The sequence below is a fragment of the Pedobacter antarcticus genome, from assembly GCF_900103515.1.
Taxonomy (GTDB): Bacteria; Bacteroidota; Bacteroidia; order Sphingobacteriales; family Sphingobacteriaceae; genus Pedobacter; species Pedobacter antarcticus.
In genome coordinates, this window is record NZ_FNGZ01000005.1 from 1 (window position 1) to 57,671 (window position 57,671).

The 57,671-nt window shown below is 40.0% G+C and carries 55 protein-coding genes and 1 pseudogene (1 of these 56 running past the window's edge); 29 read left to right on the forward strand and 27 right to left on the reverse strand.

Annotated elements, in window-relative coordinates; genetic code table 11:
* Nucleotides 1–157 precede the first annotated feature (157 nt).
* The 3 genes from BLR53_RS20170 to BLR53_RS11580 form a co-directional block, all read right to left on the reverse strand.
* Nucleotides 158–781 carry a nuclear transport factor 2 family protein gene (locus tag BLR53_RS20170; RefSeq protein ID WP_244889497.1) on the reverse strand — a complete coding sequence of 208 codons (624 nt, stop codon included), beginning with the start codon at nucleotides 779–781 and terminating at the stop codon, nucleotides 158–160.
* 75 nt (nucleotides 782–856) lie between these two features.
* A complete protein-coding gene (locus BLR53_RS11570; RefSeq protein WP_074589831.1) occupies nucleotides 857–1,870 on the reverse strand; it encodes a Rossmann-fold NAD(P)-binding domain-containing protein in 1,014 nt (337 codons plus the stop codon).
* A gap of 500 nt (nucleotides 1,871–2,370) precedes the next feature.
* A complete protein-coding gene (locus tag BLR53_RS11580; protein WP_037438576.1) occupies nucleotides 2,371–2,718 on the reverse strand; it encodes a winged helix-turn-helix transcriptional regulator in 348 nt (115 codons plus the stop codon).
* 115 nt (nucleotides 2,719–2,833) lie between these two features.
* Here BLR53_RS11580 and BLR53_RS11585 point away from each other — a divergent pair.
* Nucleotides 2,834–3,595: pseudogene (locus BLR53_RS11585) on the forward strand (NADPH-dependent F420 reductase); the annotation flags it as partial.
* 154 nt (nucleotides 3,596–3,749) lie between these two features.
* Here BLR53_RS11585 and namA read toward each other — a convergent pair.
* From namA to BLR53_RS11620, 7 genes are all read right to left on the reverse strand, one after another.
* Nucleotides 3,750–4,823, reverse strand: a complete 1,074-nt coding sequence (namA, locus tag BLR53_RS11590) for an NADPH dehydrogenase NamA (protein WP_074589837.1) — start codon at nucleotides 4,821–4,823, stop codon at nucleotides 3,750–3,752.
* Between the two features lie 78 nt (nucleotides 4,824–4,901).
* Nucleotides 4,902–5,288, reverse strand: coding sequence for a nuclear transport factor 2 family protein (locus BLR53_RS11595; protein WP_037438586.1), 387 nt, complete (start codon nucleotides 5,286–5,288; stop codon nucleotides 4,902–4,904).
* A 5-nt stretch (nucleotides 5,289–5,293) separates the two neighbouring features.
* Nucleotides 5,294–5,404 carry a nuclear transport factor 2 family protein gene (locus BLR53_RS20325; RefSeq protein ID WP_176763536.1) on the reverse strand — a complete coding sequence of 37 codons (111 nt, stop codon included), beginning with the start codon at nucleotides 5,402–5,404 and terminating at the stop codon, nucleotides 5,294–5,296.
* A gap of 17 nt (nucleotides 5,405–5,421) precedes the next feature.
* Nucleotides 5,422–5,850, reverse strand: a complete 429-nt coding sequence (locus BLR53_RS11605) for a nuclear transport factor 2 family protein (RefSeq protein ID WP_074589839.1) — start codon at nucleotides 5,848–5,850, stop codon at nucleotides 5,422–5,424.
* A 219-nt stretch (nucleotides 5,851–6,069) separates the two neighbouring features.
* On the reverse strand, nucleotides 6,070–6,705 hold the full coding sequence (locus BLR53_RS11610; RefSeq protein WP_074589841.1) for an NAD(P)H-binding protein: 636 nt from the start codon (nucleotides 6,703–6,705) through the stop codon (nucleotides 6,070–6,072).
* Between the two features lie 19 nt (nucleotides 6,706–6,724).
* Nucleotides 6,725–7,588 carry an AraC family transcriptional regulator gene (locus BLR53_RS11615; RefSeq protein WP_037438591.1) on the reverse strand — a complete coding sequence of 288 codons (864 nt, stop codon included), beginning with the start codon at nucleotides 7,586–7,588 and terminating at the stop codon, nucleotides 6,725–6,727.
* A gap of 273 nt (nucleotides 7,589–7,861) precedes the next feature.
* A complete protein-coding gene (locus tag BLR53_RS11620) occupies nucleotides 7,862–8,842 on the reverse strand; it encodes a glycoside hydrolase family 130 protein (RefSeq protein ID WP_342342068.1) in 981 nt (326 codons plus the stop codon).
* Between the two features lie 257 nt (nucleotides 8,843–9,099).
* On the opposite strand from BLR53_RS11620, the gene BLR53_RS11625 reads away from it, so the two are divergent.
* From BLR53_RS11625 to BLR53_RS11635, 3 genes are read left to right on the forward strand one after another with little or no spacing between them, the layout of a single operon-like run.
* Complete coding sequence (locus tag BLR53_RS11625; RefSeq protein WP_074589846.1) at nucleotides 9,100–11,331, forward strand: hypothetical protein; 2,232 nt, start codon at nucleotides 9,100–9,102, stop codon at nucleotides 11,329–11,331.
* A 16-nt stretch (nucleotides 11,332–11,347) separates the two neighbouring features.
* Nucleotides 11,348–11,947 carry a YciE/YciF ferroxidase family protein gene (locus BLR53_RS11630; protein WP_074589849.1) on the forward strand — a complete coding sequence of 200 codons (600 nt, stop codon included), beginning with the start codon at nucleotides 11,348–11,350 and terminating at the stop codon, nucleotides 11,945–11,947.
* A gap of 51 nt (nucleotides 11,948–11,998) precedes the next feature.
* Nucleotides 11,999–12,670 carry a DUF6766 family protein gene (locus tag BLR53_RS11635; RefSeq protein ID WP_074589851.1) on the forward strand — a complete coding sequence of 224 codons (672 nt, stop codon included), beginning with the start codon at nucleotides 11,999–12,001 and terminating at the stop codon, nucleotides 12,668–12,670.
* 91 nt (nucleotides 12,671–12,761) lie between these two features.
* Here BLR53_RS11635 and BLR53_RS11640 read toward each other — a convergent pair whose 3' ends face one another.
* Complete coding sequence (locus tag BLR53_RS11640; protein ID WP_083332065.1) at nucleotides 12,762–14,150, reverse strand: serine hydrolase domain-containing protein; 1,389 nt, start codon at nucleotides 14,148–14,150, stop codon at nucleotides 12,762–12,764.
* Between the two features lie 177 nt (nucleotides 14,151–14,327).
* On the reverse strand, nucleotides 14,328–15,224 hold the full coding sequence (locus BLR53_RS11645) for a helix-turn-helix domain-containing protein (protein WP_074589856.1): 897 nt from the start codon (nucleotides 15,222–15,224) through the stop codon (nucleotides 14,328–14,330).
* 187 nt (nucleotides 15,225–15,411) lie between these two features.
* Here BLR53_RS11645 and BLR53_RS11650 point away from each other — a divergent pair, with 187 nt between their 5' ends.
* From BLR53_RS11650 to BLR53_RS11675, 6 genes are all read left to right on the forward strand, one after another.
* Entirely contained in the window at nucleotides 15,412–15,999 is a 588-nt protein-coding gene (locus BLR53_RS11650) for a sugar O-acetyltransferase (protein WP_074589858.1), read from the forward strand.
* Nucleotides 16,000–16,033: 34 nt separating this feature from the next.
* Nucleotides 16,034–16,216, forward strand: coding sequence for a hypothetical protein (locus BLR53_RS11655; RefSeq protein ID WP_074589860.1), 183 nt, complete (start codon nucleotides 16,034–16,036; stop codon nucleotides 16,214–16,216).
* A gap of 12 nt (nucleotides 16,217–16,228) precedes the next feature.
* Nucleotides 16,229–17,410 (forward strand): NAD(P)-dependent alcohol dehydrogenase, encoded by a 1,182-nt coding sequence (locus BLR53_RS11660; protein ID WP_074589862.1) that lies wholly within the window; start codon nucleotides 16,229–16,231, stop codon nucleotides 17,408–17,410.
* Nucleotides 17,411–17,420: 10 nt separating this feature from the next.
* Entirely contained in the window at nucleotides 17,421–17,897 is a 477-nt protein-coding gene (locus tag BLR53_RS11665; RefSeq protein WP_074589865.1) for a cyclophilin-like fold protein, read from the forward strand.
* A gap of 188 nt (nucleotides 17,898–18,085) precedes the next feature.
* Entirely contained in the window at nucleotides 18,086–18,562 is a 477-nt protein-coding gene (locus BLR53_RS11670) for a sigma-70 family RNA polymerase sigma factor (RefSeq protein WP_074589867.1), read from the forward strand.
* 1 nt (nucleotide 18,563) lies between these two features.
* Entirely contained in the window at nucleotides 18,564–19,166 is a 603-nt protein-coding gene (locus tag BLR53_RS11675) for a hypothetical protein (RefSeq protein WP_074589870.1), read from the forward strand.
* Between the two features lie 98 nt (nucleotides 19,167–19,264).
* On the opposite strand, the gene BLR53_RS11680 is transcribed toward BLR53_RS11675, so the two are convergent.
* Nucleotides 19,265–20,008 (reverse strand): SDR family oxidoreductase, encoded by a 744-nt coding sequence (locus BLR53_RS11680; protein WP_074589872.1) that lies wholly within the window; start codon nucleotides 20,006–20,008, stop codon nucleotides 19,265–19,267.
* A gap of 104 nt (nucleotides 20,009–20,112) precedes the next feature.
* Here BLR53_RS11680 and BLR53_RS11685 point away from each other — a divergent pair, with 104 nt between their 5' ends.
* The 3 genes from BLR53_RS11685 to BLR53_RS11695 all read left to right on the forward strand — a co-directional run bounded on the left by BLR53_RS11685 (nucleotide 20,113) and on the right by BLR53_RS11695 (nucleotide 22,912).
* Complete coding sequence (locus BLR53_RS11685) at nucleotides 20,113–20,463, forward strand: winged helix-turn-helix transcriptional regulator (protein ID WP_074589874.1); 351 nt, start codon at nucleotides 20,113–20,115, stop codon at nucleotides 20,461–20,463.
* A gap of 266 nt (nucleotides 20,464–20,729) precedes the next feature.
* A complete protein-coding gene (locus BLR53_RS11690) occupies nucleotides 20,730–21,188 on the forward strand; it encodes a glycosyl-4,4'-diaponeurosporenoate acyltransferase CrtO family protein (protein WP_244889499.1) in 459 nt (152 codons plus the stop codon).
* 89 nt (nucleotides 21,189–21,277) lie between these two features.
* Nucleotides 21,278–22,912: an ABC-F family ATP-binding cassette domain-containing protein gene (locus BLR53_RS11695; protein ID WP_037438618.1), complete on the forward strand. Its 1,635-nt coding sequence runs from the start codon at nucleotides 21,278–21,280 to the stop codon at nucleotides 22,910–22,912.
* Nucleotides 22,913–23,100: 188 nt separating this feature from the next.
* Here the strand turns inward: BLR53_RS11695 and map are convergent, their stop codons facing one another.
* Complete coding sequence (gene map, locus BLR53_RS11700; protein WP_074589880.1) at nucleotides 23,101–23,862, reverse strand: type I methionyl aminopeptidase; 762 nt, start codon at nucleotides 23,860–23,862, stop codon at nucleotides 23,101–23,103.
* Nucleotides 23,863–23,976: 114 nt separating this feature from the next.
* Between map and BLR53_RS11705 the strand changes: the two genes are divergently transcribed.
* The 4 genes from BLR53_RS11705 (at nucleotide 23,977) to BLR53_RS11720 (ending at nucleotide 28,174) form a co-directional block, all read left to right on the forward strand.
* Nucleotides 23,977–24,807, forward strand: a complete 831-nt coding sequence (locus BLR53_RS11705) for a helix-turn-helix domain-containing protein (protein ID WP_074589882.1) — start codon at nucleotides 23,977–23,979, stop codon at nucleotides 24,805–24,807.
* A 476-nt stretch (nucleotides 24,808–25,283) separates the two neighbouring features.
* Entirely contained in the window at nucleotides 25,284–26,654 is a 1,371-nt protein-coding gene (locus tag BLR53_RS11710; RefSeq protein ID WP_051759637.1) for a HAMP domain-containing sensor histidine kinase, read from the forward strand.
* A 93-nt stretch (nucleotides 26,655–26,747) separates the two neighbouring features.
* Complete coding sequence (locus BLR53_RS11715) at nucleotides 26,748–27,050, forward strand: ArsR/SmtB family transcription factor (protein ID WP_074589885.1); 303 nt, start codon at nucleotides 26,748–26,750, stop codon at nucleotides 27,048–27,050.
* 17 nt (nucleotides 27,051–27,067) lie between these two features.
* Entirely contained in the window at nucleotides 27,068–28,174 is a 1,107-nt protein-coding gene (locus BLR53_RS11720) for an NADH:flavin oxidoreductase (RefSeq protein WP_074589887.1), read from the forward strand.
* A 58-nt stretch (nucleotides 28,175–28,232) separates the two neighbouring features.
* Here BLR53_RS11720 and BLR53_RS11725 read toward each other — a convergent pair whose 3' ends face one another.
* Genes BLR53_RS11725 through BLR53_RS11735 form a run of 3 tightly spaced genes read right to left on the reverse strand, consistent with a single transcriptional unit; the run spans nucleotide 28,233 to nucleotide 31,148 of the window.
* Nucleotides 28,233–29,360: an NAD(P)/FAD-dependent oxidoreductase gene (locus tag BLR53_RS11725; protein WP_074590193.1), complete on the reverse strand. Its 1,128-nt coding sequence runs from the start codon at nucleotides 29,358–29,360 to the stop codon at nucleotides 28,233–28,235.
* A complete protein-coding gene (locus BLR53_RS11730) occupies nucleotides 29,357–30,052 on the reverse strand; it encodes a methyltransferase domain-containing protein (RefSeq protein WP_074589889.1) in 696 nt (231 codons plus the stop codon). The genes BLR53_RS11725 and BLR53_RS11730 overlap by 4 nt, the downstream gene beginning before the upstream one ends.
* Nucleotides 30,045–31,148 carry a type III polyketide synthase gene (locus BLR53_RS11735; RefSeq protein ID WP_074589891.1) on the reverse strand — a complete coding sequence of 368 codons (1,104 nt, stop codon included), beginning with the start codon at nucleotides 31,146–31,148 and terminating at the stop codon, nucleotides 30,045–30,047. The genes BLR53_RS11730 and BLR53_RS11735 overlap by 8 nt, the downstream gene beginning before the upstream one ends.
* Before the next feature lie 40 nt (nucleotides 31,149–31,188).
* Here BLR53_RS11735 and BLR53_RS11740 point away from each other — a divergent pair, with 40 nt between their 5' ends.
* Nucleotides 31,189–32,058 carry a UbiA family prenyltransferase gene (locus tag BLR53_RS11740; protein WP_074589894.1) on the forward strand — a complete coding sequence of 290 codons (870 nt, stop codon included), beginning with the start codon at nucleotides 31,189–31,191 and terminating at the stop codon, nucleotides 32,056–32,058.
* Here the strand turns inward: BLR53_RS11740 and BLR53_RS11745 are convergent.
* Together BLR53_RS11745 and BLR53_RS11750 are read right to left on the reverse strand one after the other, a co-directional pair.
* Nucleotides 32,048–33,889: a M1 aminopeptidase family protein gene (locus BLR53_RS11745; protein WP_074589896.1), complete on the reverse strand. Its 1,842-nt coding sequence runs from the start codon at nucleotides 33,887–33,889 to the stop codon at nucleotides 32,048–32,050. The genes BLR53_RS11740 and BLR53_RS11745 overlap by 11 nt on opposite strands.
* 248 nt (nucleotides 33,890–34,137) lie before the next feature.
* Nucleotides 34,138–34,701, reverse strand: a complete 564-nt coding sequence (locus BLR53_RS11750; RefSeq protein WP_074589898.1) for a Crp/Fnr family transcriptional regulator — start codon at nucleotides 34,699–34,701, stop codon at nucleotides 34,138–34,140.
* A gap of 252 nt (nucleotides 34,702–34,953) precedes the next feature.
* Here BLR53_RS11750 and BLR53_RS11755 point away from each other — a divergent pair, with 252 nt between their 5' ends.
* From BLR53_RS11755 to BLR53_RS11765, 3 genes are all read left to right on the forward strand, one after another.
* The gene (locus BLR53_RS11755; protein ID WP_074590194.1) at nucleotides 34,954–35,640 is read left to right on the forward strand and encodes a type 1 glutamine amidotransferase domain-containing protein; all 687 of its coding nucleotides are present in this window, start codon (nucleotides 34,954–34,956) and stop codon (nucleotides 35,638–35,640) included.
* A 124-nt stretch (nucleotides 35,641–35,764) separates the two neighbouring features.
* Nucleotides 35,765–36,598 (forward strand): SDR family NAD(P)-dependent oxidoreductase, encoded by an 834-nt coding sequence (locus BLR53_RS11760; RefSeq protein ID WP_074589901.1) that lies wholly within the window; start codon nucleotides 35,765–35,767, stop codon nucleotides 36,596–36,598.
* Between the two features lie 9 nt (nucleotides 36,599–36,607).
* Nucleotides 36,608–37,546, forward strand: a complete 939-nt coding sequence (locus BLR53_RS11765; RefSeq protein ID WP_074589903.1) for a helix-turn-helix domain-containing protein — start codon at nucleotides 36,608–36,610, stop codon at nucleotides 37,544–37,546.
* Here the strand turns inward: BLR53_RS11765 and BLR53_RS11770 are convergent.
* Entirely contained in the window at nucleotides 37,528–38,808 is a 1,281-nt protein-coding gene (locus tag BLR53_RS11770; protein ID WP_074589906.1) for a hypothetical protein, read from the reverse strand. The two genes, BLR53_RS11765 and BLR53_RS11770, sit on opposite strands and share 19 nt — an antisense overlap.
* Before the next feature lie 144 nt (nucleotides 38,809–38,952).
* Here BLR53_RS11770 and BLR53_RS11775 point away from each other — a divergent pair, with 144 nt between their 5' ends.
* Nucleotides 38,953–39,609 (forward strand): hypothetical protein, encoded by a 657-nt coding sequence (locus tag BLR53_RS11775; RefSeq protein WP_074589909.1) that lies wholly within the window; start codon nucleotides 38,953–38,955, stop codon nucleotides 39,607–39,609.
* Nucleotides 39,610–39,619: 10 nt separating this feature from the next.
* The gene (locus BLR53_RS11780; protein WP_083332067.1) at nucleotides 39,620–40,837 is read left to right on the forward strand and encodes a serine hydrolase domain-containing protein; all 1,218 of its coding nucleotides are present in this window, start codon (nucleotides 39,620–39,622) and stop codon (nucleotides 40,835–40,837) included.
* A gap of 54 nt (nucleotides 40,838–40,891) precedes the next feature.
* Here BLR53_RS11780 and BLR53_RS11785 read toward each other — a convergent pair whose 3' ends face one another.
* The 3 genes from BLR53_RS11785 to BLR53_RS11795 all read right to left on the reverse strand — a co-directional run bounded on the left by BLR53_RS11785 (nucleotide 40,892) and on the right by BLR53_RS11795 (nucleotide 45,331).
* Nucleotides 40,892–43,108, reverse strand: a complete 2,217-nt coding sequence (locus tag BLR53_RS11785) for a DUF7133 domain-containing protein (RefSeq protein ID WP_074589911.1) — start codon at nucleotides 43,106–43,108, stop codon at nucleotides 40,892–40,894.
* A gap of 186 nt (nucleotides 43,109–43,294) precedes the next feature.
* Nucleotides 43,295–44,962, reverse strand: coding sequence for a serine hydrolase (locus tag BLR53_RS11790; RefSeq protein ID WP_074589914.1), 1,668 nt, complete (start codon nucleotides 44,960–44,962; stop codon nucleotides 43,295–43,297).
* Between the two features lie 39 nt (nucleotides 44,963–45,001).
* Complete coding sequence (locus tag BLR53_RS11795; protein ID WP_037438653.1) at nucleotides 45,002–45,331, reverse strand: DUF6249 domain-containing protein; 330 nt, start codon at nucleotides 45,329–45,331, stop codon at nucleotides 45,002–45,004.
* A gap of 96 nt (nucleotides 45,332–45,427) precedes the next feature.
* On the opposite strand from BLR53_RS11795, the gene BLR53_RS11800 reads away from it, so the two are divergent.
* Both BLR53_RS11800 and BLR53_RS11805 read left to right on the forward strand, forming a co-directional pair.
* Entirely contained in the window at nucleotides 45,428–46,012 is a 585-nt protein-coding gene (locus BLR53_RS11800; protein WP_074589917.1) for an RNA polymerase sigma factor, read from the forward strand.
* Nucleotides 46,009–46,350: a hypothetical protein gene (locus BLR53_RS11805; RefSeq protein WP_074589919.1), complete on the forward strand. Its 342-nt coding sequence runs from the start codon at nucleotides 46,009–46,011 to the stop codon at nucleotides 46,348–46,350. Before BLR53_RS11800 ends, BLR53_RS11805 begins: the two co-directional genes overlap by 4 nt.
* Here the strand turns inward: BLR53_RS11805 and BLR53_RS11810 are convergent.
* From BLR53_RS11810 to BLR53_RS11825, 4 genes are all read right to left on the reverse strand, one after another.
* A complete protein-coding gene (locus tag BLR53_RS11810; protein ID WP_139218450.1) occupies nucleotides 46,332–46,523 on the reverse strand; it encodes a hypothetical protein in 192 nt (63 codons plus the stop codon). The genes BLR53_RS11805 and BLR53_RS11810 overlap by 19 nt on opposite strands.
* Before the next feature lie 140 nt (nucleotides 46,524–46,663).
* Nucleotides 46,664–47,344: a VIT1/CCC1 transporter family protein gene (locus BLR53_RS11815; RefSeq protein WP_074589921.1), complete on the reverse strand. Its 681-nt coding sequence runs from the start codon at nucleotides 47,342–47,344 to the stop codon at nucleotides 46,664–46,666.
* 41 nt (nucleotides 47,345–47,385) lie between these two features.
* Nucleotides 47,386–48,288, reverse strand: a complete 903-nt coding sequence (locus BLR53_RS11820; RefSeq protein ID WP_074589924.1) for a GNAT family N-acetyltransferase — start codon at nucleotides 48,286–48,288, stop codon at nucleotides 47,386–47,388.
* The gene (locus BLR53_RS11825) at nucleotides 48,260–49,390 is read right to left on the reverse strand and encodes an acyltransferase family protein (protein ID WP_074589926.1); all 1,131 of its coding nucleotides are present in this window, start codon (nucleotides 49,388–49,390) and stop codon (nucleotides 48,260–48,262) included. The genes BLR53_RS11820 and BLR53_RS11825 overlap by 29 nt, the downstream gene beginning before the upstream one ends.
* A gap of 199 nt (nucleotides 49,391–49,589) precedes the next feature.
* Here BLR53_RS11825 and BLR53_RS11830 point away from each other — a divergent pair, with 199 nt between their 5' ends.
* From BLR53_RS11830 to BLR53_RS11845, 4 genes are all read left to right on the forward strand, one after another.
* On the forward strand, nucleotides 49,590–50,000 hold the full coding sequence (locus BLR53_RS11830; RefSeq protein WP_037438664.1) for a VOC family protein: 411 nt from the start codon (nucleotides 49,590–49,592) through the stop codon (nucleotides 49,998–50,000).
* 309 nt (nucleotides 50,001–50,309) lie between these two features.
* Complete coding sequence (locus BLR53_RS11835) at nucleotides 50,310–53,609, forward strand: TonB-dependent receptor (RefSeq protein WP_074589928.1); 3,300 nt, start codon at nucleotides 50,310–50,312, stop codon at nucleotides 53,607–53,609.
* Nucleotides 53,610–53,971: 362 nt separating this feature from the next.
* A complete protein-coding gene (locus tag BLR53_RS11840) occupies nucleotides 53,972–57,013 on the forward strand; it encodes a SusC/RagA family TonB-linked outer membrane protein (protein ID WP_074589930.1) in 3,042 nt (1,013 codons plus the stop codon).
* A gap of 18 nt (nucleotides 57,014–57,031) precedes the next feature.
* Nucleotides 57,032–57,671: the beginning of a RagB/SusD family nutrient uptake outer membrane protein gene (locus BLR53_RS11845; protein ID WP_074589933.1), read on the forward strand. 890 nt of this gene lie beyond the right edge of the window; 640 of the gene's 1,530 nt are visible here — the first part of the coding sequence; its start codon is at nucleotides 57,032–57,034; its stop codon lies off the right edge, out of view.

Consider the following 57,671-nt stretch of genomic DNA (forward strand, 5'->3'; position numbering starts at 1 on the left):
ATTAAAGAATGGTAACCGTCCTGCATCAAGTAAGAAATCTAAAGCAACAAAGCTAAAAATATAAGAACTGATCCACAAGTTTTTGACTTGATCCTGTATTGCTTGGAACCCAATCAGGCTCAGTTACCACTTTCAGTTTCATTTAATGATTCATTTGTCAAGATTTTTTTTCAATGACAAAAGCTTTCAATTCTGCAATTTTTCCATTTTCGAAGCGCCAGACGTCGCAATAATCATAGTGGTTATAGGTTCCATTTGCAGCCTTCAAGGTGATTTCACCTGTGACCGTTACATAGCTACCATCCTCAATGGTTTTTTCCACGGTAAATACGGGCGGTTCCAAATAGAATTCTTTCATATACTCTCGTACTTTATCTCTACCCTCAAGGATACGTTCGCCTACAAAAACCCATTTGGTATCCTGTGTACAATAAGTTAGAAAACTTTCATAGTTTCCCTTTTTAACGAATTCGTTGGCTTTGTGTAATATCGTTGCATTTTTCATTTTTGCTTGTTTTTGAATATGAATCGATTCAGTAATGCTTGAATCCGGTTTGCTTCCATATAATTTTATTGCTAAGCTCTCTCCGTTATCAATTACCTTTCCGGCAATGGAATTATCAAGATCAATGGTTCGTATTTCGTAATTCCAGTTCCTCGTCTTTTGAGCATTTATAACAGGTTGAAATGTATTTTGATCAGGAAGATAACTTATGGGTTTTGCTATGATTTCGATACCGGCTGACAGTAAGATGGATATTGTTAATGTGAGTTTTTTCACGTTATTTGTTTATTTTAATAGTTAAGCTCAATTTTGTGAATTGTTAAATTGTGCTCAGGATATCCTGATTAAGTTCTATAAACTTTCCAGGGTTTCTTCAATTATTTCGATTCCAAATTCTTTTAACCAGTTGCTGATATGATGAGTTGAGATAATAGTTTCTGGAAGATACAATCCCCCGGTCTTTTGTTCAGACTGTCCATTCAGGCCCAATATCTTTTCCGTGATTAAATATACGCCCACAGCTGTGAGATGGGAATTTCCTTTTGGGCCGGATACGATCGTGCTGAGTTTTCTTTTTTCGCCGGATAGCAGGGTGCCATAAATAGTAAAGTATAATTCATGGGAAGCTTCCAGGCCCTTACTAGTCCCAATAGATTCTCCTGTAATAAAGTCGAACCTAATATTTTTCGCACTCGTAAAAGCGGCTATACTCGGAACATCCAGCGTACTGAGTGGGTAACCTATTGCTGATGTATTATTTTGCAAATCAATAGTTCTCGGGTTTTCTTTTGCTTGTAATGATAGCCAATTTCCCCCTTTGCGAATTAGCGCCTCACCAACAAAACCACTAACTTCGTTTGCAACCAGCGGTCCTACGCTATCCTTTGGATCATATAATCCTGCAAGTTCGATAGTTTCTATTTGACTGAATTTATCAGCTTGTTGCCTAACCATAAGGGTTAATAATCCAGCTTGCCAATGACCTGCGTATACAACAGGTGCAACAATCGTTTTGTGAAGACTCAAAAATGCTGTGGGAGAAATTTGATCCGCTAATTCGCTTACAGCAATACATGCAATGCCATTTAAGATAGCAGTTTCTCTTAATATATTACTGTGATCATCCACCGCTGAGATAATCAGGTCAATTTTCTTAAATTCACTTAGATCGAAGCCTTCTTCGAGATTGATATAGGCTGTTTCTGAATGATTTAATTCCTCCGCTAAAGATATTCCATTTTGTGGATTTCTACCTCCAAGAATAAGTTCGATACTCTTATCAGGTTGTCTGATTAGTCTTGCGATGTTACTTCCAACCATTCCATAACCGCCCACGATTAAGATTCGTTTTGTCTGTGATTCCATATTAAAATTTTTAAATTATATAACCTTACTTTTTGCAATTCTTTTTAAGTGTGAAGTCGGTCACAACTTATCAGGAAATACCAAATATGATCTTACACCAAGAGCAATGTTGCTTCAGATGAGTTGTAATCCATTCCATAAAAAGCAATGACAGTTGGTAATCAACTTTGATGATTCTTTTATTTAAGACAAAGTTAAGGTTGCATATATACTTTTGTATATAGCCCGCTAATTGTTAGGTACTATAAATAATGTAAGTATTGGGCGAAATCAAGCAATCATCGGCCAAATCTCCGGAAGCTTGCTCTGAGCGATGAATGTACGGAAGCATGCGCCTCAAGTATCATCGGCGGACAATGGACATTGGTAATATGTTCGTGATTATTAAGCGGTAAACTTAGATTTGGAGAAAGCGGCCTTCGTTCCGTTTATAATTTCCCGGTCAATGAGATAGCTTTCTGCCAAAAATAAAGTTTATTGTTGCGCTTATCTTTAAGCATTTATCTTTCTGTAACTACTTTCCTATGATTGACTCCCCAGTCTTTTAGCGAATATATTATTGGTGTTAAGGTATCGGCGTAAGGTTCCAGGGTATACTGGATTTTGACGGGATAGTCGCCTACAACAATACGTTTTAAAAGTTTATGCTGTTCCAGGTCCTTGAGTTCTTTAGCGAGGACTTTAGGGGTTATTCCTGGAATACTTTCCTGTATATCGGTAAAACGGTCATTGCCAACACCGACTGAAATAATTATGGGGAGTTTCCATTTGCCACTAATCACATCGAGTGCATCCCTTACCGGCTTCACGGTATTAAGGCAATCGCAATGTGTTTTTTTCTGAGCCATATCGTTCGTGTTAATAATTTCACTTTCCTTTGAGAAAGTGCTATACAAAAGAAAGTATAATAAGATAACTTTGCAATAATTATTTATCTACTAAACCAACACATATTTTAAATATAAAAAGATGAAAATAGGAATAATTGGCACAGGCGCCATTGGAGGCACGATTGCAAAAAAAATGGTAGGAGCAGGGCATGAGGTTTCGGTAACCAGTTCAGCTAAATTTGATCAAGTAGAAAAGCGTGCACATGAATTAGGAGCCTTACCTTCGACCTTAGAGGCACTCGTAAAAGAGGTGGACGTAGTCATACTTGCCGTGCCAACCATTGCCATTCCCAACCTGCCTAAAACTTTATTTGACGAAGTGCCTCAGGGAACCATCATCGTAGATACATCTAATTATTATCCGTTTCGTGATGCTGATATCGAGGAAATAAAAAATGGTAAAGTGGAAAGTATCTGGGTTTCCGAACAAATAGGCCGGCCTGTGATTAAAGCATTTAATAATCTGCTTGCAGAAACTCTTATATCTGGAGGTAAACCTCAGGGAACGAAAGGGCGTGTAGCTATGGCAATATCGGGAGATGATATACAAGCAAAAAATATAATATCCGGACTAATTGACGAAGCAGGCTTTGACGTCGTCGACGCTGGTGACCTACAAAGTTCATGGAGGCATCAACCGGGAACTCCAGCCTATTGTACAGAATTGAATACGAAGGAACTGAAACAGGCACTCAAGGATGGAATTAGGGAAGTTGCAGCCCAAATCAGGGATTCTGTGATTAAACTATTCTCGGAACGCGCTACACCGCCGTCGCACGAAGATATAGTCGAATTTAATCGCTCTCTATTTCCTGAAAATCCGAAAGCAGGTTAAAAGGTATCTTAGCCAAAGCTTAATAGTCTTAATTTCAGAAAATAGTCCCTGGGAGTAATTCCGGGAGAGTGTATAAAAGGTCTTTGATTTCTTGTTGGCGTTCAGGCGGTGCCTTTATAATGATAGTTAAATAGATACTCATAAAATTGTTTCTTTATTTAAATGCAAGTTCATAGGGTTTAGGGACAGGTATTTCTGAACGAAGTTGTTTTGCAGCTTCTAAAGGGAAATAAGGGTTTCGCAATAGTTCACGGCCAATAAAAATAAGATCGGCATCTCCATTGGTTAATATAGTTTCGGCTTGATGGGCATTGGTGATCATCCCCACTGTTCCTACAAGTAACTGATCTTTTACTTCACGTTTGATAGTGCTTGCAAATGGCAACTGATAGCCTGAACCAACTGTTATTTTAGCATTTGGGACCATTCCTCCCGAAGAGACATCGATAACATCAATTCCTTTCTTTGAGAGCTCCTTACTTAGCCAAACTGAATCGGAAATCGTCCATCCTTCTTCTGTCCAATCTGTAGCAGAAATACGAACAGCAATCGGAAGATCTGATGGCCATACTGCTTTGACTTTTTCAATAATTTCAAATAGAAACCTTGCTCTGTTTTCAATAGTTCCACCGTAGTGATCTGTTCTTTTGTTTGGAATAGGCGATAGAAATTCATTAATGAGATAACCATGTGCGCTGTGAATTTCAATCAGTTCAAAGCCAGACTTCAAAGCTCTCATTGCGGCATCTACAAAAGCTTGCTGAATTTCCTCAATATCCTTTAAGGTCATTTCACGAGGGGTTTGCATTGCTGGTGAGAATGCAATAGCAGAAGGCGCAATTAACTCCCAGCCATTTTCTTCACCTGGCATTAACGGGCGGCTTTCACCTCCAGAAGCCCAGGTACTTCCTTTTCTTCCTGCATGTGCCAGTTGAATTGCGGGAATACTACCTGTACTTTTTATAAAAGAGACGATCTTAGAAAGCATTTTAATGTGTTCGTCTTTCCATATTCCCAAATCTCCCACACCAATACGTCCATCGGCACGTACAGCTGTTGCTTCCAACATTATTGCGCCAGCGCCTCCCATGGCTCTTGAGCCGTAATGAATCAGGTGCCAATCACCTGCGAATCCATCTTCCGCCATATACATACACATAGGCGAGGTGAAAATTCTATTTTTGAACGTAACAGATTTGACAGTCAATGGACTGAATAATTTTGACATTTCTATTTTTTTTTGAACGCGAAGTCCCGCTGAAAGCAATATATGCTCCCAGTAAGAACTTCAACATTAGGAATTTGATTACTTAGTGTAGAGATGAAAAAGTTTTGCAACTACCTTCCATTCTCCATTAATCTTAATTAAAGAATGGTAATCTGTAAAATCTTCATTGGCAGCATCATGTTCCATTTCAATTCGAACAATTGCTGTGGTAGGTGTTTTGTGTAAAACCGTGAGATTGGTTTTGATATTTGGTGCTGATCCGAATTTCTCGACGTAGGTATAAAGATTATCTATGCTGCCTTGTGAGAGGTCATCACCTAAATGGCCATACATAATCGCATCTTGATGGAAGGTCTTTTTCAATTGATCTACGTTTCCGGTTTTTAATCCCTGAACATAGCCTTCCATTGCTGCCAGGACATCTTCATAATCTTGAACGGTGTTGATATTTTGATTTGCGGACATGATTTTTATTTTATTACATGGTAAATTTTACTAATGATTTTCCAGTTGTTACCGTCTTTTACCAATGTAAACATATCGGCATATTTGTCGGGTCCAAACTGAGATTCGATTCTCACTATTGCTACATCACTTTCTACATCAAAGTGGTTATTTTATAGCTCGCTTCCATTGGCTCGGCTGCAGAAAATCCGTCAAACAGTGCTTGAATAGGAACGCTTTTTAATACTCCATTTTCTGACCAGGACATGGTTGCAGTAGATGCAAATGCTGGATTTGCAATGTTGCCATCGCCTTTTCGTCCTGCTTCAATATATAATTCTATTGGCTTGAGGATGCCATCTTTTTGTTCTTGATTGTTTTGCATAACTTCTTTTTTATTATTTTGACTATAGCTATTTTGACATGAAACCAATAGGCTTCCAATTGTTAGGGCAGAAAATAGCAGTGCAGTTGGAACTGATGGAAACAGTTTTTTAACTATGTTTCCACTACTTTTTTGTGATCCATCAGCGTTGGATTTTGCTGAACGGGTAAGCTCATTTTGTTTCGGATTTTTTTGCATAAATTATCTCGTTTAAATGAGAATAATACTGTCAGGTATTAGCAGATTATTCATCTCTTTTTCTTTAACAAAGATACAATGACAAGAATTTGATGTTTTTTCTAATTAGCTCAAAGATTTTGACTAATTAGTCCTATTTTGATATAAAAGGATTAGGAAGATATATTGGCTGAATATCTGGGTAAGATAACATTCAATGGTGGGGTATTTATGGATATATTATTCTGCCGGACGGATGGCTTCACTAATTGGAGTGTCCCCATCATGCATAAGAATTACCCTCCCAATTGTTGAGTCGTCTGCCAATATCGCCACAAGCGTATCTACAACATTCGCTATAGAGTTAGATCCCGGGCTGATCACATTTGTCTCTATTTTTCCAGTGCCTTGTTCCTCTTTAAGCGCCCCAGGTTGTAGTATGGTATAATCTAACTGAGTTTGAGTACTGAGATATAAGTCGGCATAATGTTTAGCAATATTATAATCTGTTAAATCACTTAGGAAAGATTCCTTCCAATGTTCCGGTTGCAATGCGAAAACAGAATTAAGCAATATATAACGCTTTGCTCCAACTCTTTCTGCGGCTTGCATAGTTTTTATTGCTCCATGTAAGTCTATTTGTAAAAGATTTTTGCCGCGGGAACCGGATACAAAATATACCGCATCTACACCATTCATGCTTTCTGTAATAGAATTTACATCATTTAGTAAATCAATATATGAATGCTCAACGTTATAAGAATTATTGATTGCTTTTGAATGTCGCGAGCCAGCGATAACCTGATGTTGAGAAGCTAACTTTTCGATTAAAAGGGAGCCAACCCGACCATTTGCTCCGATCACTAATACTTTCATAGATTTATAATTTTAATGTTTAAAGTCGAAAAACGGTAGGAGCCTTTCCGTGAAACTCTTTAAATATCCTGGAAAAGTGAGATATATTCTCAAATCCTAACATGTAACAAATCTCTGAAACAGACATCATTGTAGTTTCCAGCATATCTTTTGCCTTGTTTAGCCTTTTTTCTCTTATCCACGTTGCAGGTGCAGCATTGTATATATTTTGAAAATCTCTTTTGAAGCTGGATACACTTCTACCAGAAAGGTATGCCAATTCTGAAACTGAGACCGGGGAAGCATAATGTTGTTCTACCACATTTCGGATATCTGTCCTTATAGGCTCGTGCAACTGGAGAATCTGTAAAAACATATTCCGGTTACATTCCGCTACATCATATAGTAATTCCATGATTTTTAAACGAAGCTGGCCAGGATGAACGACGGAATGATCAAAAAAATACGGTTTAAGAGAGTGGGCAAATGCAACCAGACATTCATTCATTGGGTAAACGCCAGTTTTGATTTCACCTTCAGGTTTTGATACCTTAATATCTGAGCTTGACAGAAATGACTTTAGAAGATCATCTTTGATGCTAAACATTAAGCTGTCGTAGATATTATCATTATCTGCATTCCCGAATTTATGATATTTTACAGCAGTTGCTTTTTTTAGCAAAATCATATCGTTCTTACCGAGCTTATATTCTTGTTTTCCATAAGTGAGAACGACAGATCCTTCCAGTACGATAAGGAGTAAATGCTGTTCGAGGTACATTGTGCCTTTAACTTCCGTACTATGTATGCACTGCTCGATTACAGAACAACCATCTAACATCAAGGAGTTTTGCGGAGCATCACAACCAATCAATGAAGTTGGAACTTTAAGCATTTTTTTCATTTAATTATTTTTTGATGTAATACGGCATTATACGATCGACGCTATTTGATTAGTGGTGTTCCCAAAGCTGCAATAAGGAAAATATAATTAATCTTGAATTCAATCGTCTCAATTACAACACAAAGGTATAACACATTTACACATGTGCATGTTCTTTTAAGCTCAAGTATTTTTACTAAATAGTCCATGTAGACCATTCCAAATGTCAATAGGGTAGGCCTAAATTCCTTCGTTTAGATCCCTGTTTTTGATACGGGAATTTGAATTACGTACTTATTCCGGTACGTTACCGGTTAAGCGATTCAAGATTTCCCTGATGGAAAAAGTCGCACCGCATACGAATTCATCTGCTGCACCATAGTAGATGGTCAGCTCGTCACCCCTGACTATATGTCCATTAGTGAAAACGACGAATCCGAAAAAACCACTGAGTTCATAATTTTCTGTAGGGACCATTATGGGTTCGATACTCCTGGCCAGAACGATAGCCGGGTTTTCCAGGTCGAGTAAAAATGCGCCGAGGCAGTAGCGGTTTTCTGCGGTTGCACCATGATAGATTTCCAGCCAGCCTTGATCGGTTTTGATGGGGGCGGCTCCGGCCCCTACCCGTCCGCTGTCCCACATTCCGGGCCGGGATTTGATAAGGCATTGATGATTGCCCCAGTGGAGGGCATCAGGTGACTCGGCAAGCCAGATGTAATTCCCGCCGATGTCCTTGCTACTGGGGCGGTGCAGGGCGTAGTATTTACCATTGATTTTTTCTTCAAAAATAGCGACATCCTTATTGTGGGGCGGCAGGATCATCCCTTTGCGTTCAAAATCTTTCCAGTTTCGGGTGGTCTGTAAACCTACGCCGACGCCGTTATCTGACACGGCGGTATAGGTGAGATAATAAAGATCTTCAAGGAAGGTAACCCTGCAGTCTTCAATGCCATAACGTTCCAGTCTGCCCTTTCCAAATATCCCAGGGAACCCTTCTTCTTCCCTGAAGTTGATGCCGTCTGTGCTGCTTAGCAGGCGCAAATGGGAGACAGTAGTTAGGTAGTCCAGCCCTTGGTAATTGAACACACGCGCATCCGTAGCGATAAGTTCAGGATCATTTAGCGGTACTTCAATGATTTCCAATTTCCCCTGGTCATTCAAAGCAGGTATAAATGCCCAGCCTTCGACCTGTTTAATACTTTCGGCCACCCTGACCAGCAGCCAGGTTTTGCCCAGGTAGGTGAATACGCCGGGATTTAGCAGGCAGATCACCTGAAGGCCATCGGCGCTGGGGCAGAGGTCTTTAGGTATCAGGAGTGGGTTTTGCGGAAATCTGCGGGCAAGGTCTTTCATGTTTGAACTGGTATCAATGTCTCCAAAGCAAACAAGATCGGTAACAAAAAGTTTCAGCTGTCAATTTGCGGAATACACCCGAAGACGATGTAGTAAATACGCTAAACTTCGGCCCTGAAAACATTATGTCAGTCACTCTGTTATTGGCATCACATTAACCTTTTAAAACACTTGTTATGAAATCAATGTCCCCCTGGGCAGTCCTGGCAAGTAATGATCTTGCGGTGGTGGAGGAGCCCCTGTATTCAAATGAAACCAAAAACTATACTTTTCAGGTATTCCAGACCTCAGATTCCATTTTAGTGGAGGCCCGGATGCTTAATGGCGCGATTAGTTTGTTTAGATGTGCTTACAGTCCAGGTGGGTTCGATGTCGCAGAAAAACAAGTGAATGCCAGGGGGATCACCTTGGCCCTAGAGGGTGTTTACGGCAAACAAACTGTTGACATCATTATTGACACGGATGAAGATATTCCGGTTCTTCGTTATACCACTACACTGGAACCTACTACAACGCTGGATATTCCATACTGGCCCAGGGATATCCTTTTCACAGACAAAAGTGGAAAGCCGGAAAATTCTGCCGGTAAAATTCACGCTAGTCAGTGGGGTACCCGCTCCGGATTCCTCTATTTATCCCAGATGCGTCCAAAATCAGAAGCAATATTATACCTGCAAAACCTGACGGCTATATCGGCCTATTGTGATCAAACCGAGACTTCCCTGGGCGATACCGTGGGTGGAGAATGGCCAGAGCTGGGGTTTTCTCTGCCACCATCCAAAAAGCCATTAAACGCAGGAAAAAAAGTTACTATTTCTGATGCCTTTATTGCTTTCAAAGCCCAGGCACCTGAAAGTGAAGCCGAGGTTATGGAAACTTACCTGACCCTGCTCAGCCGCATTTACCTTCTCATGCCCAGACCCGATACCCGATATCATTCATGGCCTGAAGTCCTTGAAAATGGGTTGAAGGATCTGATTGAAAGTCCCGGCTGCTGGTCGCAGGTAGCCGGACATAAATATTTTAACGCCTACGTCAGTGATTATGAAACCCCGCCGGAAATTATGGTGCAGCTGGCCGTTCTGCTTCCGCTATTGGATTACGTGGAGTGGGGTGGTAAAGAGCTGGAAGTCATGAAAGTTATCAAAGAAGGATTACCGGCATTTTACAATGATCAGCTCGGTACCATTATGCGCTGGCTTCCGGCGGCGGAAGATAAACTCAAAGGCGAAGAGGAACAGAAGGTACCGCTGGTCATGGACTCCTGGTACCTGCATCACCCGTTATTAAACCTGTCGCGGCTGGCGCTGAAAGGTGACAAAGTAGCCAAAACGCTCTTTTTGGATTCGTTGAAGTTCGCCATTAAAGTTGCGCGTCATTTTAAGTATAAATGGCCTGTATTCTATAAAATGGATACCCTTGAAGTAATCAAAGCAGAAACGGCGGATGGTAAGGGCGGAGAAAAGGATGTGGCTGGTTTGTATGCTCATGTAATGCTCCAGGCTTTTGAGCTGACTAAAGAGAAAAAATATCTGGCCGAAGCAGAGAAAGCAGCCAGGACCCTGGAAGGATATGGCTTTGAGATATTTTACCAGGCCAACAATACAGCATTTTCAGCAGGTGCGCTGTTGCGGTTATTTAAAATAACTGGTAAAAAGCTGTACCTCGAGCTGAGTTATATGTGCCTGGCCAGCATTTTTCGCAATACCCAGTTGTGGGATTGTAACTATGGACATGGTAAGAATTTCCCGAAATTTTTTGCCCTCTACCCGTTGAACGATGCGCCTTATACTGCTGCCTATGAAGAGCAGGAGGTGTTCTGCGCGCTGCATGACTATTTATACCATGCAAAGGGTGTAGAGATTTTGCCATCGGTCAAATTGCTGGTTGCAGAGTTTATCCGCTATATCGTTGACCGCGCAATATATTATTATCCTCCTATGCTTCCGACAGAAATGTTAGAGGAGCAGACGAAGACCGGTGAAGTTGACCCGAAATTATGGATTGCACTGGAAGATTTGCAGGACGGCTGGTTGAAGTCAGGCACTGTTGGGCAGGAAGTTTATGGTGCTGGAAATGCTTTCGGAATCCTGCCCCGCCACTACCTGCAGATTCCCGGTGAGGCCTTTATGGTATATGTTGACTACCCGACCGCAGATTTTACTGCTGTAAGGGGTAAAAATATTTCTTTCCAGGTGCTGGGTGACGCAAGACTGGAATGCCGGATGATGTTGGTAAAGACCGGAAACCTAAAAATTCCAGCGGTTGAGGTAAGGGTCAAAGGGCAGAAGAAGCATGTTGAAGGAAAACCTGTAAAAGGGGGGAACCTGGAGTTCTGCATTCCGGGAGACTGCCAGGTTTCGATAAAGATATTTGAGCAATCCACGATAAAACATAACAATCATTAACATAAAAACTAGAAAAATGGCAACAACTAAAACAACGGCTAAAAAAACAGCCACAGGAGCGGCGGCTGCAGCGAAAAGTACAAACGTAAGCTCCAACAAAGACGCTAAACCCGCAAAAATTGAGAATTCTGAGTTCCACGAATTTTTTGTAGATGAGCTGAAGGACATTTACTGGGCAGAAAAACATCTGTCCAAAGCGCTTCCAAAAATGAAAAAAGCGGCGACCAGCGAGGCCTTGGCAGCAGCTTTCGAAAAGCACACGGAGGAAACTAAAACCCATATCGCGACATTGGAACAGGTTTTTGAATTGTTGGACGAAAAAGCCCAGGCAAAAAAATGCGACGCTATGGAAGGCTTGATCGCTGAAGGGGAAGGCATTATTGAAGACACAGATGCTGGCACGATGATCCGTGATGCGGGATTGATTCTTGCGGCCCAAAAAGTCGAGCATTATGAAATAGCAACGTATGGTACCCTGGTTGTATTCGCACAGAATATGGGGCGTACTGATGTTGCTGAACTTTTGCAGCAGACCCTCGATAATGAAAAAGCCACAGATGTTGCGCTTACAGAAATAGCGGTTAGTGCTATTAATGAACAGGCGGCAGCTGAATAATGCAATAGGCCTGAACATATGTTCAGGCCTAACAATTTTTTATCAGGTATTATGAATAGCATTAAGGAAAAACATTCTTTTTTTTACCGCAACGGACTGACGATTGTGTTTATGGGTTTATTTGTACTGACGCTCTTCGCCCAGGCACTGACGGGTTGGAAGCAGCATAATGCTGACCTGAAAGACGACCATGCCCGCGAGATCGGCTTAGGCACTTACCTGCGAAGCGGACATTTTATTTCGGCAACGTTTGAGAACTTCGAAAGTGAATTCCTGCAAATGTCGCTTTATGTTTTACTTACCATTTCTCTTCGGCAAATTGGTTCGGCTGAATCTAAAAAGCTAAATGAGCCGGAGGAAGTAGACCGGGAACCTGTGCCAGGTAATGATGCGCCCTGGCCTGTTAGAAAAGGAGGCTGGATACTGAAGATTTATGAAAATTCGCTTTCAATCTCTTTTGGTTTGCTATTTTTTATCAGCTGGGCATTGCATCTTTACGGAAGCTGGCAGAACCATAATGTAGAGCAACTTGCCAGACACCTGCCTGAAGATACAGTGTACGCTTATTTAGGGCAGCCGGAATTCTGGTTTGAAACTTTTCAAAATTGGCAAAGCGAGTTTCTATCTGTAGCTTCTATTGTTTTTTTGACCATTTATCTCCGCCAAAAGGGTTCCCCCGAATCTAAGCCGGTAGATGCTCCACACCTGGAGACCGGCAAATAGCATTAAATGTAGCGCAGCACATGTTTCAATGAGCAGAAATTTAGTTTCTACCTGCGCAGAGCTGCGAGATGTTTACTGATGGTAACCGTAATTATTTTAAGGTCGTAATCATTCCTTGTGCATTCTTATTACCCGCATCTGCCGCCAGCGCTTTTTCATACCAAGTTTTTGCCCGTACATTATCTCCCTTTTTTAAATAACATTCGGCAGTGAGTTCATAGGCGTAGGAAAGATCGTTTTTTTTAGCACATAGTGGCACGGCGAGGCTATACAAGCGGATTGCGTCATCGAAGCGATTCCTTCGCTGCAGATATTTTCCAGTGCTGATCAAGTCGCCAGCTTCGAATCCGAAGTCATATTTATCCTGTCCTTCCGCTTTGATTTGGCGGTAAAATAACAGACCTTGTTCTATGTCTTTCAAGATCTTATCTCTGATATCCAGGTAAACAGATTTTTTAGGAATATTAAAAGGCTGATCTTGTAAGATGGCAAGTATAGCTCCTTTAATGGCATCCACTTTGAAGTTTTGGTTGTTGGTTTCCATGACCATCGAAATTTTACTGACATGATCGGTATAGATCAGCGCTTCGTAATTGCTATTGGAACCCTGGTGGCGATGCCATTGAAGTTTTCCGTCTTTAAAACCTGTAGTACCGAGGCTGCTTTCGCCACCTGGAAAGTTAACAGCTAACTGATCAAACGATTCTTTATTAATAATTTTAAATGCTTCCAGCTGCGTAATAAATTTATAGAGATCGGCAGGAGTAAGTCTGGGAAAGCCAGTAGTGAGCTGAATATATGGTGTGGCATGGAAATCATTATCGAAGGCTTTGGCTAGGTCCGGCCTATTCAGATTGGCATCCATAATACTTTGCTGCATACCGCAGGGTTTAAATATATATTTATCTACAAAATCTGCATAAGATAATCCTGAAGCCTTTTCAATTATTCGCTTTTGCAAATAAACATTTGCATGCGCATAAATATAGGCTGAACCAGGTTCGAATTTCAACTTCTTCAGGTTTTTAAGCGAATCCAAAAGTTCATTATCTGTCTCATCTGACTGCGCCTTAAAATTTGGTAGGCCGCTGGTATAATTGAGCAAGTGTTTGAGTTGTACTTTATCTGCCCAATTTGGCAGATCCGGGAGGTATTTGGATACAGGGTCATCCAGTTTAACTTTACCCCGTTCTTTCAACAGCATGATGCTAACTCCATTAAACTCTTTGGAAATGGACCCTACGTCGAACAGCATAGCCGTATTAAGTGGTTGGGTTTTATCCGCGTTGGCATAACCCCAGGCTTTGTGATAAATAATCCTGCCTTGTTTGGCAACCAATAAAGTGCCATTAAAAACGCCTCGATCCGATGCGGTCTTCATCAAAGAATCTATATGTTTGAGCTGTAAGGGAGTTTGAGCGTACATGCTCAACGAAATCAACATTAAAGAAGCTTGCAATAGATAATTTCTAAATTTCATAAGGATTAAGCAGAGATTATTAAATATAATTACAAGACAACTTTGATTTTAATTAGTTGCAGCGATAAAGAAATTAAGATTGAAATACACCCTCTCCTTACGATCAATTTTTAGGCTTTTTACGATCACCTTCTTTTCCATACAAATGAGCAAGTAGTTTCCCCAGGGGAGATGATCTTAGTTCAATCCCCGATACTCATTTGGTGTCAACCCCGTTTTCTGTTTAAATAATCGCGTAAAATGCTGCTGGTATTTAAATCCCAGGTCACTGGCAATTTCATTTAACGTTTTTGAGCGGTCAAAAATGTAAGTTTTTGCCTGGTCTATCATTTTGGACTGAATATAATCTAATGCTGTATTTCCAGTTTCCTTCTTAATCAGGTCGCCAAAATAGTTAGGGGAGAGGTGCAGTTGGTCGGCACAATAGGCCACACTTGGGAGCCCCAGTTGTGAAGCTTTACCAGTGCGGAAATAATCGATTAACAGGTTTTCGAAGCGTACAAGGATATCCTTGTTTGCATGGCTGCGGGTAATAAACTGGCGATCGTAGAACCGCATACAATAGTTCAGGAATAGTTCGATATTGGAAACGATAAGCGTCTTACTATGCTTATCAATATTTTGCTCTATTTCTGCCGAAATCTTTTCCAGGGATTCTATTATAGTCTTCTTCTCCTTTTTTGAAAGGTGAAGAGCCTCATTAACTTCATATGAAAAGAAAGAGTAATCTTTGATGGTCTTTCCAAGATGCGTGCCCTTTAGAAGATCTGGATGAAATACCAGCCCGTACCCGGAAGGTATTACCGCTTGGCCATTGCTGTCTATTCCGTAAACCTGTCCAGGTGAAACAAATACCATAGTTCCATCCTCGTAATCATAATTCTGGCAGCCATAGGTCATGTTTCCACATTTTATATTCTTGAAAAATATGGCGTAGATGCCCATATAATGCTTGTAGTGGATAATGGTAGGACATTCATTGAAATTAACTACGCTTACCAAGGGGTGCAGCGTGTCTATCCCAACATAATCATTATACTGACGGACAGTGTCCAGTCTTCTCACTTCTTCCATGGCCTTGAGTTATAATTCAAAATTAATAAAAATGGACTTGTATTATTTATTCTGATTAAGAATCAGTAAAAGTGGTAAACAATACAGTGTTTTGTATAAGCCTCAAACAAAGCCCTCTACCGATATTTGCAATATGGATTCCTCAGTTTGGAATTCTTGCATGACATACGACATTAAATAAACTAAAATGGCAAAAGCAATTGAACAGATAGGTGTTTTTGAAAGGTTAAGATCAGGTGAACCCATTCGGTTAAGCGATCCTGAATACTACAAAATAAATGAAGTAGTTGGAAGAACGATTAAACTATCACAGCTGTTAAATACCGCAACCGATGTCAATTCTATTCGTGATTGTCTTAGCGAAATAATTGGTGTCAGAATTGACGATAGCACAACTATTTTCGCCCCATTTTATACCAATTTCGGAAAATTCATCAGTATCGGTAAGAATGTCTTCATTAACCATGCCTGCTCATTTTTAGATATGGGCGGCATAACAATAGAAGATGACGTATTAATCGGTCCAAAGGTTAACCTGATAACTGAGAACCATCCTTTAGATCCAGGCGATAGAAAAGCTTTGCTTACAAAACCCATTATTATTAAAAGAAATGCGTGGATTGGTGCAGGAGCAACTATACTTCCGGGAGTAACCATTGGAGAAAACTCAGTAGTGGCGGCAGGTGCCGTAGTCTCCAGGGATGTTCCGCCTAATATAGTTGTAGGGGGAGTGCCAGCAAAAATTATCAGATCAATACCCCATTCGAAAAGCTAGAAACCTTCTTTGCTAAATATTTAAAAGAAACAAGATGAAGACACTACCGATAACCGCATTCGCAATCTTAACGTTCGTAAGCATTGGATGTAATGCCCAGATTAATAATAAGACAGATCTGGAGAAGATGAATTTTATTTTCCCGGAAGGTGCGTTGGGGCCAGTTGTAACCTGGTTGCAGAAAGTAACAGACGAAGAATACAAAGGCAGTAAATAAATAATATTTAATATGGAACCTAAAGATCAATCCTCAAGGAGGAAGTTTATTCAGCAATCGGCCGTCGTTGGCGCAGGGTTAATACTTGCAGGTCCAATGCAGATTTTAGCACAAACAGATAATAAAGAAATTATGAATAAGAATATAGCATCAAAAGGTTACGCAGGAAAAGATAAACAAGGAATATTAGTTCCCTGGAACTTTGAACGCAGAACGGTTGGGGATAACGACATCTTAATTGACATTAAATTTTCTGGCATTTGTCATTCAGATATTCATACCATTAAAGGGCATTGGGGACAACAACAATACCCACAAGTACCTGGACATGAAATTGCAGGAATTGTAACTGCGGTTGGTAAAAACGTCACTAAGTTCAAACTTGGTGATAAGGCTGGCGTTGGTTGTATGGTAAACAGCTGTATGGAATGTGAAAGTTGTAAAAATGGTGAAGAACACCATTGTGAAACTACCGGAATGGTAGGTACTTACGGTTCGCCAGAAAAATCATCGCCATCAGGAATTACCCAAGGCGGTTATGCAAATAATATTGTAGTCACAGAACATTTTGCTATAAAAATCCCTGAAAGTATTGATCTGAAATATGCGGCACCGTTGCTTTGTGCTGGTATTACCACCTATTCTCCAATGATGAAAGCGAAATTTAAAAAAGGTGATAAAATTGGCGTGGTTGGAATTGGTGGTTTAGGACACCTGGCTATCAAACTCGCGGTATCAAAGGGAGCTGAGGTTTATGCTTTCACCACTTCGTATTCAAAAGCAGATGATATAAAGAGATTTGGTGCAAAAGAGGTAATTATAGTGAATTCTGCAGAAGCTTTAAAACCCTGGAAAGGTAAGCTTGATTATATGATTTCCACAGTTCCCTATGCGTACGAAATGTCGGCTTATATTGATTGTGTAAAGCCTTACGGTTACTTCACGCAGGTGGGGCAGCCGATAAATGGCGAATTAACTATCAATAATTTTAACATGATTTTTAATCGTGTAAACTTTAATGGTTCGCTAATTGGAGGTATACCAGAAACCCAGGAGGTGATGAATTATTGTGCGGAAAATAAAATTTATCCAGAGATCGAGGTTATAAAAGCCTCAGAAATAAATGATGCCTGGACTAAAGTTGTAAATAAAGGGGCGCGATATAGATATGTAATTGACGCAGCAACATTTTAAGTTACAATCAATGAAACATTTGGTAGCAACTCTCATTTTGTTTGCCTCTTTCTCTTTTAGCATGTTGAGCTGTGGCAAAGACAAGGATGCGGATATCATGAAGGAGAATAACAATCGAAACCCCAATAATCAACTGAGAGGTAAGATGAAAATAACAGTAGGATCTGCTGTATTTACAGCGACACTCAATGACAACCAAGCTGCAAATACATTCAAAGCAATGTTGCCGCTCAGTATTACAATGGAGGATCTCAATTCTAATGAGAAGTTTTATAATTTTTCTAGCACTTTGCCAACTAGTGCATTAGCCGGAGGTAATATTCAAGTTGGAGATCTAATGCTGTATGGTAATAATTGCCTGGTGCTTTTTTATGAGGGCTTTAACACTTCATACAGTTATACTAGACTTGGGAAATTGGATGATATTTCCGGACTTTCTGCTGCATTGGGTTCTGGAAGTGTCAATGTAAGGTTTGAATTGCAGTAAGTTAGGCCGTCCACTACTGTCATTTTCAGTTTAAACAAGAATCTCAAAATTTAAAATTTGTTCTTTTGTAATTTCTAAGACCGTTTCTTTACTTATTGACTATAGTTTGGTAATTAAGCCAATTATTAATCTTTGGAAATGAATGTCAATAGTAACTATATGAATCTTTACAAGTATTTTAATTAGGGATGGAAGAGCAATTATTCCTCAAAAATATTAATGCGAATAAGGGGATTATTTTGAAGATCGTAAACCTATATGCAGATGATTCGGAGGACAGAAAGGATTTATATCAGGAAATCATCTACCAAGCCTGGAAGGCAGTTCAGGGTTTTAAAGGTGAAGCTAAGTTTTCTACCTGGTTATACAAGATCAGTCTGAATGTTTCACTTACATACCTCGGCAAATTAAAAAAGCACGTAAAGACTTTTGAGAACATTAGCATCCCGGCGTATGAGATGCCTAAAGAGCTTTCTGAACGATCTGATCGGCTCTACCGTGCAATCAGGCAATTAAATGAAGTAGATCGAGGTTTGATCATGCTTCACCTTGATGGGTATGATAACGCGTCTATCAGCGAGATTACTGGAATCACTAAAAATAATGCTGGTGTGAAACTGTACCGGATCAAACAGCAATTAACAGATATTTTAAATAAGAAGTAAAATGGATTTACTACAAGAATGGAATGACATGAACGGCGAATTGGCAGATAAAAGTCAATTGCTTTCTGCAGATATAACAAGTGTTCAGAAATCTTCAAAAAGTGTTTACCTGAATTTGTTAAAGAACCTAAATGCCAAAATGATCTGGATTAGGGTGTTATCTATCCCGATGCTTTTGGGAGCATTTTTTACAACCGGACTTCTGCAATATTTACTCGTAGGAATGTTTATCAGCTATGAATTAGGGAGAATGTTTATGATCCGACAAATAAAGAAGTTGCCGAATTACATAGACTACTCAACAGTTACTAAAGATATGATAGCATTTCAGATTAAACTTATAAACAAGGCGCTTAAAATAGAAAGGATTTGGGCCTGGTTTTTTGGCCCCTTCGCAGGGCCCTTAGGCTATATGGCCGTTTTGGCTTTTAAATATAAAACGGTTGATCAGATCATCATGAATAACCCGAATTTGCTATATATTCTGCTGGGCTTGGCTTTATTAGTGTTTCCAATAAACTATCTGGGCAACATGATGAACAAGTATGCTTTCGCTAAAGATGTGGAACGATTATCTGCTAATTTGAAAGAATTGGAAGGGTAACAGATAAATCGCTTGTACGCTGATAGGGACCGGATAAAAACCGGGATTGAATATTCCAATCCCGTTTTTTTTAATACGTCTTCAAACCATGTTCAAAGTTATTTCAATGCATAATTAAGGTAACCACCATCAACCACAATTTCAGTTCCTGTGATGAAGCTTGCGGCATCAGAAGCCAGGAACAATACTGTTTTTGCAATTTCGTTAGGATCGCCAATCCTTTGAAGCGCAGTGGCACCAGCCAGAAACTCTTTTGCTTCGGCAGGTACGGCATTTTCTAAACCAGGTGTTGCAATGGGTCCGGGACTAACGATATTTACACGGATTTTTCTTCCCGCCAGTTCATTTGCCGCAATTTGCGCTATTTTATTCAATGCTCCTTTTGTTGCGGAATACACACTCGCTCCCAAATTTGCGGCTGTTGCGACTGTTGAAGATGTAAATATCACAGCTGCTCCATCTGCCAGGTAAGGAAGTAATTTCTGCAATGTAAAAAAGTGCCCCTTCACATTAGTATTGAATTGAGCGTCAAAATTTGCTTCGGTGACTTTTTCTATCGGCTCAAATGTTGCAATTCCAGCATTCAGGAAAAGGACATCTAATTTGTTTCCACTTTCTGCAACCGCTTTTTCCAGGATAGATATCTCTGCAAGTTTTGATGTATCTGATACTACAGTATTCAATTTCGGATTGTTTATTTCTGACGCAGCCTTTTGGAGATTTTCGGCATTTCTACCCGTAATCCAAACATTTGCTCCTGCGTTGATAAATGCTTTCGCTGTGGCTAATCCTATTCCGGTAGTTCCACCTGTGATAACGACATTTTTATTTTTGTAGTCCATGATTAAGTTTTTTATTGTTTATACGGCAAAGTTAGTGCAGGTTGATTTATATTCGTTACTTTGTAACAAAAAGTAACAGTAACTTCCGGGTAACAAAGTAACTTATGGCTGAAAACACTTGTCAATTAGAACACAAAAAAGAGGTTATGGCTGTCCACGACGCAATGGACGTGCTAAGTGGAAAATGGAAAATATCGATCATTTCTTCCATATGTTTTTACAACAAAAGAAGATTTTCTGATATTTTGGTTGATGTAAAAGGGATATCAAACAAAATGTTAAGCAAAGAATTAAAGGAGCTGGAGGTCAATAAATTGATAAAACGAACGGTATTGGAAACTCAGCCTATATCTGTTCAATATCAATTAACAGAATATGGTAGAACATTGCAGACCATCATCAACAGCTTGGCAGACTGGGGGAAAGCGCATCGCAAAGTAATTATTGGTAAATAGAATTGACTGTAGCCTGAAGAATATTCCCAGTAAATATTTCTATAGAGTCAGCAGAGCGATCACCTGAAATAATTAACACTGCTCAAACGCGTTCATTTATTTAAATGCATTTTTCTGGTTTTAGCAAGCGGGTCTATTTTATATATTTGAATTGTTGCGATAGCTGAAAATCCCGCGCGAATTTATCGATGAGAAAAACGCTGACATTAATTTTAATTACGATAATTACAATTGGTTTAATTTGCGCGCTGGTTAACTACATTCGAATGGATGGTTTTCCGTTCGCGTGGAGTCTGAATTTCCTATTGATGTTATGTGTAGTTGCATTTATAGAGGCACTAAAAAGCCAGCTTAAATCTTCCTACTATAACCAAAAAGGATGGGAACGAAGCGGGAAAATATACGAACAAATTGGAATAAATGGTTTTAGAAAGTTACTAGTTTGGATTGGTTGGGAAAGGCTGAATAAAAAATCTAATCCCGTAGAGAGAAACATCAAATCCTTGACAGACCTGCATCATCAAACAAAAAAATCTGAATTGGGTCATTTAATAATCCTGCTTATAGTACTGGGATTTAATATTTTTGTGGCACTCAAATTTGGAATTCTTCAATCTTTGTGGCTACTCCTGTTAAATATCCTACTAAACCTTTATCCGATTCTTCTTCAACGGTATAATCGTCCACGAATAGAAAGAGCTATAAATTTAAGTAAACGGAGATAAATAGGCTCTAAAACCTGTTTGGCAGCCGGTCTTTTTTATTTGTATCAAATTCCACTATCTTTATCACTCAAATTTAATATCCCCATTTCGTGATTAATGTAAATAATATCTCCGTTTCATTTGGAGGAACGACCTTATTTAGTGATGTAACCTTTTCGATTAACGAAAATGACAAAATAGCCCTGATGGGCAAAAATGGGGCAGGTAAATCTACCATCCTGAAAATTATCGCTAACGCTTCAAAACCCACTTCAGGGAATGTTACGGGGCCAAAGGATGCTGTAATTGCTTATTTGCCGCAGCATTTACTGACGCAGGACAATGTTACAGTTTTCGAAGAAACATTAAAAGCTTTTCAGGAAGTGCATCAAATGCAAAAAGAACTGGATGAGCTAAACGAGCAGCTCACTATCAGAACTGATTATGACAGTGACGATTACATGAAGTTAATTGAGCGCGTGTCTGAGCTGAGTGAAAAATTCTATTCTGTAGAAGAAGTCAATTACGATGCCGAAGTAGAAAAAGTATTAAAAGGCTTAGGCTTTGAAAGAAAGGATTTTACCCGCCAAACATCTGAGTTTTCGGGTGGGTGGCGTATGCGCATCGAGCTGGCTAAAATTCTATTAAAGAAACCCGACTTGATTTTGCTTGATGAGCCAACTAACCACATGGATATTGAGAGCATTCAATGGTTAGAAGACTTTTTAATCAATTCAGCAAAAGCAGTTGTGGTCATTTCTCATGATCGTACTTTTGTCGATAATATCACAAATCGTACAATTGAGGTGACTATGGGCCGAATCTACGATTATAAAGCTAAGTACACCCACTACCTGCAGTTACGTGCCGACCGCCGTGTGCATCAAATAAAGGCTTATGAAGAACAACAACGCTTTATAGCCGATAATCAGGAATTTATAGACCGTTTTAGAGGTACCTATTCGAAAACCCTGCAGGTACAGTCGCGTGTAAAAATGCTCGAAAAACTCGACGTCATTGAGATTGATGAAGTTGATACTTCGGCATTGCGGCTTAAATTTCCTCCATCGCCACGCTCCGGTCAGTATCCTGTAATTGTAGAAGAGTTAACCAAAGTATATGGCGATCATGTAGTATTTGAAAAAGCATCAATGGTAATTGAGCGGGGAGAAAAGGTTGCTTTTGTCGGTAAAAATGGTGAAGGTAAGTCAACCATGATCAAAGCCATTATGAATGAGATTGATTTTGAGGGAAGTTTAAAGGTCGGCCATAATGCAAAGATTGGCTACTTTGCTCAAAACCAGGCATCGTTATTAGATGAAAAGTTAACGGTCTTCGAAACCATCGATCAGATTCCATTAAGCGATGGTACGCTAAAAATCAAAGACCTTTTAGGTGCCTTTATGTTTAGTGGCGACGATACTACAAAAAAAGTTAAGGTGCTTTCCGGGGGAGAGAAAACCCGTTTAGCCATGATCAAGTTATTATTGGAACCTGTAAACGTATTAATACTGGATGAGCCAACCAATCATTTGGATATGAAGACAAAAGACATTATCAAGGATGCCCTTAAAGATTTTGACGGCACTTTGATTCTGGTATCCCATGACCGGGATTTTCTTGATGGGTTGGCAGAGAAAGTATTCGAGTTTGGTAACAAACGCGTACGGGAGCACTTTGAAGACATTAAAGGTTTCCTTGCTTACAAGAAAATGAATAGCTTAAAAGAAATCGAGAAAGGTTAGAGAAGATATTAAACTAGGAAGAACTGGATTAGAATAAGCTTTTTATTCAATTGAGCATTGTATTGAACATAGCTGCGTTTGCTCAGTACAATGCTTCAGCAACCTTAAGTTTAGGGATTGGGCATGTGGTACCCTTGCCCGGAAAAACTTTGGCTGATGGCCTCCAGGTAAGTAATTGTCAATACTCATTATATTCCATTTGCTGCGGTCAGAATTATAGGTTTGCCGGAAGTTATTAATATGGTATGTTCGTGCTGAGCGACAAATCCACCTTTACTGCCGCTAAAAGCCCAGCCATCCGAAGATGTTTCAATATTTGTAGACAGGGTAGAGATGAAAGTTTCAATAGCGACAACTGAATCTTTCCTGAATCGTCTCAGTTTGTCATAGCGGTCGTAATAATTCATAATCGCATCTGGCTCTTCATGTAAGCTTCGTCCAACACCATGACCACCTAAATCCCTGATAACAGTATATCCTGCTTTTCTGGCTCTGGTTTCTATTAGCTTTCCAATATCAGAAATTCTTACGCCACCGCTGATCTGAGCAACCGCCTCGGCTAATATTTCCTGTGAAGTATCTACTAAGTGCTGTAAACCCTGAAGGTCCTCTCCAACGATAAATGAGCTTCCGTTATCTGCCCAAAATCCATCTAGTTCCGCCGAGACATCAATGTTAATAATATCTCCATTCTTCAGAATAACTTTGTCTGAAGGTATCCCGTGGGCAAACTCCTTATTGACGCTTATGCAGCTGTACCCAGGAAAATCATAGGTCTCGAATGGGGCAGATTTTGCACCAAGGGATTCCATCAGGCCCCTTCCATACTCGTCAATTTCTTTTGTAGACATCCCTATTTGCGCATAGGCTCGCATCTGCTTCAAAGTAAGCGCCACAGCCTCGCTCACTCTTTTTATACCCTGGAGCTCTTCATCTGTTTTTATAACCATAAATACAATGTTGTTAAGTTTTGTACAAAGCTAGGTGCATTTAAACTGTGCCCATAGTAAATATTAGACATGGTATTATTCTGTTGCCATTAACATTTCCTGTAAATTTGCGGCATGCCAATCAATTATCTGAAAAAGATACAATTAGGGGATTTTAATGAAGACGGGTATAGAATTAGCCCTTCTGAAGCAGTCGACGCCTTTATCGAGGGATTCTATATTTTTTCCAGAGACCTCCGGGATCATACAGATCTGCTTTTCAATGATGGGTTTCCCGTGCTTGTTTTCTTACAGAACAGTGAAGATACAGTACAGGTCACAGGGCAGAAAGACGTGTCTGAAGTTAAAGCTGTATGGGCAAGCGCCGGCGCAATTAAGAATGTTTATGTGAAATATAACAATCGTACAGACCGGGTTTTTATTGTCCGTTTTTACCCGGGTTCTTTTTACAAACTATTTGGTTTAGATGCCCAATATTTCAGGAATAAACCAGTTACGCCCTTTGACTATTTTGCCAAGGATAATAATTTTAGCATATCGGAATTCTTCAAACATCATTCTATCGAAGAAAAGATAACATTTATCGAAAAATATATTCAGGATTCTTCATCCGTATCAAATGTCTGCGGAGCTTTACATCAAACATTGGATTATATCCATCAAACAAAAGGTAAAAGTACTGTACGAAATGTAACTGACGAAGTTGGCGTAAACTATAAGTGGCTGGAAAGAAGTTTTATGAAGAATATCGGACTACTTCCTAAAGAATATATTCAGCTTCAGCGCTTTATTAACGCGTATCTTGAATTAGTTGGGAGTATCGATGTTGATTTAATGCGAATAGCAGTATCAAACGGGTACTACGATTCCAATCATTTTCTAAAAGATTTTAAAACTTATACCGGAAAAACACCATTGGCATACTTGAAGTTTAATGCAAGCTGAAAAGCCGTTGATCTGTAAATAGATCTAATGGACGTTCTTTGTGGACCGTCTAAGTGTGAGCCCGGTTATTTAACCCCGGAAAATTGAACTTCGTCCAGAAAATTGTGCATTTTACATTCGGCTTTGGTGCTGTTTATCCCCCTATATTTTGTTGTTTTTCTTTTGCTGTTCTTCGGGGTTGCTATACCGTTGCCATACCCTTGCCATACCGTTGGTATACCTAAAGGGTATAGCAACGGTATGGCAAGGGTATGGCAAGGGGTATACTTTGGGTATATCAACCCGGGACGTTAACAACCCAAAAACGCAAGGATTGAAAAAAGAATATACCCCAGTCTTACGCTGAGATTAGTGGGAAAGGCAGAGTACTGCAATGCACTGGGAGCGTATTGAATGGCCTGACGAATGAATGGTTTAAGGAATAATAATATTCTGAAATTATAATACTAAATTTGATAGCTATTCTAACCCTCTTCATGCCAAGACCTAATTTTAGTATGCCTGACGATCACTCTTTAAAGGGTAAAAGTACGTATTGGCTGGATCTGATCGGAAGCCCTGCTGTATTTTCGCTGGAAAGCAGAATATTTCACTCAATCAGTGTCGGATTAATTCTTCTGCTGAGCATATATGTTCCTTATAATCTATACGCGGGGCTGTATATAGCATCTGTTTCGGCGTTTGGAATTGGCCTGTTCTTTTTTTACCAGTACTATCATTCCAGATTTCATGGGATACCACATAACAATACTTTATTTGGTCTGATTGGTCTGGTGATTTTCGGGTTCAACTATTTTGCTAATTCTGGTATTAATGGTTCTACGGACCTGATATGGCCCGCCTATTTATTACTTGTTTTTACAATCTCTCCTTACCGGCAGCACCTTACTTGGCTGGTAATCTATTTATTATGTTTTTTAGCATTGCATATTGTCGAGTATTATTACCCGTTTTTGGTGAGGTATCCGTTTAGTGCGGGCAGGGGGCAGTTTATTGACCGGGTTACTGCATTTCCGATACCTGTAGTGGCTATTTATATCATCATTAAATTCATCCGGGAAAATTATGACAAAGAAAAGAAGGCAGCAGAAGAAAAAGCAGTTGCTTTAGAAGTAAGTAAAGCACAGCTTTCTTCGCAGAAAGATCAACTCGAACAAAGCAATGTTGAAAAGAATAAATTAATGTCCATCATCTCACATGACCTGCGGACACCGTTGATGAATATTCAAAGTTATTTGGAATTACTGAATGAAAATGAGTTAGATAACGCCGAGCGGTCGATGATGGAAAAAGCACTGCTTACTTCTACGAATAATGCGGTAGATATGTTATCTAATTTATTGCACTGGTCTAAGTCACAGATGGAGGGATCTCATGTGAATCTCGTGGAATTGAATCTCCTATCTGCACTGCTTGGGTCACTGGAAATGGAAAAGGTACATGCCTGGAAGAAAGGCATATCCCTTAATTATCAGATTCCCCCTCAGTTGAACGTCATAGCCGATAAAGATATGCTTCAGCTGGTTGTACGTAATCTGGTGAGTAATGCAGTGAAATTTACACCTGCTGAAGGTACCATTACTATCCATGCAGAATCGTTATCAGATGAATGTAAGATTACAATTAATGATAACGGGAAAGGAATTACACCTGAGCAGCAGGAAAACATTTTTTCTATCAAATCAGAACCTACTTTTGGCACAAACAACGAAAGAGGGGTAGGCTTGGGTCTTGTCCTCTGTAAGGAATTTACCGAGCGCCAGGGTGGGCAAATCGGATTTGAAAGTCATATTGGGCTGGGTTCCAGTTTCTTTATTATCCTACCACTAGGCACTCAGGGTTCATAAAATCATATCAATGATTTATTTGTGATTATCAATTTTTCGTCATCTCTGTCATGTTAATTGGTATATCGGGAATTTCCGATATACATTTGCACTATGGATCACGTAGAAATCTTCAAAGCACTTTCAAACAAAACAAGACTGCAGATACTGAATTGGTTGAAAGAACCTGAGTTGAATTTTCCGGAACAAAAGCAACACGCTGGTTTTGACCATGGTGTTTGCGTTGGCCAAATACAGCTGAAGGCAGGTCTTACGCAGTCAACTGTTTCGGAGTATTTGGTGGTATTACAACGTGCGGGCCTTGTTAAATCGACAAGAGTCGGGCAATGGACGTACTATCAGCGGAATGAGGAAGCTTTTGAAATTCTTAGTCAAATGATTCGCGCAGAAATTTAAATAAATACATTAAAAAGATGAGTACAGATAGCTTATTCAGGCCCTTTAACCTGAAATCATTGAGCATAAAAAACAGAATTGTAATGGCGCCTATGACGCGTTCATTTTCTCCAGACGGTATTCCTACAGATGCTGTAGCAACTTACTATCAAAAACGTGCAGAAGGAGAAGTCGGGTTAATCTTGTCTGAAGGTACGGTTATAGACCGTGTATCGTCTTCAAACGACGCTAACATTCCTCATTTCTATGGTGAAAAATCCCTGACAGGATGGAAGAAAGTGATAGACGGCGTTCACGCAGCAGGCGGTAGTATGGCCCCGCAGATATGGCACATGGGAATTATGGACAATCATGCATCTGGCTGGGTTCCATCACAACCGTTTGAAGGCCCGTCTGGTTTAAACCGTCCGGATTTCAACAATGGTAATACGATGACCGAGAAGGATATTGAAGATACCATTATTGCCTATGGAAAAGCTGCAGCTGATGCAAAACGTTTAGGTTTTGACAGTGTGGAGATCCATGGTGCACATGGTTATTTAATTGATCAGTTTTTCTGGGAAGGTACGAACCTGCGCACTGACGGCTACGGTGGTAAAACCCTTGCTGAAAGAAGCCGTTTTGGTATTGAAGTTGTTAAAGAAGTGCGTAAACAAGTCGGCGAGGATTTCGCGGTGATTATTCGCTTATCACAATGGAAGCCTTCAGCTTATACAAGCCAGCTGGCTAAGACGCCACAAGAAATGGAGGCATGGCTAAATCCGCTTGCTGATGCTGGAGTTGACATTTTTCACTGCTCGCAACGTCGTTTCTGGGAGCCGGAATTTGAAGGTTCAGATCTTAACTTTGCAGGATGGGCTAAAAAAATCACCGGTAAATCAACAATTACAGTTGGTTCAGTAGGTTTAACAGGGGAGTTCTTAGCTGCATTTGGAGGTGAAAGTTCCGATCCAAGTTCTTTAGATGAACTGCTCAGACGTATGGATCGCGGAGACTTTGATCTGGTTGCTGTAGGAAGACCTTTATTGGCTGATCCTTCCTGGGTTAAAAAAATTAAAGAGGGACGTACAGATGAACTGAAAGGATTCTCTAAAGAGGCACTTGCTGCGTTGATAATAGACTAAGTTTATAAACATATTCTTCGAAAACCTGGTAATTATATACCGGGTTTTTTTATGGCTTTTAAATCGTGCTGCCATGTGTTTGTTTTACTAAATAACGTGTTATTGCAGGGAAATACTTTAACCCTCCTACGACAGCTTCTGATAAGATTTCAGAACCAAAAAACCGCTGAATATACCTTCCTGTGCGTAACCGGAATGCGAACTGTTTCTGCCATTGCTGTTGATAGGCTTGTTCCATTTGAATGCGGATTCTATGGTCGAATCCATTGTCGCAGTAGTTGATGATAATTTCGGATAGTATTTTTGCGGCATGAAAAGCCATAGCCATACCATTACCACAGAGTGGAGTAATCATCCCGGCAGTGTCGCCACACATCAGGATATGATTTTCTATTAAAGGTTTGTTGTCGAAGGCTATCTCATTTATTGTTTCCGGTCTATTCCAGACGAAGTCCGAATGTTCAAAAACATCCTTTAAAAAAGGATTTTTCATTAAAACCTGTCTCTCCATTTCTGCAATGGAACCGTATTTTTTCAGGTGCCTGTTTTCTGAAAGATAGCAAAGACAGTAAAGATCATCTTCAATTTTATTGAGTCCGCAATAACCACCCTCAAAATTGTCCAGACGGATAGCATCTTTAGCGAAGTCTGAGCGTATATGATATTTAACCGCCATATACGGGCTTCTGTTATAGAAGAACTTGCGATCTAGCTTCTGGTCTAAATTGGACCTTTTTCCATATGCTCCAATGACGATATCTGCCTGATACTCCTGAGCTGCTGAACATATACTGAATTTATTTTCACTAAAACTGATACCGGTAATCTTTTCAGCTGTAATAAATTTCACACCTTGTTTATTGGCAATCTGATACAGAGCTTCATCCAGGGTATATCTGCTTATTCCAAATCCGCCCATAGTTAAGCCAGCTTCCAGATATTTTCCGGAAGGGCTGCTAACTATTAATTTACAGATATGCGATGCGTTTAAGTTTCCGGGGAGTACACCCATTTCTGATAATAGCGTTAAGACCTCATTGCTTACGTATTCGCCGCAGACCTTATGAAATGGATATTTTTTTCTTTCGGCCAGGCTCACTTCAAAACCCGACTTACTGAGCAGTATGGCATTGGTAAGACCTGCCAGTCCGCCACCGATAATAAATATATCCGGCTTGTTTTTCATTTGTAGATAATTACCTGCCATCTGAAAGCCCACATCCATTTGATGCGATAGTTTTTGACATTTGCCCTTTGTAAAAGCATTTCCAGCTCTTTTTTTCTGAAGCTACGCAATACAGATAACTTGCTGTCGTGCTGTACCATTGGAGATTTAGAAAATAGCCGGGTTAAGATTCCTATACTATGATAGGCCAGCCAGTGCCGGTGCAGATCGTTAATTACAACTGCTTTTTTTGCTGAAAACATCATCCTTCCGATCAGGTTTACCCATTCGTCATTGTCAAAATGATGCGTAAATAAACTGCTGATGACGACGTCAAATTCGTCTGGCCTAAACTCTTCCTCCAAAACATCGGCCTTTCTAAATTGAATATTGCTTATTTTTTCATGGGTACGATTTGCAAACGCTATAGCAGCTGGTGTCGCATCTATTCCAATAAAATTAAGCTTTAACTGCTTTGTTGAAAAATATTTATGAAGCACTCTCAGGCTGTCTCCACCGCCACATCCCCAGTCGCAAATACGGTCGCCGTTATCCAGTTTAATATACTTAAAAGCATTGTAGAAGACTGAGAAACCTCCAAGCAGTTTATTTATAATCTCCAGTTCCCGCAATACGGGATCTATCTCCTGCGGCGGTAACGCAAAATTGTCCATGATCTCTTTTTGCGTACTTCGTTCTGTAAAATCAGGCATAAGCTAATAACATACTTTCAAACGTTAAACCCGGACCAAAAGCGACGCTGAGTATCTGCTGCTCCCGTTGCTGTGTTTTTAACTTCATACCCAATCCGGCCAAAACAAAAAGGATGGTAGCCGAAGACATATTACCGTAGTCGCGAAGTACCTGGTACGCATGTGCATTTTGTGAGCTATCCAAAGAAAAAACCTCGTCACATACTTCTAATATCCGCCGCCCGCCCGGATGGATAGCAAATTGTCCGATATCATCGAATGTGACATTTGCTTTTTTTAATAAATTATCGGTGATCCCTTTAATTCCTGATTTTATTTGCTTTGCAATCTTATTACTGAGCCGCATTTCATAACCAAAATCTCCGATACGCCATGCCATTTCATTTTTCGCTGCGGTAACGACCTCTGTGTAAAAAGATTTAATAGCAAAAAGTTTTTGATCTGTTGTATCGGTATGTTGTATTAGAACAGCAGCTGCGCCGTCAGCAAATAGCGAATTGGACAACCAGTTATCCAGGGTGCTTTCTTTCTGAAAGTGAAGCGTACATAATTCCACATCTACTATCAGAACTTTGGCGTCGTGCTGAGCCCGGCAAATGTAATCAGCTATTTTCAGGGCATTGAATGCACCATAACAACCCATGAAATTAATACAGCTGCGTTCTACCGAAGGATTAAGCTGCAGACTTTCCACAAGCTCAATATCCAGCCCCGGGGCGTACATTCCTGTACAGCTTACTGTAATTAAATGAGTGATGGCTGCGGCCGGAAAATTAATAGGTTTCAAACAGTTATTAACCGCCTCCAGGCATAGTGGCAGCGCAGTACGTTCATATAAATTTCCGCGCACAGATGTGGTTGGAAAAGGTTCCAGACTATTATTGTTGCCAAAGAAAGTATACGCTCCTTTACGCTTTCCGAAATCACTGATGACTGAATGCCTGTACGCAATACCGGATGACTGGTATAGCTTTTCCAGGCGGCTAGAGTTGATTGCGTCAAGCTCATGAGCGTCAATCATAAATTCGAGGATCCGGTTTTGTGTAAATTTATTGGCTGGGTTACTGGTACCTATCGCGGAAATAATGCTAGTCATCTTCGAATTGTTTTCGTAAATTCAGATTATATATCAATTTATGGTTTCAGGAAATATAAGATCGGTACTTTTACATTTACGACTTCCATTTTCACTCTTCCTGCTTCCCATCTTTCTTTTTGCACTTTCCCAGGCTTCTGCTATTAACAATCAGAAAGCCATACTGGTTTTCTTTATACTGCATTTGTTCATATACCCGGCAAGCAATGCCTACAATAGTTATTTCGATAAAGACCAGGGGAGCATTGCCTTGTTGAAAACTCCGCCACAGGTAAATAAGTCTTTGTTTGAAACCGCCGTCATATTGGAATGGGCCGGCGTGGTGCTTGCGCTATTGGTAAATATAGAGTTCGCAATTGCAATGATAGTTTATAATTCGTTTTCCAAAGCTTACAGTCACCCTAAGATCAGAATAAAAAAGTATCCTGTTTTAAGTTTTTTGGTGATCTTTATTTTTCAGGGCTTTTTCATTTATTATGCGTGTTACAAAGGAGTTTCATCCAATTCCGGTCAGTTCAGTATAGCTATTTTTATAGCTGGAATGATCTGCTCTTGTCTGATAGGTGCTTCTTATCCGCTTACGCAGATCTATCAACATGAAGAAGATACTAAAAGAGGGGATAAGACCCTCAGTATACTTCTGGGTATTCCCGGATCTTTTGTCTTTTCTGCAATCGTATTTTTAGCCGGGTTTTTCCTGTTATATTATTATTGGGAGACGCAGCATCAATTATTCAAATTCTATGTTTTTATAGCCTTTGCAATTCCGTTGATACTTTATTTTTTGTGGTGGTTTTATCAATGTATGAAAGACGGTAAAAATGCAAGTTATGAAAATACGATGCGTATGACATTACTGAGTGCCAGCCTCATGCTTATTTATTTTGGATGGCTGTTTTTTATTTCATAGTAAACAAAAGTTTGCTGCCGGGATCGACTATGAAGCTCTCAATCACGCCTTCAGATATCGTTAATGTCTGTTCTTTAGTCTGCATATTTATGGTTTTGGTTAGATAGGTTCCATCTTTCAATCTGATCTTAAATTCCAATGGAAACAGGAACAGATCTCCAGCCTGAAGGATTTTAATACTATTCCCGGACTGAAGAATTTCTAATACCGGGATTTCTTTACTTTTTAACCAGGAATTGAGGAAAGGTTTCATGTCACTTTGAGCAACAGCACTTAAATGGCTTGTAAAGGACTTAATCGACTGATCTCCCGATTGAATAAAGTTTGTCATTGCGGTGGAAAGATGTTTTTTACCCAGCTGATGTGATAAAATATAAAATAACCAGGCCCCTTTTGCATAGGAAACCCCGCTGTTACTATAGTCTTCCCAGAGAGAACTCTTCCCATCAAATTTTCCATTGAAATAATTCTGCTTTTGAGATTTAAAAAATGTGGTTGTTATGGAATCTCCGTAAACCGAAGCTAAGAGTATTGATTCTGCATAAGTTGCCCATCCTTCTGTCAGGAAATTTGTTGCAGGTCCTGTGGGATTTGTCCAGCCATGTGCGACCTCGTGTCCAAAAGTTGCTCTCGGATTAGGTTTATCGGTAATTAGCGTACTTCCTTTTACACCGGCCACAACAATACTGTTGCTTCTGTTTTTCCATCCATCTGTATTTGATCTATCCTGGACAATTCCCAGATAATTACCTATCGGCTTCCCGAAGTGTTTTTGGAGGGTATCATAACTTTTTGAGAATTCTGCATATAATGCCCGCTTTTCTGGTAGAAAATCTTTTGTTGCATATACAACCAGGTCAATATGATCTTTTCTGAATGTGTTTACTTCCCAATCTTTATCATAATAAATAGACAAACCGAAAGTTGGGTTTAAGGATTTCGCTTCTACTATTCTTGACCCGCCAATAACCGTTTCTTTTTGGGGTAAGCTCGTTGCCAGATAGTAAGCTTTTGGAATGGTGCAGTACAAACTAAAATCTGCTCGGTCATTCGGACTGGAAAAACTGAAAAACGGATGCCAGAAATACTGGTTACGCAGGTGTCCGTAAGCATCTCCAAAATACGCCGAATTTTTGTCCGTCTCCTCTCTTTCAACGTTAATGCTATACTCTAGAATCAAAGTTTGACCATTCTTCCTGCGCGCTTTTAACAAAAGTAGGCCGGCGTCAAAAGAAAACTCTGTTTCAGCACCGTTAAGTGTCAGTTTCTTCAATTTAGCAGTATGGTTTAGTCTGGTTGCAAACCCGTAAGAATCATTGATGTCAATTGTAAGTGTATCTTTAACTGTTATACTTTTTCCCGGTATAATATTTATTCCAAGACGATGTTTTTTTATTTGATTCAGGCGATCAATCTCGATCCGGCTTTTCAAGCTCCAGGAACCGGCAACCCGCTCAAATTTATAGATGCCGGTATAATTAGCAGCGTAATTAGTTTCATCGCCCGAATTTCCATATAAAAGTATTCCACTCAGGAAGACAAGGGCACTGTCTTTACTTACAAGAATGATTTTAGATTTTCCGGACAGCTTTTTGATCTTTTCCTCAACTACGGAGGCGTAAAAATCCTGAACACCTTTAATAGGAACAAGTTTATTGAAATCTTCGGCATTATTATGCTGAAATGCAGAGTCGATTAGGGCTATACTTTGTTTAAGACTATTGCCATTGCTATTCGCTTTATGCTGTGCAAAGCTACCGGTTGTTGCAGTTAATATTATGCCCAGGAAGATTGGATAAAATTGAATGCTGATACGAAAATTTAGTGTCATTGAATACAAAATGAGAGTGTATGCAGATGACGCAAAAACTACTGTAATGTTGCACGGTATAATTCTTCCTGTAGGGTCGATACATTGTCCTGGCTGATAGTGTCATTAACAAGTATCATGAAACCGAGGTTTTCTATTCCTACTACCTGTTATCCAACTCAGCGCCACACCTGAGCCATCTGAATTAATGTTTAAATAGGCCTGCCTCTTCAGACCGGAAATTTATGGGGTGGTTGCCCGGACATTAATTAAATAGATAGCCGGCTAAGTGTTTCGCGGGTAACCCCGAGATAGGCTGCGATCATAGATTTAGGTACTCTTTGAAAAAGGGTGGGATATTGCTCGTATAGCTGTTTATATCTTGACAAAGCATCATTTTTAATGAGAACCATAACTCTTTTTTGGAGGTTTAGGAACCCGGAAGTTGTTTTCAATCTGAAAAACCGCTCGATTTTAGGCATTTCATCGCAGAGTTTGTTTTTATCTGCCAGTGAAAAATAAAGGATCTCTACCTCTTCGAGGCATTCAATATTAAAACCCGCACGTTCTTTGGTATTGAGTGCCTGATAATCGCTGACCCACCAATTCTCCATGGCGAACTGTAAAATATGTTCTTTCCCGTTTTCATCTGTAACAAACGTCTTTAACAGGCCTTTTACGACAAAATATTCCCGGTCGACAACATCGCCGGTCTGGATAATCAGAGAGTGTTTATTAAATTTTGTAGCGTGAAAAAATGAACACACATATTCGAATTCCTCGTCAGTTAACTGGATAAATTCTTCAAACTGGTGCCTTAAGGCTATGCACATAACAACTATTTGGATACAAAATTAATGATTCAATTACGTAAAAAAACGAATTTCATGATTAACCGTGGCTGTTGTGACATTTATCACCAGGTATTTGTGATAAATGTCCTTATAGAAATTGGAAGGGAGTAAGGAGATTTGTAAAAAAAGCATATGAAAAGTAATATCAAATATCTAATGATCATGCTCTCGGTCTTAACGCTGCAAACATTTGCGCAAAGTCCAGAGAGTAGTAACAAAAACAAAATTTATATGAAAAATAAAAAGGTTCTAATCGTAGTCACTTCTTTCGGTGAGGTTAAAAATGGTACTAAAACAGGATTGTGGGCAGAGGAATTCACGACTCCGTATTATATTTTTAATGAGAAAGGAATAAAGGTAACTATCGCTTCGCCCAAAGGAGGCAAAACCCCTCTGGATCCTAAGAGTATTACTGGAGATTATGCCACTGCTTCAGTTAAGAAATTTCTTAATGACCCGGATGCACAGAAATTATTAAATAATACAGTGACACTGGAAAGTGTTCGGGCTGAAGATTATGACGCGATATTTTATCCTGGCGGACACGGCCCGATGTGGGACCTGCCGGAAAATAAGATTTCAATCTCGTTGATCGGGTCGTTCTATGATGATGGAAAGCCTGTAGCTTTAGTTTGCCATGCTCCCGCAGCATTGAAAAACGTAAAAACCAAAGACGGTGGCTACCTCATTAGCGGAAAAACTGTTTCTGGATTTACTAACAGCGAGGAAAATGCCGGACAGTCGGTAGATATGACTCCGTTTTTATTAGAAGATATGCTTATTGAAAGAGGAGCAAAGTATGAAAAAGGTGCAGATTGGGCGCCATTCGCCGTTCAGGACGGTCTTTTAATTACAGGACAGAATCCGGCTTCAGCAGAATTAGTCGCAGAAAAAATAATTGCTTCTTTATCAAAGTAAAATATTAAAGATAATGCCGGGTCGCCAATGAAATGATCCGGCATTTGAATACAAACCCAAGAGATTTGGATACTTCTATAACTTTTGACTATACGAGCTTTGTATCATCATTAAGATTTTAATTATGAGTAATCAAAAAGTATGGTTTATCACCGGAGCTTCAAAAGGACTTGGCCTGGCACTGGCTAAGCTGGCATTGTCAAATGGAGATAAGGTGGTTGCAACATCGAGAAGCATTAAAGAACTTGAGGAACAAATCAGTCAGCCTGATGAAAACTTTCTTCCGCTGAAAGTAGATCTCACCTCCGATAAAGACGTACGGCATGCAATTGAGCGAAGTATTGCTTATTTCGGTAAATTAGATGTTATCGTAAATAATGCAGGTTATTCACTGGTAGGCAGTATGGAAGAAATGTCGGATCAGGAATTTCGGGCAACACTTGATGTGAATCTCTTCGGAACCGTCAATGTCATCAGGAATGTAATGCCTTCTCTGAGGACGCAGAATTCCGGACATATCATCAATATATCTTCAAATGCTGGCTATGTAGGCTTTGCCAATGCTACGAGCTATAATGCGGCCAAGTTTGCTGTCGTAGGCTTATCAGAAGGATTAGCACAGGAAGTCAGTGCATTTGGTATTAAAGTTACCTTAGTCGCACCTGGACAGTTCAGAACGAGTTTTATGGAGAACGGATCTATGATGTACGCTAAAAACAGAATTGATGTCTATGGGTTAGATAAGGCAGAAGAGACGTGGAGCAGCTTCAGCGGGCAACAAATAGGCGATCCGGAAAAACTGGTGAGAATTTTGACAGAAGTAGCAGCAATGGAAAATCCGCCGGTACGTTTACTATTAGGGCCGGATACATACCATTTGTTGAAAGAACACCGTGAAAAAGAAGCAACAGAATTTGAGTTATGGAAACATCTGACACTGTCGACAAATTTTGATTAAAAATAACCAATGAAAAAAGCAGCTCATAAACCTTATATTATCAATTCTATCACAGAATTGCACCGGCTGCTTGACATCGCTAAACCTAAACATCCGCTCGTCAGTGTAATCAATTTCGAAGAGATCAAATGCTTTGAAGAAGAAACATTGAGGAGCGTTGCTTATAACTTTTATTGTATAGCAATTAAGAAGAATTTCGAGGGGAAGATGAAATACGGGCAGCAGTATTATGATTTTGATGAAGGAGTGATGACTTTTTTCTCGCCCATGCAAGTAGTCACCACTGATATTGTGCCAGGGCTGAAGTTATCTGGTCACTGGTTGGTCATTCATCCTGATTTCATTGCAAATTACGGGTTGGGAAAAAATATAAAAAAGTATGGTTACTTTTCTTATTCGGTTAGCGAAGCCCTTCATCTATCCCAGGATGAAGAGATATCAATAACGGATATTTTTAAAAATATAGAGAAGGAATACCGGTCTGTAATCGACCATTTCTCGCAGGATGTGATCATTTCGCAGATTGAGCTATTGCTGACGTATTGCAACAGGTATTATAACCGTCAGTTCATTACCCGTAAAAAAGTCAACCGGGATTTGCTGGGCGCACTGGAAATTTTGCTCTCTGATTATTTTGAGAGCGAACTCATTCAGCAGGCTGGCTTGCCGGGGGTTAAATACCTTTCAGATAAACTGAATGTCTCACCAAATTATTTAAGTGATATGCTTAGAAATCTCACCGGCATGAGTACAAAACAGCATATTGATAATCATTTGATTGAGAAGGCAAAACAAATATTAGCTACAACCAATAGGTCGGTAAGTGAGATTGCCTATGGATTTGGATTTGACTATCCTCAGTCTTTTAACAAGTTGTTTAAAAACAAGACCAGTGTCACACCTCTGGCTTATAGACAGTCATTCGAAACTCAAAGACCGGTCACCTGACCGTCTTTGATGAATTTCGTATTTTTTATTGCGCCTGTTCCATTAAAGCGATATTCTATTCCTATAATATCTGAGGGTTGATGGGAGAAAGGCAGGGAGTATGCTGGTTTATCATTTACAAAGAAATGCATCTGATGATTTTTAGCTTCTACTTTAAGATTAACCCACTGATTCAAATCTGCACCAAATGCAGATAAGTCTGTATCGGAGCTTTCTATCATTTCCCCAGCCACATATAAAGTAAGATCACCTACGCAGCCTTTTGAGCAGAGCGGGATACTAATTACATCGTTCTTGCATAGAATTATTACTTCTACCCGCTGACAAGCGGCAGTACCCTGGTTAAAATTGCTTTTCAGAACAGTTTCAAATATAAAATGGTCATTAGTGATGCCACTCATATCTTGTACATTGAAGAATCGGAGTGCAGGTAGTCTGGGCTGCAAAGGCACGTTGTATTGGGAAAACAGGTCTTCAGCTACTTCAACTCGGTCCCTTTTTAATATCTCGCTATTTTTAAAATACAGGGGAGTACCCGGATCATTATCTATCATAGCTACCCACCCGCCTGAAGAAATCATCAGATCATGTTCTTTGACAGTCTGGTTTCCGATAATTAGTTTTGCCTGGTAATACCCAGGTTTGTAGTAGATGGAAGAATAGGTATCCTTATCTTTCGGTACTGAAACTTTCCGTGAGATGTCCCAGGACTGGCTAATGAAGACAGAGTCATTACCGGCCGCTGCAGCATTATAATTAAAGATCACTGAATTCGGCACACCTTGAGTTTTGATCTTATTGCTGCTAAAGTTATAGATTGAAGTATCAATTGGACTATCCGTCTTTACATAGGAAAAAAGCACAAAGAGGCTTATTAAAGTAATAGAAAATAACACTGGAAACCAGTATCTCGATTTTCCTGCTGATTTATTTACAGCAGATTTAACCGGGTCAGTACTGGTTTGTCCGATTGCCTGAGGGTCAAGTTTTATTTGGTGTTTAAACTCCCTCCAGTCAAAATATCCTGCGAAATTCGCCAAAGTATTTAATGTAGTTGTGGTCGGAACACTCGTGTATTTTAGTCTGCCCCACAGGCGTTTTAAAGTGGTCACGCTTAAAAGTATACCAGTGGCTGTCTGTATTTCGATGCTCAGCTTCTCAAAGTCATAGCTTGTCCATTGTTCGCTTGCACCCCAGTTTATCCGGGATTCGATGAGCGTAAGACACTTTTCAATATATTCTGTTTCAGCACTATTATTCATCCAGTATTGGTCAATTTATAGATATGCATATGTTTGCACAGACTTGGCGCGGCTTTGAACCACCTTTATTTCGATTATTAATCACATTTGTTCCGCTGCCTTAAAGATACCTTCTGGCGGTGAGAAAAAATAAAAAGCTTAAAAATGAAAAAAAGTAAAATTACATTGATTGTTTCGATGCTGGTCATCGGTGTTATTCTGGGAGGGTCAGAAATTACTCTAGCTCAGGACTTGAAAGGGAAATTTAAGGTCGTAAACCGTTCCATCAGGTTCGATAAAACATCAGGTACCATAAACCTAGATGAAGTGGATGGTGCAGGGATTGCCTGGATAAAAAAAGAGAAATTTACAACTGGCATTATTGAGTTCGACGTCAAAGGAAAAGATGAGCTTCAGCAGAGCTTCGTTGGGATAGCATTTCACGGATTAAATGACACCACTTATGAATCAATTTATTTCCGGCCCTTTAACTTCCGTGCAGCCGATCCTGAAAGAAGAGCGCATGCCGTACAATACATTGCCCTTCCAGGAAATGACTGGCTAAAACTCAGGGAAGATTTTCCGGGGAAATACGAACAGCCAGTCTCATCTGCATTGGACCCAAATGACTGGTTTCATGTTAAGATTGTAGTTTCTGCCAGATTCATCAAAGTTTATATGAATAATAGCGACCAACCGGTTTTGGAGGTAGAGTCTCTTGCTGGGGTAAAGGGGGAAATGATTGGTTACTGGGCAGGAGACGGGTCGGGTGGAGACTGGAAGAATTTAAAAATAAGCCGATTAAATGATATATTAGATTAAAGAAAATCTGATGAAAAGAATTGAAATTGCAGGTAAACTGCGGGCGGTTACTCTACTAATTTCTTTATTTCTTGTATCTCCCTCAATGATACAGGGACAGTCTGTCAAAAGGATTGACGGAACCTCAGTAAATACTGATTCTATTCGCCGTCATGTTATTTTTTTAATGGGGCAGGCAAAGGTTAAAGGATTAGAAATGGCCATTTTCAATAGTAATAAATTGATCTATAAAGAAGCATTTGGTACGGCTAATGACTCTGGTGCGAAATTACACTCATCGATGAGTATTTATGGTGCATCACTCAGTAAAACTGTGTTCGCCGTATTAGTCATGAAGCTGGTAGAAGAGGGGATAATTGATCTCGACAAACCACTGCAGGATTATTTACCTAAACCAATTTATGAATATCCGCAGAAAACGAAATGGCAGGATAACTATAACGATCTGCGTACAGATACACTTTACAGGAAGATAACCGCAAGAATGTGTCTTGATCATACTACCGGATTCCCTAACTGGCGTTGGGACAATCCCGACCAGAAACTGAAGATCGCATCCGTACCCGGCAGCAGGTACAGCTATTCCGGAGAAGGCCTGGTTTATTTGCAGACTGTTATCGAAAAGGTTACAGGTAAGTCTCTTGAACAACTCATGGAACAAAAAATATATAAGCAGTTTGGTATGAAAAATTCTGCCTACACATGGTTGCCGAAATTTGAAGGAGACTATGCGCTCGGATATAATCAGGAAGGTAAATCTTATGAGAAAGACAAGGATAATGAAGCACGCTCTGCAAGTACGCTGGAGACGACTCTCGACGACTATACTGCATTTGTAGAAACGTTGCTGCAGGGAAAGGGGCTTAAGAAAACGCTAAGGGATGAAATGTTTAAGCCACAGATCCGTTTGCGTTCAGTTAACCAATTTGGTCCACTGTCCCGGAAAGATACCTCTGCTTATGATGCTATTTCCTTAAGTTACGGATTAGGCTGGGGCTTACTTAAATCACCTTATGGTTGGGGGGCTTTTAAGGAAGGCCACGGCGATGGATTTCAGCATTATTGTATTGTCTTTCCAGAAATCGGCACTGGTATAATTATTATGACCAACAGTGATAATGGCGAAAGCATTTTTAAAGACTTACTTGAGACCACAATTGGTGATGAATACACACCATGGAAATGGGAAAATTATATACCCTATAATAATAAGCTTGTTCAAAAATAAATTATAACTGCCGGCACCAGAATTGTGCCGCACCATGGTACCGGCGGTTAAATATTACTTCTTAGCTGCGTTAAGTTCTGCCCAGGTCCAGCTGGAAGTTCTTCCTTTTGTAGCCTCACGTACTTTTTTTACGTCATCAGCTTTGACGACGCTTGCTTTATTACCAAGGTCATTCCGAATATAGCTTAATGCCGAAGCGATATATTCATCATCATTACCACCAAGTGCAGGCATGACATCTGTATAATTTTTGCCATTGAAAGGTCCATGCAGGCCGTGAAGCAATATCTTAATCAGTTTCTCGGGATCACCTGTCACATTTTTATTGCCTGCAAGCGGAGGCGCAGGCATGTCTTTTCCACCATTAATAGCCCCTTTACCTTCAGCACCATGGCATGCCGTACAAAGCTGTTTAAACGTAAGCGATCCCTGTAAAACCAGTTTACGGTCTGCTTCTTCCATTAAATTAGCATTCTTCGCTGATAATGCTTTTGCATGCAGGCTGCTTTGATACTTATTTTCAGAGGCTGTCATGATCTCATTACCCGGACGGTGCGCAATCATTTCCCGAATGATAGACTGTGCTTTATCTGACTTGTTGAAACGCAGGGTTAACGCAAGTTGAAAACGTACATCGGCACTAGGATCATCCTTAAGCGGTTCTAAAATATTGATGAGTTTAGTGTCACCGTTTTTTACAGCATCTGCTGCAATCCAGACTGCTGTTTTACGAACTTCTGCATCTTTATCTCGAAGAGAGGCCTTCAGTGTTTCCTGATCCAGAGAATTCAGACCGTCTAGTGTCCAGAGTGCATGAATCCGGGCCAGTTGTACTGGTGATGCTAATGCCAGCTTTTTCAGTGCCGGAACGACACTCTTGTCAGCTCTAACTACCATTAGCTTCTGCGCATTGTCGCGCCACCATCCATTGGAATGAGACAGGTACTGTACTAATTCGGATGATGGTTGGCTTAACATTTTTGGAGCTGTTTTATCTGGTTTTATCCCGTCGTAAACAACCCGGTATATACGCCCTCGCCCGATATTTTTATCCAATTTTTTATTTAGGATCTGTGTACGCAGGTAGGTGCCAAGTCTAGTCCATTCGCCTTCCTGAATAATACCCCTGTACATATCTACAATATATAAAGATCCATCTGGCCCGGTCGCACTGTTTACCGGTCGGAAATTCATATCTGTTGATGCCATAAATTCTTGTTTGTCGTAGGCATTCTGCATTGTAATCTTCCCATCTGTATTCGTGATTTTAGCCCTTCGCACCAGTCTGCCTACGGGTTCGCAAATAAGCAGGTCACCTTTTAAATCGGCAGGAAGTGTATGGCCACGGTAAATGGACTGTCCTGTACAGGCAGTAAAATGGTTAAGCGTACTGTCAGCACGCAAACGGGGTAGACCACCCTGCACATCTGGCGTCGAAATAATTGGCCATACAGATTGAAATTCATCATCATACTGATCTTCGAAATCGAGCCTTCCAAAAGATGGGTTTTGCTGAAAATTCAAAGCTGGAGTTTCACCTCCCGCAGCAGAGAAGTACAAGCGACCGTAATCGTCATTTCCCAGTCCCCACTGACCACCCGGACCTTCATGTAGCTGTTCTGCCTTGAGCATGCCATTCTCATATTTATATCTGACATCTTCGACGGTCACATACATGCGGTTATCCAGATTCCAGATTAAACCACTTTTTTGGTGTTCCAGATTAGAGGTGCTAATCACATCATTGCGAAATACCAGCTTCTTTTCATCAGCAATGCCGTCCCCGTCGGTATCCCGGTAACTATAAATATTATTTGAGTTAGTCTCGTTAACGAGCAAACGGTCATCCAGCGAGAGTATCATGCGGGGTAAAACCAGGCTGTCAATAAATACAACTGCTTTATCCATTACGCCGTCACCATCGGTATCTTCCAGGCGTTTAACAGTACAAATGGGCTTCATCTCATCTGAGCCATCAATATCCTGCATATATGTATTCATTTCTGCTACGAATAAACGACCATTAGCATCCCATGCAATCGCGACGGGTTCGTGAATCATTGGCTCGCTGGCCACTAGTTGCAGACTATAACCTTCTGGCATATGTATAGTTTCCATACTCTCCGCTGGCGATAAATAGTCAGAGGAAGGGTCTGTATTGACAATAATGTTCCCTGAAGCATCACGCTTTATCTTGTTTTTGCTTTTACAGGCACAGGTTAGCATAAAAATCCCTAGTATCCACGCAAGGTGGAATTTGGTGTAACTCATCTAATTCTAATTTATAATTGGTTAATTTCTGGAATGCTAAAAAGATTTAGCGATTAAGCGCTAATCATTATAGTTAGCGCTTAATTAAGGATTAATTATTCATTAATGCGTAATATCTATTAATAGAATTGTAATCGTCAGAGGGATGTTACATTCAACCAGTCCGGAGGCGATATGATTTTAAAATTAATTCTTTAAACTACCGGTTTCTTCGATTCGCGTAGCAAACATTTCATTATTTTGAATTTTCGTCAGACTAACTATTTTGGCATCTGCATTTAAGTTAAAGATGATGGTCGCATCAATATCCAGCGCATAGAATTTATTTTTCTCGTAAGGAATGAGCTCTTTTTTGTCGGCGCCTGCTTTGCCATAAATCCGATCGTTTTCTACAACGATCTCGAAAACCATAGCGGGTTTAAAAAGATATCGGCCTGCATAAGTCGCCAGAACCTTTGCTGACACGTTCAGCCTGTTTTTAGCTTTTATATTCTGGTTTATTTTGTTCCATTTGGTAGTCAGACCTGTACCGGTCATTTCATATCCCTCTATTTTACCTTTCTGGTCTCTGTTAAATTGAATAGTGGTTAATGTCTGATCTAAATAAAATCCATCCTTTTTGTAAGGGATCAATAGCTGCTTCTGTCCTCCCTTAGTGAAAAAAGATAAGCGTCCGTTCTCACAGGCTATTATTTTATCACCATCGTATTCATTGTGGTACACGGCCTGATAAACTTTTAAGTCGTCCTCGGACACGTTAAGGCGCCGAAAGTTAAATGGTTTGCCCAGAAGATATCCGGCAATTTTAGACCCCGGAATATCCAGATCACCTATACTTTCAACATTTGAGAAAATGGCAATGAATATTTTTTCCGCAGGCAGATAGCTTACATAAGTGACATAACCGTTAACAACCCCGGTATGTTTAATAGTGGTTTCTCCCTGAACATTCCCGATTTCCCAACCATATCCATAACCCGTTAGTTTTCCATTAATTAATTGATAAGAATGGTGTGCAGGGCTAAGGTCTGACAAGCGTATAACTTTGCCGCTCATTAAAGCATTATACCAGATCAGCATGTCACCTGTTGTCGAAAGGAGCGATCCGGCCGCGTAGGGGAGCGTCATGCTTAAAAACTCAGCATTTTCATATTCTCCATTTACATACCTGTAGCCTGAAGTGCGTTGTGGAATAATCCTCGAAGAACTATCATAGTACGAATTCTTCATCCCCAGAGGCCGGAAAAATGTCTTGTCTATATAACTGGCATAGCTGTCTCCGGTAATCAGCTCGATAATATATCCTAATAGTACATAATTGGAATTGCTGTACCGGTAAGCAGTTCCCGGGCTAAAGTCAGGAGTTTCATCTTTGAATAACTCTACCAGTGCTTTTGGTGTTAAATCAGTTCTTTTCAACTCCTTTGTAAATTTGCTTATTCCGGTATAATTCTTTATTCCCGAAGTATGGCTAAGTAAGTTCGCGATGGTGATGTTTTTTCCAGGAGAAGGGTAATCCGGGATAAATTTGGTTACTTCATCCAGTAAATTGAGCTTACCTTCCTCGGCTAGTTTCAATATGGCAACCGCAGTAAATTGTTTCGTAATAGAGCCTATCCTAAACACATTATCAACTGTCATTGGAATATTGAGTTCGATATTGGATTGGCCAAATGCTTTATTATAAATGATTTCTTTATCCCGGGCTATCAATACTGTTCCGCCAGGCCCGCTTGCTGGGAATTGCGCATGTAATAAGGAGTCAAAAACCTTCTCGTTATTCTGACAAAAAGTATATGTTGGTGTAAATATGGCCATGACAGGCCATATCAGTAGCATTAATGATGTTTTCATTGTCGTAAATTGAAGAAGGTTTTATTTAATCGTTTAGCGCTAGCCTTTAGGCTTGAGTAAAAAATATCCGGTTAGTAAGCCCAGGCCCAGAAAAAGAAAAATACAAGCTGGCATTACATAATCGTTTGTGGTAAAACCCAGAGAAATGATAGCCATACCCGCCATGATTCCTGCGGAAATACCTATACTCATAGTGCTCAGCAGTAAAATAAATGGAAGATAATTCTCGGTACCTTTAAAAGTATCCGATGATAATTTATTTTCAATAATGGCCATGCGCTCTTTGTGCCTGGTTGTAAAATAATAATACGCTATTCCAAAAACAACAAGTGCTATGGAAATGAGAAGTGCAGCCGATGTGATTTGCATAATGCTTTTAATTAATTCATTTCCCTATAAGACCTGGGTTTATAATAATTGGTCACAACTGTGACCAAATGAGTCGTATGATAGTCTAATGAAACGATGGTATTCAAAGGGAAAATTAAACAGGATGAATATTTTCTTGGCAAAGCAATTCGGGGTGAGCGGGAAGGTTTAGAATATCTTGTAGACGAATACCAGGATATGGCCTATACGATCGCTTTTAAAATTGTTCGGAATAATGAAGATGCAGAGGAAATTGTACAGGATTCTTTTGTTAAAGCATTCCGATCCTTAAGCGATTTTAAAAAAATGGCTAAATTTTCAAGCTGGCTCTACAGAATTGTGTATAACACTGCCTTAACAAAGATCAGCGGCCAAAAACCGGTTACTTGCGATATCTATGATGACCTGGAAAGGAATGAATATATAGATCAGGGGAATGCAAGCTGGAACTTATTGTTGGAAGCAGATAGAAAAAAGTATATAGACCTGGCATTGAGTAAAATAAAAGACGAGGACAGGTTAATTATTACACTTTATTATATTGCTGAACAATCGGTTTCAGAAATTACAAAAATAACAAATCTCCAAACATCGGCAGTTAAGATGCGACTTTTAAGGGCGAGGAAACAGCTCGAAACGGAGTTGAAGATATTATTACAGACAGAAACTAAGGAACTATGAAAGACATGAAATTTGATACTGAGCCTCTTTATCCCATTTTACAGAAATATGGGAAAGACCAGCCTTCAGCGCAGTTTTCAAAACGACTAAAATATATAACTTTCCAGAGCTACAAAGTGAAATATTCAGTTGTCTACAAAAAAGAGGAGCGATTGGGAAAATGGATTATTGCGATGGTCATAGTGTCCTGTTTATTGATAATTTATCAAATGAATCCTTCCCATCTGGTTGCAGGGATGATGATTTCCTGTTCTGCATTTGTTTTAGGGATATTTGTAGTAATTCTGATTCTAAAAAAAACTATGCAGAATAAATTCACCTACATTTCCACCAATTGAAAATGTTTATTCAGAATGTCATGATCCCATCCTGCAATATGGACTTCATTTTCAATTGTGTTATCTTTTGGTGCGTAGTAGACTTTGCCTTTTTCAAATACCACAGCTATATAATTCAGATATAAAGCTTCTATACACAAAAACACGTTTCCTCTTTCAATTCTTTCGATCATGTTATCAATTACGATAAAAAAAGTGGAACAGTTTTTAAAAGAAAATAAAAGAATCAAATAATACATTTTATATCGTAATCCGCGTAGGGTTTGCACTCTTTCTTATACTTCAAGCGCGATAATTTGTGAGGCAAATTATCTTACTGCCCGAATAGATAGCCAACAAATGCTGTCATTGCCATTGCTGCGGTTCCCCAGAAGCAGATCCTGATTACTGCTTTGCTTCTGCTCGAACCTCCGGCTTTGGCTGCGATCAATGCTGATAGGGCCAGGAAAATAATAGATAAACTGTACTGGTAGACGACCATTAGATCTAATGGGGCAAAGATTGACACCAACATCGGAAGCATTCCACCCGTTACAAAAGACGCTGCTGAAGCCAGGGCCGCCTGCATTGGTTTAGCCTGGGTAATTTCGTTGATACCAAGTTCATCTTTAGCATGTGCACCTAAAGCATCGTGGGCAGAAAGCTGTATGGCCACCTGCGTGGCAAGCTCTTCATCCAAACCCCTTTCTATGTATAGTTTCGCAAGTTCCTTCAGCTCAACTTCCGGCATTGTATCCAGTTCGTTCTTTTCTCTGTTCAGGTCCGCGGTTTCGATATCTGACTGGGAGCTTACAGAAACATATTCTCCAGCCGCCATGGAGAGTGCGCCGGCAACAAGGCCGGCGAGTGCCGCAAGGATAATAGGTTCCCTTGTCGTACTCGCCGCAGCGATGCCGATAGCCAGACTGGTCGTCGACAGGATACCATCATTAGCCCCTAAAACTGCTGCCCTTAGCCACCCACTCCTGTTGGTATAATGTTCCTCAAGTTCCATAATGATATTATAATTTAAAGCTAATAATAGACGCCTTAAAATCAGGCATGAGACAAGACCGGAAACCTTAATAGCTCCCGGTCGAAAAGCTCAGCTATACCCGGTTTAACAAAAAGCGTATCGGGTTCTGTGGTCAGTATTTCAATATCATAGGCAGAAGAGTCTGCAGGAGCGAAGCCTAGAACTACTTTTTTTGTGTCGCTACGGACAATTGAATTAATCACATCATCCAGGGAAATTTGTTCCCGGCAGAATATGTCATGCAGGTAGCAGATTCCTGTTTCAAATTCTGCAATTGCAATTGCATGTAAGTCGGGTATGTAAAAAACCTGGTCCCGCATGAAAGAAGTGCAGTAAAATAAGACAAGGTTAGGATTGTTCAGCATGGATAGTTTTGCAGATATCACAGATTTGTCGACAATATCATATAAGGTTTGCCGGGCCGTTGCATTGGACATATCCAGTTGTACAACTCCGGTGTTAGTTCTTCCAAAAGGACCGGACTTTGTATATTCATATTCACTGATGGACTGGAATCCAAATTTAGGGTAGAAATCCAGAACAGTATTATTTGCAAATAGATAGATCAAATCTGTTTCAGACTCCCATTCATTGAGGACGAGCTCCATCAGGAACCTGCTCATACCGAGATTGCGGTGATCTCTATCAGTCATTACCGTTCCTATTTGAATATATTGCTTTCTGTCTCCATGAACATCAAAGTCAATAATGTTCACGGAAATATTTGCTACGATTTTATTGTCTTTTACTAAGGAGTAGGGTATATAGTTTTCACCCCAGTATCCCAGGTTAAACCAATTTTCAAAGTCAAATTTATAAGTTTGCTGAGTTAAGTCATTGAAGCTGTGTCTCAGTAGCGTATTATCTCTGTAGGCACTTACGATTTCATACTCATTATCGTGGATTATTGTTGTTTTTCTCATATGCTGCAAGAGTAATTTGTCCTTTTTTAAATTTTCGGGTCAGATAATTGCGCACCGGGATGTCGTAAAGTATCATTGCAAGATATGCAAAGGTAATTAATAGTATAATGCCGCCGGAAATAATCCAGAATAACTGTGCAGGTCCGGGTTTATGGGTTGTATAATAATTAAAGAACATCCATATTACGGCATAATGTGTCATGTATAAAGGATAAGAAATCTGTCCGGAGAACAAGCAAATCTTTTTAAGCCCTTCACTGAGTGCAGCTCCGGCCCCTAACGAAATAAGAAGTGGGAAGTAAAAGAGTACGACAAGCGGTTGTGTAAGCCAGTTCCACTCCGAATGAGGCATAATAAATGCAAGTAATAACAAAATAGAGAGTCCGGAAAAACCAAGTTTATTTTTAATAATCCAGTTAGACCGGTAAACTAATAACCCGGCGAGAAAAGAATAAGAAATCCGGATAAAACCATCCCAGAAACTGGAACCATCCCAACCACCCAATAAAGAACCTTTCTGATAACCAACGGTAAATACGGCAACTGCCGCAATTGCTGTTAGTAAAAATATAATGTTGCGGCCAGTTCTGCAAAGTATAAAAGCATAGACCAGATTTGCCATATATTCCCAGAATAAAGACCATGATGGTGCATTAAGGGCAAAAAGATTGAAGAAACGTTCATCTACAACCGGATAGGGAATAAGCAGGATTGAACTGAAGAAAATGATAACAATTTTTCCGGTACTGTATAACTCCGGATGACCACCAAACGGATCATAAAGGAAAGCCAGCAGACCCAGTACAGAACCCAGAATAACCAGCGGATGTAATCTGATCAGTCTGGTTTTAAAAAAAGCGGTGAGGCCCATTTTACCAATCCGGTCATCATATGCATATCCGATCACGAAGCCTGACAGGCAGAAAAAAAAGTCTACAGCCAAAAAACCATGTGCGATAAAATTCTGGCTGAAATCCGAATAAGCCACTTCCATAAAATGAAAGAGCACAATTGCGATAGCTGCAACCCCTCGGAGGCCATCCAGAATTTCAAAGTGTTTTTTGCTTTGCAATGTGTTTTGGGTTGTAGTTTGTACAGTCATTTGGAATATATACTATCAAGGTTAACAAATAATAACCATTCTATCAATTTACAGCGTTAAGGATTGACTCAAACACACCTTTCTTTTGTCCTTTTTGCCTATCAATTTCCCGGTGAATTAAACTGATCTTTATATAGAACAGAAACCAATCCTCTGGCGCGAGGACAATATATGTGGACAAAACAAAAACCTTAAAGAGATGACAAATTTTAAAAATCCTTTTGCATGGGCAGAGATTTATGTAGAAGACATGGGCAGAGCCCAACAGTTTTATCAGACTGTGCTGGATATTGAAATGCAGCATATGCCTAAACCCGAGGTAGTTGGGAATGAAGAAGAGTGTGATGAAAATTATGAAATGCTGTTTTTTCCCGGAGTAATGGACGCGCCAGGTATTAGTGGGGCTCTAGTTAAATCATCAATGATGGGGCCTGGTAAAGGTGGATCACTTATTTATTTTGAATGTGACGACTGTGCCCTGGAAATATCGCGTGTCGAAGCAGCGGGTGGAAAGGTGCTTAACCAGAAGATGTCGATAGGGCAGTATGGATTCTGCGGGATTTGCGCTGACACAGAAGGAAATCCGATTGGTTTTCACTCTATGAATTGATAAAATCAGCTGAATTTTAAGCGGAAATTTATTGGTTCCCGCAGGTTTCCTTCCGAATCTGATCATGTTAACATAAATTTAATATACACTTAACCGGAAATTAAGGGGATTGGAAAGGGTCTCTTTAAGAAGATCGTTCAATGATGTTTTACCGATCTTTGCAATAAATACTTCAGAGGCCTGTTTTAATTTAGTTTTAATTCCGTTTTAACCTCATTTTAATTCCATGTTAATTCAGAAATAGATTAACATGGAATTAATGTTAAGATCATCTTGGGTCGCTTTTTTTGGGAAAACAAAATCAGCAAAATGAAGAGGATACTTACTATCAACTTAAAACACTTAATCCTGATGGTACTTATATGTGCAGGATTCAGCGTAAGCGCACAGGTAACTACATCAAGTATGAACGGTAAAGTACGCGATGCTAAAGGGGAAGCTATTCCAGGAGCAAGCGTACTCATTATTCATGTACCTACCGGTACAAAATACGGTGCAATGACCAGCGCAGAAGGTGCTTACCGGGTAAATAATTTAAACCCCGGTGGACCATATAAAGTAACGGTCAGCTATGTAGGCTACAGTAAACAGGAAAAAGAAAATATCAATCTCAGTCTGGGTGCAGATCAGCGTCTTGATATCACACTAGAAGATGAAGGTACGCAGCTTGGCGAAGTTGTAGTGGCAGGCACAAGAGGTGGTACTAAAATAGGTGCGGGTACCCGTATCGGCGAAGAGCAGATTAAAAATATGCCTACCGTAAGCCGGAGTTTGACAGATGTAACGCGGGTTACTCCACAGGGGAGTAAAGACAACTCTTTTGTTGGAACGAACTTCAGGTATAATAATGTTACTATTGATGGTGCAATTAATAACGATGCGATTGGCTTCAGCCCGTCCTTAGGTGGGCAAAGTGGGAGTTCGGGCATGCCAGGAAGCAGTACCAGGACTAATCCGGTGTCTATAGATGCAATCCAGGATGTTCAGGTTCTGCTGGCACCTTATGATGTAAAAATTGGAAATTTTACGGGCGGTAGTGTAAATGCTGTTACACGCTCCGGTACCAACGATGTTTCAGGATCCATTTATGGTTATGGGCGTAACGCATCACTGATTGGCAGAAATAAAGCTGGTGATAATAGTAAAGAGCCATCGTCCTTCCATGATTATCAGACCGGATTCAGATTAGGGTTCCCGATCATTAAAAACAAACTGTTCTTCTTTACTAATGAAGAGATCACCAGACGTCAGGATCCGGTTATTTTAGGTGCAGGATCTCCCGATATGAAAGTAATTACTGCCGATGAGGCAAACCTGATTACCAATTACATGAAGACCAATTATGGAATTGATGCAGGTTCAGCAGGAGATTATAATATCTATGCGAAATCAAATAAGTTCTTTAATCGTTTGGACTGGAACATTAACGATAAAAATCAGTTAACGATCCGTAATAATACCATTCGCTCTACAGCGACGAATTTAGAGCGTGATCAGGCCAACTTCAGATTTGGCGGTATAGATTATAAACAAACTAACAATCAGAGTTCCACAGTTGCTGAATTAAAAAGCAGACTATCGAATGATGCTTCTAATAGTCTGGTAATCGGGTATTCCAATATTCATGATTTCAGAGACCCAACTTCAGATCCTGCTATTCCACAAATAGAAATCGGCGGACGCGGTGGAACTATCTTTTTGGGCACAGACCGCGAAGCCAGTATATTCAATATGAAGCAGAAGACTTTTGAATTCACGGATAACTATACTTTTACCAAAGGAAAACATACTTTCACAATAGGTACACACAATGAATTGTATAATATCAACTATGGTTTTGTAAATGCATGGAACGGTAGGGTTGCTTATTCAAATGTTGCAGATTTCCTGGCCAATAAACCAAACCGCGTCCGTACAAACTTTAATTATACAGACAATTCAAGGGATTATATTATGTCTAATCCACCGGCGGAATTTAAGCTGAATATGTATAGTGTGTATGGAGAAGATCAATACCAGGTGACAGACCGTTTTAAATTAACTTACGGTGTGCGTTTCGATCTGGCAGATCTGCCGAACAAACAGCCTTTGAGCGATAAAACAGTCAATGCGCCTGTAGACCCTAATTACGGTAATACATTTACCTACACACTTCCAAAAGATATTAAAAATGATTTCCTGGGACAGATTCAGATCTCACCAAGAGTTGGTTTTAACTATGATATTAATGGTGATCAGAAGATGGTATTACGCGGAGGTAGCGGATTATTTACCGGACGTGTTCCATTCGCATGGTTAGGTTATGCTTATTATAATAATGGAGTTACTTACGGCGGATTTGATAAGAAATATACTTATACAGGTTCCTCACCAGTAAAGCCGGCACCAGGTTCAGACCCGATTAAAGACGCATTAACAGGAAACGGTGAGGCAGGTTACGTTTCTAAGCAAGGTGTAAATGTTAATGATGCCAATGGGGCGACTCAGGTCGATCTGATTGACAATAACTTTAAAATGCCGAAAACTTGGAGAACAAGTCTTGCATTTGATTATAAGACAGATGATAACTGGAAGTTTACGGTAGAAGGTATTTATACTAAAGTTATACACGATCTTAAATTTCAACAGATTAACTTCCTGGATAATCCGATTTACTATCCTTATGATGTAAATCATCAGCAGCCGATTTATCAGAAAGTGAATAATAACCAGGCGATTAATTCAGCTTATAGCAATGCCTATCTATTGTCAAATACAGGAAAAGGATATCGTTACAGCTTAACCGGTCAGGTAAGTAAATCATTCCCTTTCGGTCTTGATATAATGGGAGCTTATACTTACGGACAGTCAAAAGATATCACTAATGGTATCCGTAACTCAATGGAATCCAACTGGCAGTTGAACCAGTCATTAAGTCCGAATAATCCGCAACTGGCTTATTCCAATTTTGACATCCGTAACCGTATTGTGGCGACCCTTAATTTCAGACATGCCTGGGATCGTGAGAGTAAGTATGTGTCGAACTTCTCGCTGTTCTTCAGTGCACAATCAGGTTCACCATATTCTTATGGATTACTAAATACTACAATCAATGGAACAGGGCAGAACGTAAGTTTAATGTATATTCCAAAAGCTGGAGAAACGGCTAATTTCATTACCGATCTGAAAGATGCGAACGGAGCGGTATTGGTAACGGCTGCCAGTCAGGTAGCAGCTTTCGATTCGTTTATTGATGATGATAAGTATCTGAAAACAAGAAGAGGTCAGTTCACAGAACGCAACGGAGCGCGCACGCCGTGGAACGTACAGGCAGATTTTCGTTTCTCACAGGATATCTTTGTTGCAGGAAGTGGTGCTAAAAAGCAGAGCCTTACTTTTACTTATGATATTGTAAACCTGACGAACCTGCTTAATAAAAACTGGGGTGTTCAATATTTCTCTCCAAATACTTATAACTCTATGGCAAGTATTGGTTTAAAAGCAGCAACTCCTGGTTCCGCTACGGTAAATCCAACTTATACATTTGATCAGGCAAATACGAGTACCTATTCAAAAGACTTCTTTGGTTCCCGTTTTCAAATGCAGTTTGGCTTGAGATACAGCTTTTAATACTTAGTTCCTTCAAACTTTTTAAACCCGGCTGATTACACAATCAGCCGGGTTTTTTATGCACTTTAACCTGGTCTGTAAGAGAATTATATTTAATCCCTTAAAAGACTAGTAATTTAGTAGTCTATTTATATATTTGTGCCGATTACTGTATTCTTCATCATTATTCTTATAAAGAAAGACTGAGGGATTCGTCCACTTTTTAAACCACCTTAAAGAAACATATGAAATAAACTTACCAGACAAAAACAAACCGGCAAGAATATCTTGCCGGCTTAGTATCAGAAACCGGTAATGTAACGCCAATCACGCACCGGAATCTTCCAGTTAATTAATTAAATCATTAAAAAACCATTTTAAATATGCGAATATTTCTCCATGTTCAGAAACAGCTATGCCATTTCCACAAGATAATATGGCTGTTCTCTACAGTAATTTTATTTAGTTTTCAGGTCTCAGGCCAGGAAATAAGGGGCCGTGTAACCGGACAGAACGATAAATTACCCATTTCCGGTGCAACCATTAAAGTCAAAGGCACAAAAGCAGGAACCATTACCGACCATAAAGGGGAATTCGCCCTTAACTTACCTGCTGGCTCAGACAGTATCAGCGTAAATTTTATAGGATATCTGCCCAGGGTTCTTCCAGCCAGGGGGAATACGAATTTGCAAATCACCTTACAGGAAGACTCAAAAACTTTGTCAGATGTGGTCGTTACCGGCGTAGCCGAAGGTACCAGCCGGAAGAAACTGGGCTTCGCACTCACAAAAATCAGTACCGATCAGATTAATACAGTTCCCGGTACAGATGCTGCGCAGAGTCTGCGCGGAAAGGTAGCCGGAATTCAGATTAGCCAGTCTGCAGGTAACGGAGATGCAACAGTATACCTCAGGGGGGCGAAATCCGTGTCTGGAAATATTGCACCATTGCTGGTTATAGACGGATTTGTAACAGCTTTAAGCCTTTCAGACCTGAACCCCCAGGATATCGAATCTATTGAGATTGTAAAGGGGGCTGCGGCATCCGCTTTATATGGAACCAGGGGTGAAGGCGGGATCATTCAGGTCCTCACAAAAAAAGGCCGTGGAATGGGCAAGGTGAATATAGTTATTGATAATGAACTTGGGTTAAGTAATGTACAGAATGTGCCTCCGACTTCAAAGTTTCACCACTTTAAAGTTAATCCTGATGGGTCATTCGTCTTAAACGGCAATGCCAGAACCCTGGATGTACAAGAAAACGGTTTCTCTTTAAACCTGCATCCGTACCAGAACACCTATGACAACGTAAATAATATGCTGAATAACAATCCATATTTTACCAATTACGTTTCGGTATCCACTTCCGGGGAGAAATATAACTTATATGCATCCTTTCAGAACCAGTATAAAGGAGGGGTTGCAGAACCAGTTGGTGCCGATAAGCGCCAGACTGCATTGTTCAATTTTGGTTATAAACCAGTAAAGAATCTGGAATTTGATCTGACCCTGCAGTATTTTAATACTGTGAAACCATCGGCGTCTATTACCTCAAGCGGGAGCGGTTCTTTACTGTATGCGACATCATTATATGAACCGTTTATCAACCTTCAGGAAAAAGATGCAAGCGGTAAATATGCATTCAAACCCTATGGATTTGACATTCAGAATTTCAATGTAAATAATCCTTTTTACCAGCTTAGCTACCGGGAATATGCAAATAATACCGATAACCTGCTTGCCGGATTGAAAGTGAGATATAAGATCTCCGATAAGCTGAGTGCAGAAGTATACGGATCCATACAAAATGAGAATTATAATCAGTCTGATTATTATCCTATCGGGTATCAGACAATCTCAGCAGATATTACCCGTAATAACGGTTATTATGGTGAGCTTAACCGTAAAATAAATTCCAAAAACGGCCAGGCACAGTTAAACTATAATAACAGTATCGGTGATCTGGAATTTGGAGCCACTTTAAAAACAGTTTATGAAGAAAACCGGGAGACCTCATTATCTGCTTCCGGTTACAACCTGAGTGCCCCCGTTAAAAGTCTCGAAGCAGCAGCAGCAGACACGCGTGATATTAAATCTACATGGGAGCAAACTGTGAATTACGGTTACTTTTTGAACCTGAAAGCTGGTTGGAAAGAGAAGTTCTTTTTAGATGTATTAGGACGTCTGGATAACAGCTCCAGATTCGGAACCGCTGTAGGAACAGCATTTTTCCCAAGAGTTTCTGCAGCTTACCGGTTAACTCAGGATGTAAATCTTGGTAAGCTTAATGAACTTAAGTTCCGGGTAGCTTATGGTAAAGCAGGAAGTCTGCCGCCATTTGGTGCTAAAGAAAGTCTTGTTTCTTTAACCAGTTCAGGTGGTGTAAGCTATCAGCGTCGCGAAAATACAGATCTTAAACGCGCTATTACTTCAGAACTGGAATTTGGAATTGACGCACAGTTTTTTAATAAAATCAATGTGCAGGCTAACTATGCATTTTCTAATAGTAAAAATGATTTTATTCTTGTGCCTCCCTTTGCCCCAACGAATGGATCAGCAAAAATTTATAGCAACCTAGGTGCTGTGAAATCAAATTCACTCGAGCTGGAGGTGAACGGTAATTTAATTACCAACAGCAGGTTTACCTGGAATTCAGGGTTGACATTTAGCCGTATCCGTTCTACGATAACCTCTTTAGGCGGGATCCCTGAGTTTACAGACGGTGATTTCCGGAAAGCAGAAGGTGTAAGCCCATTTGCCTTTTACGGATATAGTATTCTGACAAATCTGTCTCAACTCGAGACAAATAATAATAACGTTGTTACCAACGCAGCTGGAGGGATTCATCCATTGTCAGATTTTACAGTCAATAAATTAGGCTTTGTAGTTTTGAAGAGCCTGATGGGCACTGCAACTGAAACTCCTTTACTTTACGAAAATGCAGCGACCGGAAACTCCAAAGTCATAGGGGATGCACAACCAGATTTTGTGATCGGATTTTCTAATACGTTCAACCTTGGGCCACTGTCGCTTTATACAGTGCTGGACTGGAAACAAGGTGGGCAGAAGTATAATGAGACCCAGCAGTATCTCACTTACCAGTATAGATCGCCATTTTCAGATCAGGCTGCGGAAGCAGGACTACCTTTAGCCTTTACTACAGGGGTTTTCAACGCGCAGCAAACGACAGATTACTGGCTCAGGAAAAGTAGTTATGTGTCATTGAGGGAAGTCTCACTGAGTTACAAAATACCTTTAAAATCTTTAGGCATTCATAAAGCACTGAGCGCAGCAAGATTCTCTCTGGTCGGACGTAATTTATATACCTGGACTTCTTTTACGGGAGTAACTCCGGAAGGCGATCAGGATTTCTACGATTACCCGGCTTACCGCATTTACAGCGCGAAACTGACACTTAACTTTTAAGATTTAATCCTTGAACTCATGAAAATACCATACTATATATTACTACTGCCTTTGTTGTTCACAGCATGTAAGAAAACGGACTTCGATAATCCAACAACGCTTACTAATCAGGAAGCCATTGATCAGATCCGAGATCTTGGTCTTAAACTTACCACTAGCAGTGTTCAGACTGTTTTTTCAACTTCGACAAGTTCTGCCGGAACGCATTTCAGCTTGCTGGCAGATCAGACTACAAATACCAATGGTAATTCGTCCTGGTGGGACTTCGCTAATGAGCCCCGTCTGCGTTTAAATAATAACACTTCTTACCGGGGCGCAGTTACTTGGAATACCTTTTATAACAACTTATACCAGGCTAACCTGGATGCAACACTGGCTGTTGATATCATAGAAAAACAAGGCAAGCGCATTTTTGATACTCAAGGCGTAGACCGTACTGATGATTGCCTTGCTGCGGCTTATTATGCAAAAGGCGTGGCTCAGGGATATCTCGGTGTGATTTTCGACAGAGGTATTATTGTCGATGATGCAAATCTGACAACTAAAGATTTTCCAGACTCCTATAAAGCACTTATCGCTAACAGTATCAGACTTATAGATAAATCAATTACATTGGCTGAAGCTAATCAGAGCTTTAAATTTGATTTTTTAAGAGGTC

What these genes read in the sequence shown, in the direction of transcription:
- BLR53_RS11790 (WP_074589914.1), bottom strand. Translation starts at nt 44,962, where the DNA reads ATGAAAACATCATTAATGCTACTGATATGGCCTGTCATGGCCATATTT.
- BLR53_RS11725 (WP_074590193.1), bottom strand. Translation starts at nt 29,360, where the DNA reads ATGAAAAACAAGCCGGATATATTTATTATCGGTGGCGGACTGGCAGGT.
- BLR53_RS11685 (WP_074589874.1), top strand. Translation starts at nt 20,113, where the DNA reads ATGGCTGAAAACACTTGTCAATTAGAACACAAAAAAGAGGTTATGGCT.
- BLR53_RS11815 (WP_074589921.1), bottom strand. Translation starts at nt 47,344, where the DNA reads ATGGAACTTGAGGAACATTATACCAACAGGAGTGGGTGGCTAAGGGCA.
- BLR53_RS11785 (WP_074589911.1), bottom strand. Translation starts at nt 43,108, where the DNA reads ATGAGTTACACCAAATTCCACCTTGCGTGGATACTAGGGATTTTTATG.
- BLR53_RS11615 (WP_037438591.1), bottom strand. Translation starts at nt 7,588, where the DNA reads ATGAAAAAAATGCTTAAAGTTCCAACTTCATTGATTGGTTGTGATGCT.
- BLR53_RS11755 (WP_074590194.1), top strand. Translation starts at nt 34,954, where the DNA reads ATGAAAAATAAAAAGGTTCTAATCGTAGTCACTTCTTTCGGTGAGGTT.
- BLR53_RS11640 (WP_083332065.1), bottom strand. Translation starts at nt 14,150, where the DNA reads ATGAAATTTAGAAATTATCTATTGCAAGCTTCTTTAATGTTGATTTCG.
- BLR53_RS11660 (WP_074589862.1), top strand. Translation starts at nt 16,229, where the DNA reads ATGGAACCTAAAGATCAATCCTCAAGGAGGAAGTTTATTCAGCAATCG.
- BLR53_RS11810 (WP_139218450.1), bottom strand. Translation starts at nt 46,523, where the DNA reads ATGATCGAAAGAATTGAAAGAGGAAACGTGTTTTTGTGTATAGAAGCT.
- BLR53_RS11665 (WP_074589865.1), top strand. Translation starts at nt 17,421, where the DNA reads ATGAAACATTTGGTAGCAACTCTCATTTTGTTTGCCTCTTTCTCTTTT.
- BLR53_RS11655 (WP_074589860.1), top strand. Translation starts at nt 16,034, where the DNA reads ATGAAGACACTACCGATAACCGCATTCGCAATCTTAACGTTCGTAAGC.
- BLR53_RS11720 (WP_074589887.1), top strand. Translation starts at nt 27,068, where the DNA reads ATGAGTACAGATAGCTTATTCAGGCCCTTTAACCTGAAATCATTGAGC.
- BLR53_RS11745 (WP_074589896.1), bottom strand. Translation starts at nt 33,889, where the DNA reads ATGACACTAAATTTTCGTATCAGCATTCAATTTTATCCAATCTTCCTG.
- BLR53_RS11835 (WP_074589928.1), top strand. Translation starts at nt 50,310, where the DNA reads ATGAAGAGGATACTTACTATCAACTTAAAACACTTAATCCTGATGGTA.
- BLR53_RS11750 (WP_074589898.1), bottom strand. Translation starts at nt 34,701, where the DNA reads ATGTGCATAGCCTTAAGGCACCAGTTTGAAGAATTTATCCAGTTAACT.
- BLR53_RS11730 (WP_074589889.1), bottom strand. Translation starts at nt 30,052, where the DNA reads ATGCCTGATTTTACAGAACGAAGTACGCAAAAAGAGATCATGGACAAT.
- map (WP_074589880.1), bottom strand. Translation starts at nt 23,862, where the DNA reads ATGGTTATAAAAACAGATGAAGAGCTCCAGGGTATAAAAAGAGTGAGC.
- BLR53_RS11670 (WP_074589867.1), top strand. Translation starts at nt 18,086, where the DNA reads ATGGAAGAGCAATTATTCCTCAAAAATATTAATGCGAATAAGGGGATT.
- BLR53_RS11765 (WP_074589903.1), top strand. Translation starts at nt 36,608, where the DNA reads ATGAAAAAAGCAGCTCATAAACCTTATATTATCAATTCTATCACAGAA.
- BLR53_RS11650 (WP_074589858.1), top strand. Translation starts at nt 15,412, where the DNA reads ATGGCAAAAGCAATTGAACAGATAGGTGTTTTTGAAAGGTTAAGATCA.
- BLR53_RS11625 (WP_074589846.1), top strand. Translation starts at nt 9,100, where the DNA reads ATGAAATCAATGTCCCCCTGGGCAGTCCTGGCAAGTAATGATCTTGCG.
- BLR53_RS11595 (WP_037438586.1), bottom strand. Translation starts at nt 5,288, where the DNA reads ATGTCCGCAAATCAAAATATCAACACCGTTCAAGATTATGAAGATGTC.
- BLR53_RS11740 (WP_074589894.1), top strand. Translation starts at nt 31,189, where the DNA reads ATGGTTTCAGGAAATATAAGATCGGTACTTTTACATTTACGACTTCCA.
- BLR53_RS11680 (WP_074589872.1), bottom strand. Translation starts at nt 20,008, where the DNA reads ATGGACTACAAAAATAAAAATGTCGTTATCACAGGTGGAACTACCGGA.
- BLR53_RS11770 (WP_074589906.1), bottom strand. Translation starts at nt 38,808, where the DNA reads ATGAATAATAGTGCTGAAACAGAATATATTGAAAAGTGTCTTACGCTC.
- BLR53_RS11710 (WP_051759637.1), top strand. Translation starts at nt 25,284, where the DNA reads ATGCCAAGACCTAATTTTAGTATGCCTGACGATCACTCTTTAAAGGGT.
- BLR53_RS11605 (WP_074589839.1), bottom strand. Translation starts at nt 5,850, where the DNA reads ATGCAAAAAAATCCGAAACAAAATGAGCTTACCCGTTCAGCAAAATCC.
- BLR53_RS11775 (WP_074589909.1), top strand. Translation starts at nt 38,953, where the DNA reads ATGAAAAAAAGTAAAATTACATTGATTGTTTCGATGCTGGTCATCGGT.
- BLR53_RS11715 (WP_074589885.1), top strand. Translation starts at nt 26,748, where the DNA reads ATGGATCACGTAGAAATCTTCAAAGCACTTTCAAACAAAACAAGACTG.
- BLR53_RS11795 (WP_037438653.1), bottom strand. Translation starts at nt 45,331, where the DNA reads ATGCAAATCACATCGGCTGCACTTCTCATTTCCATAGCACTTGTTGTT.
- BLR53_RS11735 (WP_074589891.1), bottom strand. Translation starts at nt 31,148, where the DNA reads ATGACTAGCATTATTTCCGCGATAGGTACCAGTAACCCAGCCAATAAA.
- BLR53_RS11705 (WP_074589882.1), top strand. Translation starts at nt 23,977, where the DNA reads ATGCCAATCAATTATCTGAAAAAGATACAATTAGGGGATTTTAATGAA.
- BLR53_RS11630 (WP_074589849.1), top strand. Translation starts at nt 11,348, where the DNA reads ATGGCAACAACTAAAACAACGGCTAAAAAAACAGCCACAGGAGCGGCG.
- BLR53_RS11780 (WP_083332067.1), top strand. Translation starts at nt 39,620, where the DNA reads ATGAAAAGAATTGAAATTGCAGGTAAACTGCGGGCGGTTACTCTACTA.
- namA (WP_074589837.1), bottom strand. Translation starts at nt 4,823, where the DNA reads ATGTCAAAATTATTCAGTCCATTGACTGTCAAATCTGTTACGTTCAAA.
- BLR53_RS11645 (WP_074589856.1), bottom strand. Translation starts at nt 15,224, where the DNA reads ATGGAAGAAGTGAGAAGACTGGACACTGTCCGTCAGTATAATGATTAT.
- BLR53_RS11830 (WP_037438664.1), top strand. Translation starts at nt 49,590, where the DNA reads ATGACAAATTTTAAAAATCCTTTTGCATGGGCAGAGATTTATGTAGAA.
- BLR53_RS11610 (WP_074589841.1), bottom strand. Translation starts at nt 6,705, where the DNA reads ATGAAAGTATTAGTGATCGGAGCAAATGGTCGGGTTGGCTCCCTTTTA.
- BLR53_RS11580 (WP_037438576.1), bottom strand. Translation starts at nt 2,718, where the DNA reads ATGGCTCAGAAAAAAACACATTGCGATTGCCTTAATACCGTGAAGCCG.
- BLR53_RS11840 (WP_074589930.1), top strand. Translation starts at nt 53,972, where the DNA reads ATGCGAATATTTCTCCATGTTCAGAAACAGCTATGCCATTTCCACAAG.
- BLR53_RS11820 (WP_074589924.1), bottom strand. Translation starts at nt 48,288, where the DNA reads ATGAGAAAAACAACAATAATCCACGATAATGAGTATGAAATCGTAAGT.
- BLR53_RS11805 (WP_074589919.1), top strand. Translation starts at nt 46,009, where the DNA reads ATGAAAGACATGAAATTTGATACTGAGCCTCTTTATCCCATTTTACAG.
- BLR53_RS11570 (WP_074589831.1), bottom strand. Translation starts at nt 1,870, where the DNA reads ATGGAATCACAGACAAAACGAATCTTAATCGTGGGCGGTTATGGAATG.
- BLR53_RS11675 (WP_074589870.1), top strand. Translation starts at nt 18,564, where the DNA reads ATGGATTTACTACAAGAATGGAATGACATGAACGGCGAATTGGCAGAT.
- BLR53_RS11760 (WP_074589901.1), top strand. Translation starts at nt 35,765, where the DNA reads ATGAGTAATCAAAAAGTATGGTTTATCACCGGAGCTTCAAAAGGACTT.
- BLR53_RS11690 (WP_244889499.1), top strand. Translation starts at nt 20,730, where the DNA reads ATGGATGGTTTTCCGTTCGCGTGGAGTCTGAATTTCCTATTGATGTTA.
- BLR53_RS11635 (WP_074589851.1), top strand. Translation starts at nt 11,999, where the DNA reads ATGAATAGCATTAAGGAAAAACATTCTTTTTTTTACCGCAACGGACTG.
- BLR53_RS11800 (WP_074589917.1), top strand. Translation starts at nt 45,428, where the DNA reads ATGGTATTCAAAGGGAAAATTAAACAGGATGAATATTTTCTTGGCAAA.
- BLR53_RS11825 (WP_074589926.1), bottom strand. Translation starts at nt 49,390, where the DNA reads ATGACTGTACAAACTACAACCCAAAACACATTGCAAAGCAAAAAACAC.